Below are 54,012 nucleotides of genomic sequence, written 5' to 3'. Positions count from 1 at the left end.
AGCGCAGGAAATGATCTTTATAGAAGCCCTTTACCACTTTCTCGCAGTAGTATTTAAAACGCTCGCGCAGCATTCCGGCATTGGTATGTTTGCCCGCCTGCGCCAGCTTAGCCTCACCGGCGGCATCCACATCCGGCCAGGGAAAGAACTGCAGTGCCGGCGCGCCGGCCATTTCACCGGGCAGCACAAAGCGCCCTGGCTGAATAAAGTGCATCCCTTCGCGCTTACAGGTATGCAGATAGTCGGTCCATGCCGCAGCGATCTCCGCCAGACGGGTTTCATCGGCGGGCGCCAGCGGATCCAGACCTTCGCATAGCTGTCGCCAGCGTGCCGACCACTCCGCCCTCTGCCCCTGCAGTAGTCCGGTCATCTGCCGTGACCAGGTCAAATAGTCCTGGGCCAGCATCGGCAGATCCAGCAGCCACTCGCCGGGATAATCGACAATTTCCAGATACAGGGTTGAGGTTTCTTTAAAATGGCGCAGCAGCGAATCGTTAGAGCGATAGCGCAGAGCGAGGCGGATTTCGCTGACGCCACGGGTGGGCGTCGGCCAGACCGGCGGCTGACCGTAGAGCTGGGCCAGCCCTTCATCATAGGTGAAGCGCGGAATACCAAAATCCCGCTGCGGTACGCGCTTGACGCCCAGCAGGCGCTCTTCTCTGGCCGCGCTAAGCAGCGGTAGCCGCGCGCCGGCGTGAATATTCAGCAGTTGATTGACCAGCGCGGTGATAAAGGCGGTCTTGCCGCTGCGGCTAAGGCCGGTGACGGCCAGACGAAGATGCCGATCAACCCCACGATTGATCAGCGCGTTAAATTCTGTTTTGAGTCGCTTCATCGCCATCCTGTTGTGCCTGAAGAACGAGGGAAATAAACATGAGGGCTAAAGAGATAATTATCAATAGATTGCATTAGCCCCGCTGCGACGGGGCCGACGATTATTTGCTGGCGCTTTTCGGCCTGGCTATCCCACGGAGGCCGCCGGCGTTAACCACCTGCGTGTAGCCCATTTCGCTCAGCAACTGCTGAGCCTGTCCCGATTGCCGGCCAACGTTACAATAAACGTGAATGGTATCGTTTTTATCCGGTACTTCCGCCGCAATCCGCGTTTTTAAATCCGCCAGCGGAATATTCACCGCCCCGACGACGTGCTCTTTTTGATACTGCTGCGGAACGCGGACGTCAATCCAGTGTTCCGCCGCGAAGACGGGTAAGGCCATCGCCAGCGCTAAACCCAGAAGGAGTTTTCGCATGTTATCATCCTGATAGTGTGAGTGTTTAGGCACTCATAACATACGCCATCCGCGACGTTTAGAAAACCGCTGCGCCGCCCGGCTGAGCATAGGTTCCAGAACAAGCATCAGCAGCATTTTCAGCGGCCGACGCGCGACGGATTTTACCGCCCAGCCTGCGACGCCCGCCGGGCCGTAGCGCAGCGCGGTGAGCAGCACCAGTTTGCCCGCGATTTTCAGACCCGGTTTGACTTTTTGCCCGGCCTGCTGCCATTTCATGTTCATCATTAACCTCAACTTTCAGTTATAGCTGGCGGAAACGACTGCGCAGCGAAAAGGTATCAGAGGTGACGTAGCGCTCCATTTCACGCAGACGACGCTCACCCGCTGCCAGTTCCTTATCCGCGGCGGCCAATAGTTCTCCGCTGCTCGGCGTTTTTTCACCATACAGCTCGCTTTCCGGCATCGGATCCAGCGCAAACGAGAGAATGATGTAAGCCACCACGACAAACAGGAACAGGCCAAATATCATTGCCAGTACGGTAATCAGGCGTACCAGCTTAACCGGCACGTCCAGATACTGCGCGATGCCGGCACAAACGCCTTTCACCATGCCCTGCTGCGGAATGCGCCACAGTTTTTTACTCAGACCCAGTCCGCCCATTATTTCTCTCTCCAGTTCGGGTGCTCAGCATCAAGAATGGCTTCCAGCGCCTGAATACGCTCGCGCATGCGCTTCGCGTCATCGGACAGCTGCAGCAGGCGCTGCTGTTCATTCTGCGAAAGGCTGCCGCTGGCGGTGCGGTTGTTGTAATGCAGCCAGAGCCAGACCGGCAAAACAAACAGCACAAACAACGTCAAAGGGATGGCGAGAAAAAGCATGCTCATGTGAACTCCTTGCAGATGGCGGCGGCACGTCTTGGTGCCGCCCGAAGATGATTACTGGTTATTTTGATTCATTTTGGCTTTCAACGCCGCCAGCTGCTCACTGATTTCATCGTCCGCTTTCAGATCGGCGAACTGCTGATCCAACGACTTATCTTTACCAAAGCGATGGCTTTCCGCTTCTGCTTCCATATGATCGATACGGCGTTCAAACGATTCAAAACGCGCCATCGCCTCGTCAATCTTGCCGCTGTCCAGCTGACGGCGAACGTCGCGGGAGGAGCTTGCGGCCTGATGACGCAGCATCAGCGCCTGCTGACGGGCGCGGGTTTCGCTGAGTTTGTTTTCCAGCTCGCCAATCTCTTTTTTCATCCGCGCCAGCGTTTCGTCCACCAGCTGCGCTTCGTTTTCCAGGCTACCGATCAGGTCGGTCAGCTTCTGCTTTTCGATTAGCGCCGCTCGGGCCAAATCCTCTTTCTCTTTACGCAGCGCCAGTTCGGCTTTTTCCTGCCATTCCGCCTGCTGGGCAACGGCCTGTTCAATACGACGGCTTAGCTGTTTCTTTTCAGCCAACGCCCGCGCCGAGGTCGAACGCACTTCAACCAGCGTGTCTTCCATCTCCTGGATCATCAGCCGAACCAGCTTCTGCGGATCTTCCGCTTTCTCCAGCAGAGAGTTAATGTTGGCGTTCACGATGTCGGCAAAACGAGAAAAAATACCCATAATTTCAATCCTCATAGTTCTGGTGTCAGGCACCGGCCTGTGCCATGACTAATACAAATGCCGTGCCAAGTTTTTATCTTATTGATTTTAATGGAAGTGGTTGTTATCTGGCCAGCGTATTGCTAAAGTGACCTGGTGAATCACACTACTAAATGGCGAAATTCATCATGGCGGATTACAAGGACAACCTGCTCGGCGAGGCCAATAGCTTTCTTGAAGTGCTGGAACAGGTCTCGAGACTGGCGCCGCTCGATAAACCGGTGCTGGTGATTGGCGAGCGCGGAACCGGCAAGGAGCTGATCGCCAGCCGCCTGCACTTTCTCTCATCCCGCTGGCAAGGGCCATTTATCTCGCTCAACTGCGCGGCGCTCAATGAAAATCTGCTCGATTCGGAGCTGTTCGGGCATGAGGCCGGCGCCTTTACGGGGGCCAGTAAACGTCACCCGGGGCGCTTCGAACGTGCCGACGGCGGTACCCTGTTTCTCGATGAGCTGGCCACCGCGCCGATGCTGGTGCAGGAAAAACTGCTGCGCGTGATTGAGTATGGCGAGCTGGAGCGCGTCGGCGGCAGCCAGCCGCTACAGGTTAACGTCCGTCTGGTGTGCGCGACCAACGCCGACCTGCCTCAAATGGTAGAAGACGGACTTTTTCGCGCCGACCTTCTCGACCGTCTGGCCTTTGATGTGGTGCAGCTGCCGCCGCTGCGCGAACGGCAGAGCGACATCATGCTGCTCGCCACCCAGTTTGCCATCCAGATGTGTCGCGAACTCGGATTACCGCTGTTTCCCGGCTTTAGCGAACGCGCCGCCGAAACGCTGCAAAACTACCGCTGGCCGGGGAATATCCGTGAATTAAAAAACGTGGTTGAACGTTCGGTCTACCGCCACGGCAGCAGCGAGTGCGAGCTGGATAATATTATTATTAACCCCTTCCGCCAGCAGCACACGGCGACGCTCGTCGAAGTGGAGAAGACGCCAGGCCCCACGCTGCCGCTCGATTTACGCGCTTTCCAGCAGGAGCAAGAAAAAAGCCTGCTCGAGAGAAGCCTCGAACAGGCGAAGTACAATCAAAAACAGGCGGCCGAACTGCTGGGGCTAACCTACCACCAGCTGCGGGCGCTGCTGAAAAAGCATCAGCTTTGACCTGTACGCGGAAGCAGCAGCGCGCTCACCGCCATTGAACCAAGGCAGAGCGCGGCGTTAAACCACAGCGCATACTGCGCCGCGCTGGCCATTCCGAGCGGTAAAAACAGCGCAAAAAGTGACGCTGTCACCGCAATGCCCATCGCCCCGCCCAGCGAACTGCCCATCTTATAGATCCCCGAGGCCACGCCGACCTTATTCTCGGGAGCGTTAACCACCGCGGTGTCCGTTGAAGGGGTGGCGTAGCAGCCCAGGCCGAAGCCAAACAGCACGTTGCTGAAAAAGACCGTGACGATATAGGTCGATTTATCGAGAAAGGTGCAGGAGATAAGAAGAATACCGACCGCGGTAAAGACCGGGCCGGTCATCATCGGCAAACGCGCGCCGTAGCGTTGCAGCAGTTTCTCGCCCACCCGAATCATCGCCAGCACGGTAACCAGGTAGCCAAGCGTCATCATTCCGCTCTCCAGCGGGCTCAGATGATGCCCCTGCTGGAGCCAGATGCTGGCAATCATCATCGTACCGATGGCGCCGTTAAGCATAAAGTTCGACAACACCGCGGCGCTGTAGGCACGGTTGCGAAACAGCGCGAAATCAATCAGCGCCGCGTCGCCTTTACGCTGGCCGCTACGGATAAAAAATAGCCCCGAGGCCAGCGCGCCGGCCAGCATCGCCAGCGAGGTTGCGCTGGTCCAGCCCCAACCGTGGCCTTTGCTGATAAAAAGATTTAACAGTACCAGCGCCAGGATCAGGCTGAGCAGGCCGCTGATGTCCAGCTTATGCTGCTGCGCGCTGGCGCTACGGCTTTCCGGCGTACCGCGCAGCAAAAACAGCGCCGCCAGCGCTACCGCGATGGAGAAAACAAAGATCCAACGCCAGCCCAGCCCGGTGGCGATCGCCCCGCCGACAAACGAGCACAGCCCGCTGCCGCCCCAGGAGCCGATGACCCAGAAGCTGACCGCTCGCTGGCGCGCTTTGCCTTCATACCAGGTTTTTATTAACGCCAGCGTCGCCGGCATGATGCAGGCGGCCGACAGCCCCTGTAAAACGCGCCCGGCCAGAAACAACGCGGGCCCCTGCGACAGCACCAACATCGCGCTGCCGACAATGCTGAGGATCAGGCCGAGCGAGGTCATACGCATGCGGCCAAATTTATCCGCCAGACCACCGCTGGCGACCACGAAGCAGCCGCTGAATAAGGCGCTCAGGCTCACCGCCAGAGTCAGGGTCTCCAGCGAAATATCGAGGCTGCTTTTCATTGCCGGAACCACGTTGATCACCGACTGGGCAAACAGCCAGAAGGTCAGAACGCTCAATACAATACCCGCCAGCAGACGATCGGTGCCGACGAACTGCGCTTCGCTTAGCGATACAGAACTCATAGCAGGGTCCTCTTCGTTGCGGAGATTAACGCAAATAGTGTTCCGTCAGGGCGCACCACAGCGCGGCGCCTTTCAGCAATAGCGCATCGTTGAAGTCGTATCCGGGGTTATGCACCATGCAACGATCCGCCTCGTCTCCGGCGCCGAGGGTGAAATAGCAGCCGTGTGGGTTGCGCTCAAGCATAAAAGCAAAATCTTCGCTGCCCATAAACGGCTTCACCTCGCCGACCTGCGCCGCTCCAAATAGCGCGGTTGCCACCGTGCGAACCATCTCATTGGCAGCCGGATCGTTCCTTAAAACCGGGCTGCCGTTAACGTGGGTTAAGGCGGCGCTGGCGTTAAAGCTCTCGGCCTGAGCGACGGCGATATCGTGAATGCGCTGCAGGACCGTCTCGCGAACCTGTTCGTTTAAGGTGCGCACCGTGAGCTTCATTAACACCTTGTCGTTGATAATGTTCGGCGCGTGACCGGCCTGAATGCTGCCCACGGTCACCACCGCCGGTTCAAACGGCGTGATGTTGCGGGAAACAATGGATTGCAGCGCCAGGGTGATATGACAGGCAACCAGCGTGGCGTCGACAGTATGCTCCGGTACCGCGCCGTGTCCGCCCACCCCTTTGACTTCAATATGGAGAGTGTCTGAGGAGGCCATCATCGCCCCATCGCGCAGGCCAATTCTGCCTAACGGCTGCCCCGGCATATTATGCAGGCCAAAAATGGCATCGCAGGGAAACTGGTCAAACAGGCCGTCTTCGAGCATGACCCGCCCGCCGTAGAGCAACTCTTCTGCGGGCTGAAAAATAAGCTGCAGCGTACCGTTAAACTGTCGGGTGCGCGCCAGATATTCCGCGGCGTACAGTAAGGTAGTGGTATGGCCGTCATGGCCGCAGCCGTGAAAACGTCCATCGACCCGGCTGGCCCACGCCTTGCCGCTCATCTCCTGCATCGGCAGCGCGTCCATATCCGCCCTTAGCCCCAGTCGTTTTTTGCCGTCGCCCGCGCTTAAGGTCGCGACCACGCCGGTGCCCGCCAGACCGCGGTGAACCTGATAGCCCCATTCGCCGAGCAGGCGGGCAACCTCTTCACTGGTTTTATGCTCTTCAAAACCGATTTCCGGCTGCTGATGGAAACGGCGGCGAAGCGCGACAAACTGCGCCTCGTTAACCTGTAATGCCTCAATAATCGGGTGTGTCATTTTTATTATTCCTGTGTTGTGTTTGCACGACACTTTCGAGTTTATGCATCTTTGTTGGCTTTAAAATGCGATTTTTTGTTTTATAGTGACGGATTATTAATGAGTGCTTTTCATACAAAACGGTTATGACAAAAAATAACATGCTGTTTTTTGTCTTCAGGAGGCGACGGTGGAGCATCATTCAGGCGACTTTCAGGTTGTGGTTCGCGATATCCGACAGTGGAGCCAGCAGGAAAACGATGCTCTGACACTGATATGGCTGCTTGAGGGCAGCGTAGAACTCCGCGATGGCGAAACGGGTCGCTATCTACAGGCTGATGAACTGGCGATAGTGAATCGTCATCGCCGCTGGAGCCTCAACAGCAAGACGGCGAACGTTGTGATGACGCTGTCGCTGAACGCCGGGTGGCTGACCCGCCTCGACGGTGATTTTTTTTCCTCCGCCTACCAGAGCAGCAGCGAAACGCGCGATGCCGAAGACACCCTGCGTTACCTGATGCGCCAGCTGCTGGTCCTTGGTCTGGTCAATCCCCAGGCACACTACCGGCTGGAGGCCAACCGCTGGCTTAGCGAAATTGCGCTCCTGCTGGCGTCACGCTTCAGCCGTCCCCTCACCGCCCAGGCGCCTCGCGGCTCGGAACGCTGGAGCCAACGAATTAATCGAGTAGTGGCGCGAATCGATGCCAATTATCAACGGCGCCTGTCGCTGCAGGAGATTGCCGCCGCGGAATTTGTTTCCGAAGCCTGGCTATCGCGTCTATTCCGCAAAGAGGTGGGCGTCAGCTTTATGCAGTACATCACCGGGCTGCGCCTGCGCAAGGCCGCCGAGCAGCTGACGGCCACGCGCAGGTCGGTGCAGCAGATCGCCCAGCAGCATGGCTTCGCCAGCAGCCGGGTGATGAGCGACCTGTTTAAACGCGAGCACGGCCTGACGCCGCGCCAGTTCCGCCAGCAGCATCCGCAGACGGCGATCGAATCCCCTCGTCCGCGCCCTCAGCAAGCCGAGCTGTGGCAGCCTGTATCAATCGACCGGCTTTACTCCCGGCTCAATGCGCCGCAAACCAACGGCCTGGACAGCCCGCCGCTGCGGCTCAATCCCCAGCAAACCCGCCATCTCGATGTGCGTGAACTGCCGACGCGGGCCGCGCCGCTACGCCACACCCGCATGGTTGTTACCGTTCGTGAACTGGACGATCTGCTGCGCGAGGATGTCCGCCGCGAGCTGGAACAGCTGCACGGCGCACTGCCGATATTCGCCATCGATATTCACGATCCGTTTCTCAGCAGCCGTCTGTTCAGCGCCGGCTGGGACGATCCGCAAATGGCCGGCTACGCCTGCTGGTATAATCTGCAGCGCATATTTAGCTGGCTGGCGACTATGGGCTGGGCGGTGATACTCCATACCGGGCTCACCACCCGCGGCGATCTGTTGCAACGCTTTCTGCGCCTCTCCGCCAACCATTTTCCGCCGACAACCCTGGCCAGCTGGCGCTTCGTCTGGCACTGGTCCCCCCAGGCCAGCGACGAGGCGCGCCAGCACGCCTGGCGGCAACAAAAAGCGATCCTGCAGAGGCTATCGCCGCAGTCGGCGCTGGGGATCTGGCACCGTTTTCCGCAACAGGTAGAGGACGATCCCCTTCTGCGCTCACCGCTGCTTGCCGAGGCGGATTTTCTTGCCTGCCAGGCCGATGCCAACGAACTGCTGGATCTGGCGCAGATTGACAGCCAAAAGCTGGCCGCCAGCGAAAACTATCCGGTACATAAATTACGCAAACTCCATAACACCCTGCGCCAGCGGCATCACCTGCTGCCGCTTTGGCTGCTCTCGTGGAATACCCTCACCGGCGATACCCGCGATACCAACGGCCGTTTCTTTCGCGGCGCGCTGCTGATGGACAATCTGCTGGGACTGGCGGATCAGGTGTGGCTCGCGGGGTTCTGGCTGAATTCCGGATTGCAGGGAGAAGCCCGGGCCAACGGCAAGCTGGATACCTCCAGCCTGGCACTGCACTATCTCCACGGTCTGCCGCGACCGGTCTACTGGGTATTGTGGCTATGGCGCAGGCTACGGGGCGAGGTGCTAATCAACGACAAAAATCTGCTGCTGCTACGCCATCACGGTCATTATCAGCTACTGCTGCGCAATACGGTGGTGTTCAACCCCTGGCTCTCCAGCGAGGAGGCGTTTACGCAGCGCTTCAGTCAGCCCTGGAGCGTGCGGCTCCTCGGACTTGAGGGACGCTGGCGAATCAAACATCATCTGTTCGATCAGCACCATGGCGCGCTCTTCCCGCTATTCGAGGCCTTTCGCAGCCAAAGCGGGCCGGACGATGAGGACTATCGCTGGCTGATGCACCGGGCGCGCCCGGCGCTGCGCGTCAGTGAAGAGACGCCGGATAGCGACCGCTGGCAGCTGGTAGAGACGCTGGAAAGCAACGCGCTGGCGCTTTATGAATTCACGCCGCTCGCGGACTAAAAGTGACAGCGTCACCATGCGATAACGTCCCACAAGCGGCCTGTGCCGCGAAAAATGGCGTTTGATTGCGCGGGAGTCGTTTCACATGCAGTTAAAAAAATGTAACTAGCAAGATATCTTCATGTGAACTATCATCTGCGCATCATGATTCAATGGACTGAAAATAAAGATGATTCCGGTTAATCCTTCAACGCTTGGCCGCTATGCGGCGCACGTCAGCCTGGTCCATACTATGAAAAACCACCGCGCGCCGGCGCTCTCGGTTATGATGATCTTTTCGGACCTGCTTATCCGCTCAACCGAAGATTCATATCGTCAACAGGGCTGGACAATCACACCGCAAAACAGCGGCCTGGTCCTGCGTAACTATGTCGCCCTCCATCACAACGGCGGAAAGCTGGAAATAAATCCCAAAGATTATATCGCCCGCTATAACCGACTTCTTCCTCTGTAGCGCCTCAACATCCAGCGAGCCGTGCGGATACGGCTCGCTGGAGAAACCGCAAATAAAAAGATACCATGTGGCGGATATCGGGGCTGCGATGCAAAATAAGCGCCGTGCTCAATACCCATAGCATCCTCAAGCCGTGCAGCATATGAATCGAAAATACGCTTTACTCAACCCCTTGCTTGCCTGATGCCAAACGTCAGGTGATTTACGAGGTATACTCGAAGTTCATAAGCGGTATGAATTTGAATCCGTTGGTCAAATAGCCGACGCAACCATCGCTTATATTATCTTCAGAGGCAATAAGGTGGTGGTAAATGTTATTTAATATTAATAAGATAGAGCCTTGCTCTATAATCAAAAAGAAATTATGCGCCTGAAATTGTCTTCTCTCCTGGCAGCGGCATCTATGCTGTGCGGGCAAGCTTTCGCCGCGCCCGCGCTGCCTGCGCACGCCGACATTCGCGATAGCGGCTTTGTGTATTGCGTCAGCGGTCAGGTCAACACCTTTAACCCACAAAAGGTCAGCAGCGGCCTGATAGTCGATACCCTGGCCGCCCAGCTCTACGACCGCCTGCTTGATGTCGATCCTTATACCTATCGTCTGGTCCCCGAACTGGCTGAAAGCTGGGAGGTGCTGGACAACGGCGCAACCTACCGCTTCCATCTGCGCAGCAACGTGCCTTTCCAGACCACTGCCTGGTTCAAACCGACCCGCAATTTTAATGCCGATGACGTGATTTTCACCTTTGGTCGTATTTTTAATCGCGACCACCCGTGGCACAACGTCAACGGCAGCAGCTTCCCCTATTTCGATAGCCTACAGTTTGCTGACAGCGTGGAAAGCGTGCGTAAACTGGATAGTCATACCGTCGAGTTTCGCCTCAAACGCCCGGACGCCTCATTCCTCTGGCACCTGGCCACCCACTACGCTTCGGTAATGTCGGCAGAATATGCCGCGAAGCTGGCGCAGAGCGATCGTCAGGAAATGATCGATCGGCAACCGGTTGGCACCGGTCCGTTCCAGTTGGAGGAGTATCGCAGCGGTCAGTACATTCGCCTGCAGCGCCATCCGGCCTACTGGCGCGGTAAACCGCTGATGCCGCAAGTGGTGGTCGATCTCGGCTCCGGCGGCACCGGTCGCTTGTCGAAACTGCTGACCGGCGAGTGCGACGTACTGGCCTGGCCCGCCGCAAGCCAGCTCTCTATTCTGCGCGACGACCCGCGCCTGCGCCTGACCCTGCGTCCGGGGATGAATATCGCCTGGCTGGCGTTTAATACCGCTAAGCCGCCGCTCGATAATCCGGAGGTACGCCACGCGCTGGCGTTGGCCATCAACAACCAGCGCCTGATGCAGTCGATCTACTACGGCACGGCGGAAACCGCGGCGTCCATGCTGCCTCGCGCTTCATGGGCCTACGATAACGAGGCCAGGATCACCGAATATAACCCTACTGAAGCCCGCGCCCGGCTGAAAGCCCTGGGGCTGGAAAAGCTAACGCTTAAGCTGTGGGTACCCACCAGCTCGCAGGCCTGGAACCCCAGCCCGCTGAAAACCGCCGAGCTTATTCAGGCAGATATGGCGCAGATTGGCGTGAAGGTGATTATTGTCCCGGTCGAAGGCCGGTTCCAGGAGGCCAGATTAATGGATATGAGTCATGACCTGACGCTGTCCGGCTGGGCAACGGACAGTAACGATCCGGACAGTTTTTTCCGTCCGCTTTTGAGCTGCGCGGCGATTGCCTCGCAAACCAACTATGCTCACTGGTGTCATCGCGAATTCGACGAGGTGCTGCAAAAAGCGCTCACTTCGCAGCAGCTGGCATCGCGCATCGAGGCCTATAAAGAGGCGCAGCGCATTCTTGCCGATGAACTACCGGTGCTGCCGCTGGCCTCCTCCCTGCGTTTACAGGCCTACCGTTACGATATGAAAGGCCTGGTGCTGAGCCCGTTTGGCAACGCCTCTTTTGCGGGCGTCTCGCGGGAAAAAGAAGACAAGGTGAAAAAACCATGATTATTTTTACCCTGCGTCGCCTGCTGCTGCTGCTGATTACCCTCTTCCTGCTGACCTTTGTCGGTTTTAGCCTGAGCTACTTTACGCCCCATGCGCCGCTGCAGGGTGCCTCGCTGTGGAACGCCTGGCTCTTCTGGTTTGAGGGGGTGCTGCACTGGGATTTCGGCGTTTCCAGCATCAACGGGCAGCTGATTTCCGAGCAGCTTAAAGAGGTCTTTCCCGCCACCATGGAGCTCTGTATCCTCGCCTTCGGCTTTGCGCTGGTGATCGGGATCCCCGTCGGTATGCTGGCGGGGATCATGCGGAATAAGTGGCCAGATACCCTGATCAGCGCCCTGGCGCTGCTGGGCTTTTCGATTCCCGTCTTCTGGCTGGCGCTGCTGTTGACCCTGTTCTTCTCCCTCACCCTGGGCTGGTTTCCGGTTTCCGGGCGTTTCGACCTGCTCTATGAAGTTAAATCGGTCACCGGCTTTGCGCTGATCGACGCGTGGCTCTCTGATTCGCCGTGGCGTCACGAAATGATCGTCAGCGCGGCGCGCCACATGGTGCTGCCGGTACTGACCCTGGCGGTGGCGCCGACGACAGAAGTGATCCGTCTGATGCGCATCAGCACCAGCGAAGTGTACGACACCAACTATGTCAAAGCCGCCGCCACCCGCGGCGTATCGCGGCGGACAATTTTACACCGCCACGTCCTGCACAACGCCCTGCCGCCGGTGATCCCGCGCCTGGGGCTGCAGTTCTCCACCATGCTAACGCTGGCGATGATTACCGAAATGGTCTTTAGCTGGCCGGGGCTCGGCCGCTGGCTTATAAACGCCATTCGCCAACAGGACTACGCCGCGATCTCGGCGGGCGTGATGGTCATCGGCGCGCTGGTGATTATTGTGAACGTGATATCCGATATTTTGGGTGCGATGGCAAACCCACTGAAACATAAGGAATGGTATGCCCTACGATAGCACCTACAAAACAAAAATATTTATCAATTAAAAACAATGAGTTAAACTAAAAAATTGTGTGACCATCCTGATTTTAATACACAATTTTGTACACATTGTTTTTGACGACAGCTCCGACAGTCATCAGTTAGATGGCTGTCGGAGTTCCCTTCCTACGTTTCCTCCACACCTTCTATACTTTCAGTCCGAAGACTGGAGGTAACCATGTGCGGACGATTTGCCCAATCACAGACACGCGAAGAATATCTGGCTTACCTTGCTGAAGAGGCCGAGCTGGATATCGCCTTTGACCCCGAACCGATCGGACGCTACAACGTGGCGCCAGGGACTAAAGTTTTGCTTCTAAGCGAACGTGATGAACAACTGCATCTCGACCCGGTTCACTGGGGTTATGCGCCAGGGTGGTGGGATAAACCACCGCTGATTAATGCTCGGGTTGAGACTGCGGCGACAAGCAGGATGTTCAAACCCCTCTGGCAAAACGGCCGGGCTATCTGTTTCGCTGACGGCTGGTTTGAGTGGAGGCGTGAAAGTGACAAGAAACGGCCCTATTTCATTCATCGAAAAGACGGGCAACCCATCTTTATGGCGGCGATCGGCAGCGTACCTTTCGAACGCGGGGATGAAGCTGAGGGATTTTTGATTGTAACCGCAGCCGCCGACCAAGGGCTGATCGATATTCATGACCGACGGCCACTCGTTCTGGTTCCTGAAGCTGCGCGCGAATGGATAAGGCAGGATATAGGGGGAAAGGAAGCCAGCGAGATTTCCGCCGACGGGTCAGTGTCAGCTGACCATTTTATCTGGCACCCGGTATCTCGCGCTGTGGGTAACGTTAAAAACCAGGGGCCAGAGCTGATAGAAAAACTTAGCTAAACAAAGATGCTATATTGTCCCTATAAATGCTTTGCATACAGGTATCACATGCTAGCCATCCCCTTTCCCTGGTACACCCTGTCTATTTTGCTTATTTTACTGTTGAAGATTTGCCGGCAACGCCCCGCGAGTTATCGCAACAGCGCTACCTTTATTGCGTGCTGTTCGCTGCTGGTTCTGATGTCAGCCCTGCGCTGGCAGTTCGATCTTATTCAACTTCGCCAGCTGCAATCTGTCATCGCGATCACCCTGCCACCGCTGGCCTGGCACTGCTTTGCATGCTTTACAGGACAGCGCTTACAGCAAAAAATTGCCGCTTTTGTGGGACCGCCGACACTTGCCCTGGTGCTGAACCTGACTGCTCCGGCAACCACGGATGCAGTGCTGATGCTGCTCTATGTCGGCTACGGTTGCGCCCTGATTCGATCGGCGATGCTGGGGAGCGATGCGTTCATTTTCAGGCGACTTAGCGACAACGATTCAACCTCATCACTCGCTTTTATCGCAGGGGGCTTTCTCTGTTTTTCCGGACTGACCGATCTGGCCATCGCACTCAACTTCTATTTTTGTCAGGGCCAGCAGGCACCACTGCTGGTCGTAATCTCGCAGGCTATCCTGCTGCCATTTGTCTGTTTTGCCATTGTTGGTAAAAGCCGTCCGTCACTCCCGATCGGGGAGCCGGCATTGCCACCCGAAGAGTGTAAAGAGAACAATAGTGAAGCGTTCCTCTCGACTTATCAGCGGGTCAACACGCTGATAAGCGAGCAGAAACTGTATCTGAATCCCGACCTGACACTGAATACGCTTGCGAGAAAAACCGGGGTCCCCGCGCGCCAGATTTCAAAAGCGGTGAACCTGACCCGCGGCTGCAATGTTTCACAATGGATCAACGGCTTGCGCATCGACTATGCGCAGCAGCTTCTTCGGAACACAGACCTGCCGATAACGGAAGTGATGCTGGAGGCGGGTTTTGCCACCAAATCAAACTTTCATCGAGAGTTTCTTCGTATCAGTGGTATGACCCCGACGGATTACCGCCGGACGGCGGATGGCGGATGAAAGTCGAGGGCATGATTGAGGAAGGCGCTGATATCCCGGGCGAGTTGACGGTGAATCGCAGCCCGACTCCGGGTGCCCCCATCCTGGCAGACAATCTCTTCGCCCGGCTCTTTTTCAGCGATTAGTGCCATCGCACCTGGTTTGCACTGCTGCATAAAACTAAAGTGCGTGGCCCCTTCGACATGCACTACCTGCCTTACCCCGGCAGGGATATATTCAGCCAGGTAGCCAGACTCCAGCCTGGCGGGTAACTCTTCGCTGTCCGCCTGAGCCGTCATTATCAGTACCGGCACTGCAATCTGAGAAAGTGATTCTGGTGTGAATCCGCGGGCCAGGCCCAGATCGAGTGAGACAACGGCCTTGATTGCCGGATCGCCTTTGTCTGCTGCCAGTCGCCTGTCAGCGTCATCAATTCCCAGCGTCTGAATTAACTTGCAGGCTGACAACCTGGCATGTGCCCGGCAATCATTCTGAAAGCGTGTAGCGTCAAAGCGTGCCCCTGCTAGTTCAAGTACCGTCCAGCCGCCGAGAGAGTGTCCGGCTGCGGCTATTCTCTGCGCATCAACTTTTCCGGCAAGAGAGGGGGTCGTGATAATTTTCACCATCATCCGCTGGAGATCCTGCGGCCGGCGCCAGAGTTCCTTCGCATCCTGCGGCCGCTTGTTAAATGTTGTCGTGCCGGGATGATCGACCGCTGCCACAATATAGCCCTGAGCCGCCATTTCTGTTGCAAGCCAGTTCAGGTTGCGCCAGTTGCCGCCATAGCCGTGAGAAAGCAGAAGCAGCGGATGCTCGCCCGCTTCCGGTGCCGCATCGCGCAGAGCAGATGTGCCGTAAAAGGCAATATTATCACCCACTTTTTCCGGCGAGCTGGTACCAGCTGTGGGGTACCAGACCGCGATATCGAGAGGACGGGAGTTAGTCTCGTGGATATTTAGCTGGCGAAAACCCGTGTTGGCATACGATGCGATGCTAAAGAGAAGAAAAAAAAAGCAAGAAAGGGGCCGTAACATAACGTTCTCCGGTAAGTAAATAGAGATGCATTGTGGTCACGGACACCCGGTTCATGCGTCCTGAAACGCGATCGAGGACCTTTATAGTTGAGTTTCTGAGAGGATACACTGTTAGTTCTTTACAAAGAACACAAAGAGCGTGTGGCAAGGCATTGCATCTCTCGACTGTTAATGCCGGTGCGGCGAAACATGTCCTTTTGTTTGAAGTACGGATCCACCATTTTGACGAAGGGTTTCACCTCAGCAGAACCAGCAATAACACATGTCAAAATTAATGGATTGAATCACCTGACTTCGAGTAAGTCACTGTATCTTGTGGTGTACCGAGGCGAAAGCATTTCTCGCTTCATCTGCCAGGCGGTCTGGATACCCTGACCGGCAAAGTACAGGGCACCTTTCCCATTTTTGGCATTGAGGTGATCCAGCACTTCCATCAACTTTTCGCTGTTTTTCCGTGGTGCATTGTCGTCGAACAGGTTCAACTGGGCTACACCCTGGCTATAGAAGTCGCCGAGCATCACGCCGGCTTTTTGATACCGGAAGCAATCTTTCCAGACTGCATCCAGACAGCGGGTCGCCGCTGCGATGATGTCACGGCTATCCTGTGTCGGGGTCAACAGCTTTACCGATGCACTGTTCCCATAATACGGTTCGTTCAGTGCAAACGGGCTCGTTTTGACGAATGCAGAGATAAACCGGCAATATTGATGCTCACCACGGAGCTTCTCCGCTGCGCGAGATGCATAGCTGCATATCGCCTGCCGCATCTCATGGTATTCAGTTATTCGCCCGCCGAACGACCGGCTACAGACTATTTCCTGTTTTACTGGCGCGAATTCCTCAAGACCGAGACAAGGCTCACCGCGCAGCTCCCGCACCGTTCGCTCCAGCACCACATTAAAATGCTTCCGGATAAAACGGATATCCGTATCGGCTAACTTAAGCACCGTGTCTATCCCCATAGACTCAAGTTTTTTACTGATGCGGCGCCCAACCCCCCATACTTCATCAACCGGCAATAGAGCCATTAACTTTCTCTGCCGTTCCAGGTTCGACAAATCAACCACGCCTCCGGTCTGCCGCTGCCACTGTTTCGCTGCGTGATTTGCCAGCTTAGCCAGGGTTTTAGTCTGTGCTATGCCGACGCCGACCGTGAGGTGCGTCCGGCGCAGAACCGTCTCGCGAATTTCCCGGCCAAAGTCGGTAAGGTCGCGACAGTTACGAACTCCTGTCAGATCGCAAAATGCCTCATCGATACTGTAAATTTCGCATCGTGGAGAGAGCTCTTCAAGCGTAGTCATGACCCGGTTCGACATATCCGCATAGAGCTCATAGTTGCTACTAAACGCGATAATGCCGTGCCGGCGGAACATTTCCTTTTGTTTAAAGTACGGCTCCCCCATTTTGACGAACGGCTTTGCCTCTGCGCTACGTGCAATCACACAGCCATCGTTATTGGAAAGGACGACCACTGCACGCCCTTTCAAGTCAGGGCGAAATACGGTCTCGCACGATGCGTAAAATGAATTCACATCACACAGGGCGAACATCTCAGCCAGCCGCTTTGATGATAAATGTCACAACACCGAATACATCCAGCGTGTCCTCGCTTCCCACGACGATTGGTGAATATGCGGGATTCATTGGGTTAAGCTGAACGCGTGGATGTAGTTGCAACTTCTTAACGGTGAATTCCCCGTCCACAGCGGCAATCACGATATCACCATGAACTGCGGTTCTTGAACTGTCCACGACCAGAAGATCCCCCTCCCCGATCCCGGCGTCCTTCATGCTATCGCCGGCAGCTTTGACAAAATACGTCGCGCTGGGGTGGTTAACTAGCAGCTCGTTAAGGTCGATACGCTGCTCAACATAATCCTGGGCGGGACTTGGAAAACCACACTGAACAAGGTCGCTGTACAATGGGATCAGGATAATCTTACGTAACTCAACGGGCGTGTAAAACCGCATGATAGACTCGCTCATATAAATACTGTTTATATATACAGTAGGTTTAACCAAACCACATATCAATATAGGTTCCGGCTATCAATTCGCGACATTGACGTAACGCATTGATGTAATGAGTAAGGTAAGTCTTAAAGTGCTTTCAGTGCTGAACTGTTTGATGATTTTGCGAACAATGCGAGGATAAAATTTTTCAGCTATGGCACTGCCTCCATAGCAAATTGCTCACCTGCAGGCTCTTGCATACGGTTACCAGGTAGGGCTCTGAAGTGCCTGGTAGCAAAACTTCATTTTTTTGTAAAGCTCAGCAACTATTTTTATGTCGTGGTGTCTAATGTGTAATCAATAAAACACAGGCTCTTAAATGACTACTTTACTCGTTGCCGCAACACTCTTTACTGTCTCAGGACTCATGATGTTTGGGCTTTTACAACTGTGGGAAGGCATATCAAATAATCACGAAAAGTTTTGATAGCCATTAGGCTTAAAGCTCATCCCGTTACTGGCAAATATTTATAGATAGTCTTCACCCCTACACCGATCACATCGGCTATCTGCTGGCGTGTAGCTCCGTTCTCCAGCATCCGGCGGCCTCGTTCCACAACTTCTTCGGTCATAACCCGGCGGCGGCCACCGATCCGCCCCTGCTCTCTTGCCGCCGCCAGCCCTGCGCGTGTCCTCTCCACTATCAATTCTCGCTCCATCTCCGCCAGAGCGCTCATTACGTGGAAGAAAAAGCGGCCGGCGGCTGTGCTGGTATCGATCGAATCAGTCAGACTCCGGAAATTTACCCCGCGCGCCTGCAGCTCCGATACCAGGGTGATCAGGTCACGCACGCTTCGCCCCAGCCGATCCAGTTTCCAGACCACCAGCACATCACCCGGTCGCAGCCGCCGCAGCGCACGCTTTAACCCTGGTCGTCTGGCATTCTTTCCGCTGGCCGTATCTTCGAAAACCTGTTCACATTCTGCGCGTAACAGCGCGTTTTTCTGTAAATCGAGGTTTTGATCCCCGGTTGATACCCTCGCATAACCAATCAGCATGATGTAACCCTTTGAAATAGCTGATTGTAAAAAGCTCCAGTCTTTCGCTCAAACCCTCGTTTGTGCGAACGCCTTTTTTGGAGCAAAAAACATGGCCTTTGATCCGCCACTTGGGAGCACTTCGCCCGCAGTGCTGCTCGATAACGCCACTCGCCTGGACGAACTCGTTAACGGGCCAGCGGACACCGTTCCCGACCGTGCCGGGCAACCGCTGGACTCCTGGCGCCTGATGCTGCAAACCTTCGCTGCTATTGTCGAAAATACCCGCCAGAACCTGATCCCACTTGGCAAGCAATACCAGAGTGTTGAAGAGGCTCAGGCTGATATTGCCAGTATTCCAGAAGGCGCCACCACCTATGTACGCAGTCCGGATGATTCCGCTCTGGCGATCGAATACCGAAATGTCGCCGGGACACTGACGGCAACCGGGCGCAGAATGCCCTCTCAGGGCTCTGTCGATGCAATTATCCAGTTTATCGATAAGTTTATTGCCACCGGCACCGTCAGCGGTGACTTCTTCCCCTTCTTTGTCGATGGGGCCGGAAACGTGCCTGTGTACTGGGATAATGGTTTTGCGGCTTCCCGTATTGGGTACGCACCACCACTTAGCGAAAGCTCAAATCGATTATTCTCAGCCGACCATGATAAAACTCGCATTGGCCGAGTTATTTCCTGAATGGGCATAATCCCAAATTCTGTAACTATAGGAGTACTTCCCCGCAAGCATCCAAACCCGGCCACGTAAGCCTTAAACTTGTGCTGCATCGCAAGGAATTTGGCCTGAGGGATGTTAAGCGTCGGTGCTATCGCCATCCTCTTCCCTCACTCGTGCGTCGACTACGTTGATATTGATTGCAACTGGCGTTGGTTCGTCATCCTCCGGGTCAGCAGCCAGCTCTTTGCGTAATTTTTCGACCTCCAGCTGCCGGCGCTCAATTTCAATCTGCTGCAGACGCTGGGCGAATTCACTATCAGCCAGGCCGAGACGCTTCATCACCGCCTCGTACATTCGTTCTCGGCTGATGGCGGTTATCTCTACGCCATTTTTACCGAGCTTCACGCCGGAATAGGCAAGCGCAGCATCAGATGGCAACTTCGTGGTATCGGCAAAGAAGGGTTGCCCGATACCGTCACCATTACACCGGGGGCAATGAGGGTTGGGCTCGCGCTTGTGGTTGTAGCCGTAGCCGCCATCATCCAAAGGCTCACGACGTTTACGCTCAAGCGCTTCGAGTCGCTTTTCTTCGTACTCCACGGCATCTCGCCATTGGTACTGGTGACCAAAGCCCCAGCAGTAACGGCAGCTCCCGCGACGATACTGTGATAGCTGGTTTGCATCGAAGGTGGCCAGGCGCCACATCTGCTCAAGCACCTCATCAGCGCTGCCAAGCGTGCGCACAATGGATGCTTTCTGCTGCTGCGCAATGGCCTGCGCAACGTTAGGATTCGTCAGGAGCTGACGGCCATAGTTCGGGTCGCTGTAGCCTGCTCGCTCAGCGGCGGCCGTAGCGTTCTGGTCCTTGAGGTATTCGGCAATGAAGCGCTTTACCTTTGGACTCAGTTTGCTGTCCACCAGCTCTTCTGCGCACATTTCCTTTTGCGCAGTGCGCAATTTCTTCTGCGCAGTTTTTTGCGCAGTTTTTTGCGCAGTTTGCGCAGTGGGTTTCTTTATGTATCGGCGTGCTGTAGCGTAATTCAGTCCCTGCGCTTCACACCAATCCTTCGGTGATACGCCGGTTGCGGCATGTTCGGACAGGAACCGTTGCTGAAGCTCGCCCCAGTCCGGTTTTGCCATAGATTACTCCGTATTCTTTCGCACTGGTTCCGCCTTCAATATCTGGCTGATGCCATATTTAGTGATGAGTGCGGCTGTCTTTTCGTAATCAGGTTCGCGCTGGAACATCAGGCAGAATAAAGTCAGTGTCTTGAGGTAGAACGGCAGCCACCAGCGGCTTTTTACCTCTACTGAAATTGTGTATACCGGCATAGGCTCCCCTCTATTCGATATCCAATAAAAAAACCACCAGCAAATGCCAGTGGCTTAGGGGTGAAGTGATGGTCGGTGCTGCCACGGCGTACGCTAAAACGTCCGGCGGGGATTCACTGAAGTGAATCTAGTTTCCGACTTGCCCGTTTTTCACGGGACGCTTCTAGGGCGCGCAGGTCAGCATCCTGCATTCATCACAATTCGACATTATCACAGGCACTCAGTGAATGCCTGTGATAATGCCTTAGCTCGCTTGCTCTGCGATGGTATCAAACAGAGCCAACGCTTCCGTCGACTCCTGGACCGCTTTAATGGTCCGCGCCACCGCTTCTGATTCAGTTGTTACGCGACTGTATTGCTGGATAAATAGCTGATACTTGAGCGGTCTGTCCTGAACAAACTCTACAGCGACTTTTGCGGCGGCAGTGTCATAGTTCAGGATTGAAAGCAGGTTCAGGCGAATCTGCTGGGCGTCGGTAATTTCTGCCATACAAAACCTCTTTAAATAACATTTTCAATAAATGAGGTTAAACCAAGAATTTTCTGAATAATTACCGCTTACGCTTGTCGGGATTCTGCTGGTTTCTATACTCAAACCGACTTTGCTTCTCACGGAGCGAGGTCACTACCCGAAAGGCTCACGGATGAGCCAATCCTCTTAATCAGCTATAGATGTTACCTTGCAAAATTTGCTTACAGACCTGAGTAATGTCGGTATTATCAAGCTCATTAGCTGTTAGTTCAGCGCCCCGTCGCATTCTTGGATTTCCCTCTTCGGGGTTTTTTATCAGGTTCAAACCGATATTTCGGTTTAGCATTATCGAAGTTCTTCATTGAAGAGCTTCTGTAATACCTACTGCAGGGTCGTGTGTTCGTGACGGGGAATCGTCTTGCCGTTGGCGTTTATCGCATACGCCACTTCACCCTACTCCTGGTAACAGAAAAGGCCGCCGCGGCGACCTTTTTAACGTTTATATCAGCTTGATTTTTACTTCGTATCCATCAAGCCCATTCATTGTCTCAACTGGAATAAACTCGATTTCAGAAACCTCTTTACCAGTTTTTTTCCTGATTTCAGCGATCTTTTTCTTAATGAGCGCAGAAATCTCATCTTCGACTTTACGTTCAAATTCTTCATTTTTCATTCAAACACTCCTTAAGTGATCCCAACCTATTATAAATAATAGGTTATCTTCCCCGAGGATGCTTAGGGATCATCATGCCAGCCAGATATGTTACCTCCCTGCACATGCACAGAGAAGACCTGCGCCGGGCTTGGCAGGTCAATAAATGAGCAATCCATTAATTACGGGAGTATACTAAGTACCCACACATCCACCAGGTAATATTTATGACTATCTTTGATGATCTTAAGATGTACATGGATAAACAGGTGAAGGTGACTTGCCCCCACTGCTCTCACATCATGGAGCAAAGTTCCAGCAAAATACGTAAAAACATCACGTGTATTTGCCCTAAATGTGGATACTTTTTCCTTCCGGAGGAAGGGTGAAAGACATTAAAAAATTTCCTTCTTTGCTTTTTAAGCCATATCGCTTAGGACTTTCAGCTGCAAATGAAGAATCCTATCAAATGACAGATATCGAGCTTAAGGACTATCTGTTCACACTTACATGCATCATTATTTCAGGAATGGTGCTCAGCAGTAATTATCTTCCTGTAAGTCAAACGAACCAGTTCAGATTGCTCTATCAGCTCCTGGACGAAGAATATAGAAAAAAGATATAAATCATTTTTCTCAACTTAAAAAAGTAAGGTCAACTATGTCATACAATGTGTTTTCTGGCGGCAGAACGAAAGAGTCTGTTGCTTATGATCTGGCTTTAGCGCTAGCAGCTAAAGAACCTTCATCCTCAACACCTGGGGCACTAATAGAACGTATTGCAGATCTGCTGCCTGAATGTCGCTCAGTCGCAGAAAGCAAGTTCAATGCCGAGGTGCTAAGCCCCTTCACTTTAACAATTAGTTGCTAATGCTATTAGTTGTAAATGTTTGTTCAGCCTGTATTTTCAGGTTATACAGCTATTATCACTATTCGGTAATTGCAGTGTAATAGGCCTGCCAACGGTATTTATCTAACCTGAGCCGGCGAAGACATTGGGCGGTTTCTATATCTGCCTGCTCTTGCCCTGCTGATGCTGTTGCCATCCTTCATTACGGTGCATCTCGCAGTAGCCTGAGCGGTCGGTGGTTGTACCTGCGCATCCACGCTTACGGCAGGCACGGGGAATTAGTGCAGGCATGATTAAGTCCTTATGAGATTTGCATTATCACAGGCACTCATTAAATAGCTGCTGTAATGCCTTAGCCGAACTGTTCAGCAGTGGTATCAAAGAGCGGCAGCGCTTCAGTTGCTTCCTGCACTGCTTTCATCGTCTTTGCTACTACCTCAGTCTCTGATGTGACACGGCTGTATTGCTGGATGAATAACTGGTATTTAAGCGGACTGTCCTGAACAAATTCTACGGCGATTTTTGCTGCTGCTGTGTCGTAGTTCAGGGTTGAAAGCAGGTTGAGACGAATCTGCTGAGCGTCGGTGATTTCTACCATGTCTTACCTCTGTGCGATGTGGGGAGCATTATCGAAGCAACTATCCAAAGTGTCTTCTGTAATACCATGAAAAAAGCCACCCGGAGGTGGCCTTTGTGATGGCTATGAAAAAGGCCGCAAAAGATATGCGGCCTTTTGTCATGCACAGTTATCGATTAAATAAACTCTCAGGAGCCATCCGGGAGAGCATCACTTAAACGAGTAACTGACCCCCGACAGACTGGTGTTGGGACGGAGGTGCAATGAGAGTAGTGTGTTTCATTTTTTTTCATACCAGCAACCACACAATAATGGCAGTTCTTCTTGTTAATCGATAACTGCTATTCAATTAGTCTGGCCAGACGGATGATTATCCTGCCAGGGGTCATCACACTCACACGATGAAAATCTTTAAAATAAAACATTAGCCGGTTCACTCGCCTTCGAACAGGTGCAATGGCCTTGCACTGACGAAATTAGATTTAATCGTTCGTTGCCATCTTCCGTACAAACAAAATAGTCACAAAAAAATAAAGGTTAAAAAGTGAGCTATTTACTGTCCTGTGGTGTATGGTTAGCAATCACTCACGAGGATAAAACCATGTCTATGCTCAAAGACAAGATACGTACACTCAGGCCTGTAAAAAGCACCTGTCCTCACTGCTCTCGCCAGTCCACATATAGCCTGTCAAGGATTAAAAACGATATAACATTGATCTGCCCATACTGCGGAAATATTTTCCTCCCCTCAGAAAGTAAACCTATCAAGTAACTGATCGACTACTTTTCTGAAGCTTAAGTACACTCTTAGGCTTCAGAAATCGAAACGGCTCAGCAATCAGCATCAGGACGCGCTACAGCTCGGCAAGCCCACATACAGGCTTCCTGCATTTTGGTGCGGGCGATTGCCAGGCAGCGCAAAGCTTCATCAATCTCCCGAGCCTGCTCAGCACTTAACATTGCCGGGCCATTACGGACAGCCAACAATTCACCTCGCTCGGTATCAAGCAAACTACAGAAGTGGCGGCTGACGCTTTTGAGGCGGTTCATGCGCTCAATGTCGCCCGCGGTTAATGTGCGGTAGCCCTTTACTGTGGTGCCGTTCTGCGGTTTTGCTTCACTCATTTCGTAGCCTTTTCGGTTGATTGCGGGCAATTGGCCTGCACTGCTTTGTTGTGCGCCAGAATGTCGCGTTTGGTCTGCTTGTCCAGCACGTCGATATCGTGGTCAGTCAGGTAGATGATCCGCACCCAGTTGCAGGCGGTATCAACCACCACCGGGGCGGGTAAAGTTTTCGCGCAGCTCGCGATCAACATCGTCATCAGGCATACGTTTAACGCTCTCTTCAACATCGCTGGCCCCTTTCGTGGCTTCTGCTTTACGTTCTGCCGCGGCGATGCTGGCGGCCGCCTTCTCTTCGGTGCGCTGCCGGCTGGCTTTCGCTTCTGCTTTACTGGTGCCTCGAGCATGACCAATGCCGAACGCGCCAGCGATAGCGCCCAGAATGACAACCACCAGCCCCGCGATAGCTTCTATTCCCATGATCATCCCACCAGTACCGATTTTGCTTTCAGGAAGCGGGCGCGTCGGTCATCAATACCGTTTTGACCTCCGTTGATAATCTGGGTAACGCGCACTAAATCTCCGTGGTATTTCAAACATCCGTTTGAGGTATAAAACCAGGCTGCGCTGCGGGCCGCATTAATATCTTTCTCCAACAACTCAGGGTTGCTGACTAAATCCAGTTTCAGTGCATTACCGCACTTCATATAATTTTCGAGGAAGGTGATCCCGATAATTCCACGCCCGCGGTATTTCCAGCCATCGCACGCATCCTTATTGCCAAAACGATTGTTGTAGACGAGATTAGCGATCGCTCGTTGACGTTCGAGCGGTAAAACCTTTTCGTAAGTTTTACGCCCCAGGGTGTTCGCCTGGTCCTGCGTGATGCGCTTTGCCTTCACAAAACCAGCCAGGCCGGCAACGCTATAGTTAAAACTTTCGACCATCTGGGTAAATGACGTGCTTTCGTGTCCACACTGCGCTATGAACATCGCCCGATCGAGTGGACTAGTGATGCTGAATTCGTTCATTGCTGTATCAATGTGCGGAAACCAGCGCGCAGCTAACCCGGCGCTAATACCAGCCGCCTTCTGGAATTGTGATTTATTCATCAGTGCCTCAGTGCATCAACCAGTCGCGCCACATTCCCCCTGAACCAGAGAACCGCGCCGCAGATAAGAATGTTCGCCAGCACCACCAGCCAGTGGGATGACTCGTACAGGCCAAACAGGAAACGGAAAGGGATACTGGCATAAACCAGCACCATGAGATAAGCCAGAACGGATATGCCTGGACGGTGTCTCGCACTACCTCGTTGGTAGAACATCAATGCCAGCACAATGACGGCGCAAATGACTGCATTAGCCAGCGCTGAAGGATCATTTACCACTTGAACCTCCTCCCCGGAACCGGGTCAGCATATTGAACAAGCTATTTAGATCCTGGCTGTTGAGAAACGTCAGAACTTTGATGATAAGCGCTGATATTAATACGGCTCCCAACGCATCAAGCGGACGGTCGCTGTAGCCAGTCCAGCTTGAAAGCTTGGAACCCACCAGACCGGCGCCCAGAACACCAACAATGAATGACGTCATAAAGTATGCCACCAGCTTACCGCGCGATATGTTAGCTGCCGTGGCCACGTAAAAAACCGCCCCGGCGAATGCACCAAATACCACGCCGTAATCTATTCCGGTAGCCAGACCGAACATGCTGGCCCCCATCAGGCCGCCGGCCGCAACTGAAGTACCAGAGACAGGATCGGACATTTAGCCCCCTCTATTGCTGTGAGTCCTCTCATGAACGAGGGGAATAAAAAAAAGCCCGCTTTGAGAGCGGGCTGAAAAAGTTGGCTTTCGAGGAGTAACGATAAAGAAAGGTTCCTGATAGTCCGAGCTACCGATTTACCAGAAAAGCATTTCCTTTTATGTCGTTACTGTAATTAACCATAGTCTGCCAAAGAGAATGAGTAAACCCAACAAGATGTTCGGTTTACTTACTTGCGATTAGATGTGGTGCCGGGTGCCTCCCGGTGAGCATGCCCCAACAGACATCACTCGCGTGGTATTCACAGGGCTTTCGCTCTATTAGTTGGACGCCCCTCCGCATAGGGGGATTCACCACAACAATACATTAGCCAGGCAACATTCACATAGTCAATACCCTGCAACAATGGGTACACACGCTTGATGAAACTTTTCAGCCATTCAGAACACGATTAATTAATGCATATGAAATCATTACGGCATTAATGATAAATACTCATACAAAACAATAAATTTAAAAGGAATTATCCGTTAGGATTTTTCCTACGCTAATCGCAAACTACATTTTATAAAAACAAGAATGTCCATACTCTTTCCAGAGGTTAACTCACATGACAGCCATACTGATGATAGCGATAGCTGTAGTTCTTCTTTTAGTTGCTGTGGGATTTCTGATTTCTTACATCAAAGAAAGGCGTAGATATAAAAACACTTTCAAAAAAAGGTATTAATAATTATCCACTTTTTCAGAAGCAGGGGTAGTGATACCTGGGGATTGCCCCTGTTTTCTTACTGCAACCTTTCGACACAAAGTCCTGCCTTACAGTATCAATGCTCTCACCAGTTGTGTTCCGCTTACTGATAAGAAGTGCTTTACCTGCTTAGCAGGATCAGAAATCTGTTCAGGACTCTCGCGTATGAGCTTCAACGTGTAGTGCGGCACGGATTCACTCAAGAATCCTGACCGGATTTCAGATATTAAAAAGCCCCAGCAGTGCTAAGGCTTGATGATTAAAATGAAGCACGCGCTACTATAGGACTTTCCTCACCATAGCAGCCAGCCTAGTTAACGCGTGGAACCAGCGATGAGCAGAATGGAAAACAAAAACAGAAAGACTTAGGTATTTGCACGAATCATCTCTAAATCCTTTGTTATCATTTTTGATTAATCACCCTTTTGGCTGTGGTATAGACCTTTGTAAGGTATAAGTCCTTTGTGCGCTCATCATGAACTTGTAGCATGTGACCTATAGTCTGCTGAGTTATAGGTTGCTCAGATTGCTTAAGCATCACTACGGCTCGTCCTATCACTCTACAGACATCAACATATAAAGCCTGGTGTTCATCTTCCGATACCATATCATTAACTCCCTGAGTACCTGGCCTTAATCACAACTTTCCAGACAAGGGAATGTGTTCCCTTCAGAATCTTAATACATAAATCCCGCAAATAATTCAAGATAGATGGTTTGTAATGTTTCCAGCACCATGGCGGCAGACTAGCTCAGCTGTCACGGCGCAATATTCTCCAAAAATAACAAAGCCCAACGCATTAACCTCGGGCTCAAAATTCATGTTACTGCCAGTGCATATAAAATTGGCACAATATCAAATTCACACGAAATATATGCCTTTCAGTTCGGTTTTGCAAGACTTATAGCTAAATTTGTCGCCTTTTGTTGTGAACGTGTTCGCGTTAATGATATGAGCGCTTCACAGTCGAGCTTCACAAAGCTGCAACGCATCGCCAGCCAATGAGGAAGATAGGTTTCTGACCATGTGGACTTTGCAACGCCCCCCAATTCTGCGAGTTTTTGGTATTTATATATGTCACACCCTGCCAGCTCAGCTTTAACATCCTGCGCCGCCAGCCAGATAAGCTGACGCAGTCGCTCTACCGTTTTCTTAGCAATGCGCACTCCGGCCAGTTGCTGACTAAATTGCTCCCATGCCCACCGGATGATTGTCTCCTGATATTCCCAACTGGTGTTTTCACTGTAATTCCAAAGAAGCCAGGCTTTTTGATGCTCATCCAGTGACAGTAGCGCACGGCGCCATGATGCGGTTGCGTACTCCACCGGCTGCACCAAAGGGATATGTGAGCCTTTGGCGTGTGATTGCTTTCCAGGGATCGGAGGGTTGTTCAGCGTCATCCACTTTTCCGTTTCCTCATCCCATACGCGCTGTTTTTTGCGTGGGAATGTGTTCGTGTCGAACTGAGCATTCTCCAGCCAGGCCATGAGCTGACCTTTTGTCGCTCCGCTCAGATCGGCAGTGGCCACTATCAGTTGCTGGCGAATGTAAGATAAGTTTTTCATTAATTTCCCCCTGCTTTCTGATTGCGGATTTGGTTTCTGAGGATGCGATATGCCACCGGGAACGACCCGCGATAGCGGACGATGTTCAACCGTAACCAGCGCTGGCGAATACATTCAGTTGTCTTCATGTTCATGCTTTTACCAGCCCTTCTTTTTTCCATATGGCCAGCGTTCTGAGCACACCTTCTGCATGCATCAGGCGCAGTTCGTCATAGGTGTAATCGGTTGTTTTCTTCCGTCCGTCGATCAAGTCGTGGCAACAGTTGCAGGCGATAGCCGCCTGAGTGTCGTCAGGCTTGTATCCTGTGCCGCACATACCCGCCAGCCGGTAATGCGCCAGCACGCTGGTTTCCGGGTTGCCGTTGCAGTAACCGGGGATCCTGACTGTACATTCGCGGCCGCGCGCCTCTTTACGTAGATTCGCCATAATCACCCCCATATCCGATTTCGGGTGCGAGAAGCCGGACGCGGAGGATTTTTGTCCTCCACCAGCTGCGCACTGACGGTCCAGGTGATTAAATCCTGATTCAGGCTGCGCTCGACCCTTACGCCCCGCTGGCGATATTTCGCCATTAGCTCATCAGCCTGCTGAGTTGTGCAGTCGTGATGGTGAAACCATGAATATTTCATCGGCATCACCCCGCGAAGCTTAAAAGCTGGTTTGCGGCGTTCTCGACTTCCAGCTGGCTGTTGAATGAACGGCAGAGGATCCACCGCCAGAGAACATCCAGCGATGCTTTGTACAGTTCCTGAAATTCGCATTCATCCATGCTGGCGAAAGAAATGCTGCGAGGGTGTTTTTTCAGCGTGCCGTCCGGCAGCTGTATGGCTTCATAGTGGCCAGCTTCGACAATGACCCACGCCCGGTAGGCGTCGAAAGATTTGCAAATGCTGATACTACCGGCGCGCTTCTCGGCTATACGGTCGAGGTATTGCTCAGCGGCATCAAGCAACGCCGATTCACTCCCGCCATATGCCGCCAGGTATTTGGCGTAACCTGTGATAAGCCTCCGCTCGTTAGACGAGATCGCTCCGCCGGTAGGTTCCCAGTATTCAAAGCCAAGATTGAGTAAAGAAAAATAGCGGCGATGAAACGCCGGATTGCGGACAAGCTTAAAGTCGGCCTCCAGAACGGCGCCGAGCTTGCATTTTGATTGCAAGAAATCGCTGGTCTCCTGCGTGGCAGGGATCAGTAAACCTTGTGACTGCTTTATTAAGTGCAATTGCGCCATGGTTTCTCTCCGTGGCGCAGTAGGTCAACGGTTGTTCAGGCCGTTGATTTCATATTATCAGAAGGTGGCAAAACTCGGTAGCCAAGTCGTTGAGCAAACTTCATAAATCCATTAAGCGTAAAAATTTCTTCATCTGGCAATAATGGGCGCATCGAAATTATGCCATTAACCCTGTAAACCAGATGCCTTCCTTCGGCCGGGAAGCTACAAATAATGGCACCGTCTGATCTCCTAACAACGTCGTACCAGGAATGATCAGCAGGAACCTCAATACCATCACTCACATTACCCCCTGAGCGACATACAGACGCAAAAATTAAGTCCGGCAACAGCATCAAAGGGACACGCTTACTGCGATACTTTGCAAAATGCCAGTCACCAAAAAGGTGTATCAATAAAACCAGTCGTCGGCGCTTTCCCAGGTCTCCTGTAGAATTTCTGCAATGGTTTCTTTATCACCATCTATGCCACCGAAAACACTGAGCCCATCAGCGCCAGCGCGACGAATAGATAATTTGCAGTCATCGTATTTTTGATTTAATCGCCGAAGGAATTTAGCCTCTAACGCTGGTTCAGCACCGTTAGGCAGTTTTTTAGCTTTGTCGATGGTTACTTCGATTCTCATAGTATCACCCCATTCGATATACTGTATAAATAAACAGTACACCTAACTTACTGAATGTTCAATGTCTTAAGAGCACAAAATGTTAATTTTTGTCAGGAATGGGAAAAGAAAACCCGCCGTAGCGGGTTGATTTTATGGTTTTTTTTAGACAAGAGCTTTATATATGGACAGGAGCATAGGTCGCGATGAACAAAATTCAACCAACTCATGTGAGTTCAAAAGAGTCATTTAGAAGTACATTTTTTAATTACATGGAGGCCAAATATAAGTGTTTAGCGACACTACAATTATTTGATAGAAGCGTCGGAAAGTACGCCATACTCTTTGAATGTTATTTATAGACAGGTTCAAGAAAAAAGATACCTAAGTCATATAGTCCAGGAAAATCCATTTTTATTAAAAAAGTATTATAAATGTCTTAATTGCTAATACCCTTAAGAAAATAATTATGAAAGAGCATGAACTCATAATCACCTCCTTTTTTTCTAACCAGTTCAATTTCAAAATCTGGCCACGGATATTTATAACGCAAAAAAAGACATCTTGACTCAATATCTATCGTACCCTTAAGACCAAAAGAAAAACATTCAACAATATTGTGTTCTTTAATTTTCCTCACTATAACCAACGGGCTTAATTTCTTGTTTTTAAAGCATAAGTTTAGATATGCACGATTGAAGATCACTTCATTTCCTCGTGAATCATTAGCCATGGCAAACCCTCAATCTTCCCTAAGCGATAGACTTAAAAATCAAGTACCAGAAGGCTCTGGTACCTGATGGGCCCCTTTCATAAGAGACAATAGCAGCTTTAATGGAGAAAAGATTTAACTATTTTCAAATTGAGAGTTTTCCAAATAATTTAACCTAAAGCTATATAATGATAAGCGCGCCACATAAATTCACTTCAATAATTTCATTCAACAAATTTCAAACACAGTTGCATTCTCAGCTTTATAATATATATCAGGTGGCGGGTCTTTCTTTTGACATAATTCAGGTAAATTAGCCCTCAGCAAACGGCGGCGGGACGGCATTGCCACAGCGCGCGACCTGCTTATCCTTTGCATATTTCACGCCGCGGTAATCCTGGTCGATGATGTACCATTCGGGGAAGCCCTGCGCCCGGTAGAGCTCGCGCGGCTGCAGCATGCGCATGCCGATATCAACGATTCGGTAAGTCACCCCGCCAATTTCCACCAGTCCGGTGCTATCTTCCCCGCAGTATTCCTGCAGGAACGCCAGCACCTGCTGCGCGCGCTCTTCGTCGTAGTCCTCTACCGCCAGGGTCGTTTTAACCTCTCCCACATGTTGGCCACCGGCGGTGATTGTCGGCATCGGCTCGTCAGTAGTCTGCCCGTCACGACAAGTACCGCGCAGTTTAACCAGATGAGAAGCGACTAATGCGTGGTGATCGACAGTCGTTACTGAATGCGCTGGCTTATCCAGCCCCACTCCGGCGCCCTGATAATTCCCTCCGTAGTGTTTTGCCAGGAATGCACCAACTAAAGCATGTTTCCCGCCACCAGCCACAACGGTTCCCAGCGGCTTATCCAGTCCGGGCACGCGAGGCGCCTGACCGGGCCGTTCTCCGTATCCCATTTGAATGAGTGTCGGCACAACCAGTTGCGATTTACCGCCGCCGCCCGCGGTGATTGTTGCGCTTGGTTCGTCGGCACGGTGTCCGATGCTGGCGCCAAACTGCCGGGCAATGACTGGCGCGACCACACAAGCTCGTGACTGTTTCAGGATGGTGTGAGCGGGTTTATCGATCGGTCGTGGTTTCGCCTGGAACTCACTGCCGCCATTGCCAGCCAGGAACGGCGTGAGCGCGGCTTCGACTAGCCCTAACGCATGACCATTCCCGCCCGGGCGCCTGGACGTGCCAGCGGTCACCGTCGGTACCGGTTCGGTTACTGGCTGCCCGGTGGCGCCGGTGCGGAACTTCGTCAGGTGCGGGACAGCAATCGCATAGCCATGGGTTTTCGTAATCGTCTGCAGCGGATCGTCCAGTGCCTGCCCCCGGAAACAGTCGTATTTACCGCGTGTCGTTGTGTGATTGCACTTCACGATGAACGGCGACGCGCTGTCGATAACAAAGCGCTGGATGCCGCGGGCAATACGTTTCAGGGTATTAACAGCCAGCGACTTTTTGCGATCGAAGATGCTCGGCGCGGGAATAGACCAGTCTATGCATTCCGCAGCTGTTCGCCACGGTGCCAGTTTGCCCGCCTGCACGACGGCAGACTTCGGATCCCCATGGGTGGCTTCCGGCCAGACTATCGGTTGCCCGTCCCGGCGCATCACCATGAAGAACCTCTTACGGATGGTCGGGGCGCCATAATCGCATGCGCGCAGCTCGCGATACTCTACGGTGTAACCCAAACCGTTTACCAGCCGTGTGGCTTCTTCACTATCAAGCGAAATATTCAGAAATTCGCAGCATTCGACCAGCGCCGGATGATCCGCTGAGATGCCAGTGGTCAGCATGCCAATGAATGCCTCAAAAGTTTCGCCAGCGCGGGCAGGATCTGGACGCATTTCACCAGCGAGCAGCGGCCCCCACGTTTTAAATTCTTCAACGTTCTCCAGCTTCATCACTCGGGGTTTAACATCCAGCCCCCAGCGCAGAACCACCCAGGCCAGTCCGCGGATAGCTTTCTCGACAGGCTTGGCCCCTTTTGCTTTGGAAAAATGGCGGCAATTGTGGACGATAACCCCTTCAACAACATAACTTTCATCATCTTCAACGCCAATATTAAAAACGCGCTCAATACGGTTTAAGGGTGTATTCTCTCTTATCGGTGCCCACAAAAGTCCATCATCGTCAAATGTTTGAGTATGATTTTCGCAGACAGCTTCTCGCCACCGCACTTTGTAGCTCGCCCTAGCATTCACCATTCGACCTTCGATTACACAGGTTGGATTGGTGTTCACAAAAACTGTTCCCGAATATCCCAACGTTGATATGAGCTGCTTCATCCCAAATGCCAGCCCTTTTGAAACGGTATTTGCTTCAAACATGCCCCCTTGCTTGGCATCCTGACCATGCCATCCATCAGCACTCATATATCCGTCAATAAAGGCTTTCTTCAGTGCATTGGAAGCTCCATACAGCCAAGCGGGCAGCTTCTTGTATTCAGCCTTATGTCCGAAATGTTTACGCAGCCATTCAACCAAAGCCCGGCTGTTCGCTGTTAACTGACATGCGGTCCGAACCTCCCGCCTGCACCATGATAATTCCCCCTTGATGACTCGGTGGCCCACACGAGGCCACATATTAATGCGTTCTTCCAGTTCATCGACCTCATGCTTACCACAGATTATTACCAATTCCGCCCGTGTTTCGGTTAAACGCGTCCATCCGTCCCCAACATACCGACCGGCCAACCACAGGAGCCGCTCATCAACTGGTAAAAAAGTTCCTTTGGTATACATTGTCATTTCTGGAATAGTCATTTCAGGGACGCTGGTTGGTGTGGCCCAATAATGCCCTTTTTGCACAAGAGATGCGGGAACCCATTCAGCATTGTCGTATTCCGGACGGTATTGCCGGATATTGTTATTCCAAACGTTACGCCGAGCCTTTATATAGAATGGATGCTCTAAACTGCACGTAAGTCCCGGGTGCCCATGCCCTCTGATTTTAGTTGTCGGTCGCTCCGCGTTACTGGTTTCAACAACTTGTCGCCACCGTCGCTTGTGCGTCAAAACAAACTCACCAACGCGAATATCTTCGATCTGCTTGTATCCGCTCTGGGTGAGTACCAACGTGCCGGCTGGGAAACAGTCTGGAGAAAACCAAGCCAGCCCAACCCGGCGGCCGGCGGTCGCAACTTTCGGACGAACCGAATAGCCAAACTTAGCGCGCTCGCAGAACCTGATTGTTGAATAGCATTTTCAATACCAGTCATATGACCTCCTTAGATGACGCAAAGTAAAGCATCAATTTACTATATAGTCAATTTATGACTGCCTATCTAGGAGTAAAGCAATTATTTACAATGAAGCTATGAGCGAAAAAAATCCGACAGAAGGCCTGAAAGCCAGGCTGACAGCATTAAATGCAAAGGGGATCTCCAAGACAGAGATGTCCCGAATTGCTGGCGTCAGTAAACAGGCCGTTTCCGGCTGGTTCAAAACTGGCAGGATCAGCAAGGAGTCTGCACTGGCAATTGCTGATGCCGTTGGCGTTTCCGTACTATGGCTACTTGGAGAGGATGTTGATCAGAAGGATGGACTCAAGCAAGACGAACAGCGCTTACTAGAGCTCTATCGCCAATTGCCAGAGGAAGAGCAACAAAACATGCTCCGCATCTTCGCGATTCGTCTGAAGGAGTTGGACGAGATGTATGAAAAATACATGAACAGACGAATCAAGGGTGGCGTTGATTAACTGCTGTTGATGCAGATAGCTAGGGTAGAAATAGTGAACCACCCTGCATTAAAGTTTAGTAATGATTCTATGCATTTGTTCTTTGTCAACTAGTTAATGCATATCGTACCAATGTAGGGCTTGAAAAAACTTACTTTATTGATTTAAACGGTATTGAATGCATAGTGATGTCAGTTGCTTAAGCAAGTATCACTATAATAATTTTGCAATAAGATGGTATTATTGAGCCTTTATTATGACAAAAAAAATACATAACGATTATTTTAAGTGGTGGTGCGGTACCGTTATCGTAGGGGCAATTCCTATTTTCATTAGGCTGATTGCATTTTTATTAACTAATAAAAATATTGAATTATTTAATATTACTGAATTGGTTTGTTTTGGTTTCTCCATACAAATCTCCAGCATTTATTTTGGAATGGGGAAACCAAGCAAGTTAACTGAAAATAGATTAATAATTAACACAACATTATCTTTAGTTTTTGTTATGCTTTTTTCAATCATTTACATAATGAGCATAATGTCCTCAGATACATTAGAATCATCAACAACTAAAATATTTCTAACTATCACATGCGGCATTTCTTTATTTGTTGGACAAAATTCAGTCAAATGTGCTATTATCAATAACACTATGTTAGCGGAGGAATGAAAAATGGATTTCGAATTTATTTCTCTAACTTTAATCGCAACAGTTATACCTTTAGTGATAGCGTTCATTTCAAATAAAAACCTTAAAGGATTAAGACAAAAAAAAATTGATTTCGATAACATAAGAAATCAAAATAAAGAAAACTTTGAAGCAAAAAAAGATAAACTTAAATTTCACTGACTGGATAATTTATGTCGCTTAAAAATATTGTATACATTGATTACGAAAAAGTATATTCGTTAAGCTCTCAACTTTTTGAAGGGATTATCCAATCTGCCATTGAACAACAAGAATCCACATTATCGAATGTGGATGCATTAGAAATAAAGACTGAAAAAAAGTCAAGTAGCTCAAGCGACACCAATAAACTATCCACGGTGGTTAATCCACATGACTACCATTACCTTAAATTTGAGAAAGAATTAATCCGGCTAGGCTTACTTAGTTCGGTATCTTCAAATGATTTTTCAGCCGAAAAAATAAAATCAGGTTCTTTTATAAAAATAAATGCTAATATCGAAATCGCCGATTATAATAAATTAAAAGACACTACAAATAATTTCACCTCTTTAGGATATGCTATACATTACGTTAATAGATATGAACAACTTGAACAAATTGAAGCCCTTCTAAATGAGAAAGGGCTTACTCAGCCCCATAAAAAAGAGTTAATGAACCTAAAAAGTGAAGTTTTAAAGGGAATAGAAAATGATTCAGCGAAAGAGAAAAAGAAATTTTTTGATAATTTATCAAATGTATTAAGTTACGCTTATGGCGATGAATTAGAGATATCTCAAAGTATTAACAATTATAAATTTACATCTTTTCTTGTTCGTAATTTCTTCAAACTTTCCCCAGAAATGCTAGTTAAGTTATACTCGCGCAAGACAAAATCTCCATTTACAATAGTTGGAATAATCACGCAAAGTCATACAGATTCAAAAAATGAAACAGTGCGTGATGCGAACGATATAAGAGGTGCGGTGTGGAATATGAATGATGCCATGGCAAATCTTGAATCTACTTTTTGCATGCCACATGAAAATGAGTATTTTATAGAGCCAATAGCTCTTTACACTGAAATCTAAATTAACCTCCCGGCCACCGCGCCGGTTTTTATTTCCCCTTCCTCACGAACCTAGCCACATATTGGCTAATCGCCACCTCGTTAGCTAACAGGCTAAACACTGCTCGTGCTTACTTTGCTAGCGATGACACCACGTGGCCTTCATGAAAATAGTCTCGCCCATAATTTCTCCGACTGATGCTTTTCTGACCATATCACACATAGATGTACATCCGCCATGGTGAAAAATTTCATCGTGCAGTACCAGCATTACCTTCCAAGCAAATAAATCAAAACTTGACTTGATTGTAAAGCAATGGTTTACTAACTTTATCACAACAAACCACCCAGGCAGGACGCCCACGAAGTAGCTACCGGCGGTATACGAAGCACCGGATGAGGTGGAGTTATTAACGCGCAGTAGGTAGTAACGTTCCGCTGGCCGGCGACAAGGCAGAGGTTGAAATGAGCAAGCACGGCATCAGAGCCCTGGTCATTTCGGCAGTTATCGGGCTCATCTTCTGGGTTTTATTCATCATATGCATTGCGGGGGTTATCTATGGTTAAAAACTACGCGGATGTGCAGGTTATCGACCTGCTTTGTATCTACGAGATTCAGGGGAAAGAATCTACTTGTGACGCTGACAATCAGGAAGTCGTCATTGAATCTACAACCTACGAATGGTTAACGGGTGCTTTATGACTGGAGGTTTATTCGCCCTGGTGATAACCGTCGGCATGGTCATTGGCGGCAATCAGGATGTTTTGCTGGGTGTCTATGACAGCGAGAAAGAATGCCAGGAAGCCGCAGTTGAGCAAGGTGTAAAAGGCGAATGCCTGCCATTGAAAGGCGTTCTGGCTGAACACCCTGCCGGGTTCACCGCACAGATGTAGGAGTCGTTATGAAGAAACGATGTGCGTATTCAGGTAGCGCCCGCCTTACTGACTTACCAGTTTTGTAATCACTTGCTGGAATAGTCCAGGTTCCCTCCTGTAAATCAAACCATTCCCATTTAGCTGTTCTTATCTCAGTACTCCGGCAACCGGTCAGGATAAGAAACTTCATAATCAGCTGCTGCCTGTACTTCATTTCCGGTAGCGTATTCCAGACCGTTTTGATTTCTTCGTCACTTAACCAGCGATCTTTAACTGCAGCAGTAAGCCCAACGTCAGAACGCCTTAAGCTTTCTATAGGGTTTACGTTAATAACCCCTCGATTGGAGCAGAAACGGAATGTACGCTGCATTAAACCCAGCATCTGACCGGTAACCACCCTTCTTCCCATATCATCAAAAAGGCTTAGCCAGTGTGCCTTCGTTGTCTGGTCAACGATCATGTCACCGAGCACAGGAGCGATATGGTTATTAAAGTCCCGGCGATTAACTTTTATTTTGACCAGTCCTTCTGGAATGCAGTAATACTTTTCCCAGTAGTCGAACGCTTCTTTAACTGTCAGCGCTTCTGTTTTTTTCTGTTTCTCCAGCACTGTTTTCCGTCTCGGATCCAGTCCTTCCGTCAACCACGCCCTGAACTGCTGCCGGCGCTCTCGGGCCTGAGATAATGATATGGTTGGATAATCGCCAATCGTCAGCTGAACGGCTTTCCCGTTCCATCTGTAACGATAAAAGAATGTTATACTGCCGGAAGTAGACAACCTGACATTCAAGCCCTGAGCGTCTGAAATGACCTCAATTTTGTCTCTTTTTTTGCCAAGAGCTTTTCTTAGTTTTGTGTCGGTAAGCAATGTGTACACTCCGGAAGATGATATACACATCAGTGTACACATTATACGTAAATTGATAACCTTCAAATTAATGCAAAATAAAGAATTTTAAAGCACAAAATGACAGTAACATGTTGCTGGTATTGAAGAATTTAAAAAGACATCAATCATGACTAACAAACATAAAACAGGTTTATATGCCCTACGATAGCGTCTATCTGGAGAAGCGCCCGCCGGGTGCGCTGCGCACCGTATGGCGAAAATTCTACGGTGATACAACCGCGATGATTGGCCTGTACGGCTGCGCGGCGCTGATTCTGTTGTGCGTTTTCGGCGGCTGGTTCGCCCCTTACGGCATCGACCAACAGTTCCTCGGCTATCAGCTGCTGCCGCCGTCATGGTCGCGGTACGGCGAAGTGTCGTTCTTTCTCGGTACTGACGATCTCGGTCGCGACGTCCTGAGCCGCCTGCTGAGCGGCGCGGCGCCAACGGTCGGCGGCGCATTTGTAGTGACGCTCGGCGCCGGCCTCCTGGGGCTGGTGCTCGGCGTGATTGCCGGGTCCACTCACGGCCTGCGGTCGGCGGTGATGAACCATATTCTTGACACGCTGCTGTCGATCCCATCCCTGCTGCTGGCCATTATCGTGGTCGCCTTCGCCGGGCCGCACCTTAGCCACGCGATGTTCGCCGTCTGGCTGGCGCTTTTGCCGCGGATGGTGCGTTCGGTTTACAGCATGGTGCATGACGAGCTGGAAAAAGAGTACGTTATCGCCGCCCGCCTTGACGGTGCCTCGACGCTGAATATTTTATGGTTCGCGGTACTGCCGAACATTACCTCTGGTCTGGTCACGGAGATCACCCGCGCGCTGTCGATGGCGATCCTCGATATCGCCGCGCTGGGCTTCCTCGACCTCGGCGCTCAGCTACCTTCCCCGGAGTGGGGAGCGATGCTCGGCGACGCGCTGGAGCTGATTTACGTTGCGCCGTGGACGGTGATGCTGCCGGGCGCGGCCATTATGATTAGCGTCCTGCTGGTTAACCTGCTGGGCGACGGGATCCGCCGCGCAATTATCGCCGGGGTGGAATAATGCCGTTACTCGATATCCGTAATTTAACCATTGAGTTCAAGACCAGCGAAGGCTGGGTAAAAGCCGTCGATCGCGTCAGCCTGACCCTCGCTGAGGGGGAAATTCGTGGCCTGGTCGGAGAGTCAGGCTCGGGTAAAAGCTTAATTGCCAAAGCAATTTGCGGCGTCACCAAAGACAACTGGCGGGTGACCGCCGACCGTATGCGTTTCGACGATATCGATCTGCTGCGTCTCTCAGTACGCGAGCGGCGTAAACTGGTGGGCCACAACGTCTCGATGATTTTCCAGGAGCCGCAATCCTGTCTCGACCCTTCCGAACGGATCGGCCAGCAGCTGACGCAGAATATCCCCGGCTGGACCTTTAAAGGACGCTGGTGGCAGCGCCTGGGCTGGCGCAAGCGGCGCGCCATCGAGCTCCTGCACCGCGTGGGGATTAAAGACCATAAAGATGCGATGCGCAGCTTTCCCTATGAGCTGACGGACGGAGAGTGCCAGAAGGTCATGATCGCCATCGCGCTGGCTAACCAACCGCGGCTGCTGATCGCCGACGAGCCGACCAACGCCATGGAGCCCACGACGCAGGCGCAAATTATCCGCCTGCTGACGCGGTTAAACCAAAACAACAACACCACCATTTTGCTGATCAGTCACGATATGCAGATGCTCAGTAAATGGGCGGACAAAATCAACGTGATGTACTGCGGACAGACGGTGGAAACCGCGCCGAGCGAAGAGCTGGTGACGATTCCTCATCACCCTTACACGCAGGCGCTGATTCGGGCGATTCCCGATTTCGGTAGCGCCATGCCGCACAAGAGTCGGCTCAATACCTTGCCGGGGGCGATCCCACTGCTCGAACAGCTGCCCATCGGCTGCCGGCTCGGGCCGCGCTGCCCTTATGCCCAGCGCGAATGTATCGAAACGCCCCGGCTGGTGGGCGCACGTAACCACCTCTATGCCTGTCATTTCCCGCTGAACATGGAGAAAGAGTGAAATGGTCGAAACATTGCTTGAAGTGCGCAATCTGAGTAAGACCTTTCGCTACCGCACCGGCTGGTTCCATCGGCAAACGGTGGAAGCGGTCAAGCCGCTAAGCTTTACCCTGCGCGAGCGCCAGACTCTGGCAATTATCGGCGAGAACGGATCCGGCAAATCGACGCTGGCGAAAATGCTCGCTGGAATGGTTGAACCCAGCACCGGCGAATTGCTGATTGACGATCGCCCGCTGACGTTTGGCGATTACTCTTTCCGCAGCCAGAAGATTCGCATGATCTTTCAGGATCCGTCGACCTCGCTCAATCCCCGGCAGCGTATTTCGCAAATCCTCGATTTTCCGCTGCGCCTGAATACCGACCTCGAACCCGAAGCGCGGCAGAAGCAGATTATCGAAACGTTGCGAATGGTCGGCCTGCTGCCGGACCACGTCAGCTACTACCCGCATATGCTGGCGCCGGGACAGAAACAACGTCTGGGCCTGGCGCGCGCGCTGATCCTGCGTCCGAAGGTCATCGTCTGCGATGAAGCGCTGGCGTCGCTGGATATGTCAATGCGCTCGCAGCTGATTAACCTGATGCTGGAGCTGCAGGAAAAACAGGGTATCTCCTATATTTACGTGACTCAGCATCTGGGCATGATGAAGCACATCAGCGATCAGGTGCTGGTGATGCATCAAGGAGAAGTGGTCGAACGCGGCAGCACCGCCGACGTTCTGGCGTCTCCGCTGCACGAGCTAACAAAACGCCTGATTGCCGGTCATTTCGGCGAAGCGCTTACTGCCGATGCCTGGCGTAAAGACGGTAAATAATCCGAGGCGTAAATTGCGATGATTGTTCCGGTTCAATTTTCTACCCTCCCCGTGACGCCGTGGAAAAATGGCGGCGGGGAAACGCGCGAAATCGTCAGCGTCGCTTCACCGGACGCGCCGTTTCTCTGGCGCGCCAGCATCGCCACGCTGGAAAATGACGGTCCGTTCTCCCTTTTTCCCGGCGTTGACCGGGTCATCACCCTGCTTGAGGGACAGCCGCTGTGGCTACGAGGCGATGATATCGCCCAGCGCCTTGAGCTCTGGCAGCCGTGGGCATTTGCCGGCGAGTGGCCCCTCGCCAGCGAAGGTATCTCCGGACGCGGCCTGGACTTCAATATTATGACCCAGCGCTCGCGCGCCGCAGCGCGCGTGAACGTCGTCGCGGAAGGACAGCGGCCCGGCGCGGAGGGCATCGCATGGATTCTCCAGGGTAGCTGGCAGTTGGCTGACGCGGTTTATCAGGCCGGCTCCGGGATCTGGTGGCAGAACCAATCGCCCGGCGAGCTGTTACCGCGGTCTGCGGACGCCCGACTTTTACTGGCGGAAATCGTTCGCCGCTAGCGCCATATCGCCACAATTTCAGATGGTATACTCTTGTATACACGGTAGCCAAAGCGCGATATGACGTGGCGGATGGCAGAAAAATATCGTGACACAAGGGGTCGTCAGTGGGATATAATTCCCGGCTAAATTTGAGTTATTTTGAAATGACAACGCTAACTAAATGATTGTTAAAGTAAAAATACGCAATAACGATAAGGATTAAAAGCTATGGGTTTTCTTTCCGGTAAGCGCATTCTGTTGACTGGCCTTGCCAGCAAACTGTCCATCGCCTACGGCATCGCGCAAGCCATGCACCGTGAAGGGGCTGAACTGGCGTTCACCTATCAGAACGAAAAACTGAAAGGTCGTGTGGAAGAATTTGCCGCCGCGCTGGGCTCTAATATCGTCCTGCCGTGCGATGTCGCGGAAGATGAGAGCATCGAATCTCTGTTCACCGAGCTGGCAAAAGTGTGGCCGAAGTTTGACGGTTTCGTCCACTCTATCGGCTTTGCGCCGGCAGACCAGCTGGACGGCGACTACGTTAACGCGGTAACTCGTGAAGGTTTCAAAATCGCTCACGATATCAGCGCCTACAGCTTTGTGGCGATGGCGAAAGCCTGCCGCGGGATGCTGAACCCGGGTTCCGCCCTGCTGACGCTCTCCTACCTGGGCGCAGAGCGCGCCATTCCGAACTACAACGTGATGGGCCTGGCAAAAGCCTCTCTTGAAGCTAACGTGCGCTACATGGCGAACGCCATGGGCCCGGAAGGCGTTCGCGTTAACGCCATCTCTGCCGGTCCGATCCGTACCCTGGCGGCTTCCGGTATTAAAGATTTCCGTAAGATGCTGGCGCACTGCGAAGCGGTCACCCCGATCCGTCGCACCGTCACCACTGAAGACGTGGGCAATAGCGCAGCATTCCTGTGCTCCGACCTGTCTGCCGGTATCTCCGGCGAAGTCGTTCACGTTGACGGCGGCTTCAGCATCGCGGCGATGAACGAGCTGGAACTGAAATAAGTTCTTCACCCTCCTCGCATCCGTGAGGAGGGTTCTTTCCCCTATACTTTCCTGCTGTTATTCCAATCCGCTATTTGTTAGCACGTATCAATATTTTCTCCCGCTCCAGGGTTAAGCCAGGATAGTTCCGCATAGCATGACCGCGAAACGGCGGTTTGCCACATACCGAACAAGGAACGCCCATGGAGCAACGCCGCGTTTACGGCAAAAACCACTGGTATCATGAGACCCAGTCAACAATCTGCCCGGTGGATGTATTGCCGCTCGTCCCAGAAGCTGCCCACGTTGAAGATCGTTTCCTACTCGATCTGACGCTCCCCGAAGAGCTGCTCAAGGCGCATGCGCGCTGGCTTACGCCGGCCCGGCGACTGGCAGATGCCCTCTTCCCCACGACAGTGACGGTTAATCGCCTGCAGACGTTTAGCGCCTATGATCGGCTGAGTACGGCGCTGACCGTTGCCCAGGTTTATGGCGTACAACGCCTGTGCAATCACTACGCCGCCCGGCTGGCGCCGCTTCCCGGCCCGGACTCCTCGCGCGAGAGCAATCGTCGTCTGGCGCAGATTACCCAGTACGCACGCCAGCTCGCGAGCTCTCCTTCGCTGATTAACTCGCTCTCCCGCAGCCAGCTGGACGAAGTCGGGCTGACCAGTCGCGATATTATCCTCATCAACCAGATCATTGGTTTTATCAGCTTCCAGGCCCGCGCTATCGCCGTATTCCATGCCGCGCTGGGCTACCCGGTGCGCTGGATCCCCGGCATGCCGCAGCAAGAAGATGCTCCGGAAGCGCTTTTTGACGCGAGGGAGAGTGACTGGCAGCCTGGTCTTGACGATTCCGACTTACGCTATGCCGACGATGAGCGCCAGTCGCTTTTAGCAAACTGGCAAAAACATCCGGGCCTGTTCGAACTGGCTCCGCTGCTGGCGGCCCAGGAGCCTCCACTGGCGCTTCAGGAACAGCTTCTGACCCATCTCAGCGGCCAACAGCCGTTCGCTGCGCAGGTGGCGCTGATAGCCGCGCGGATTAATGGCAGCGTCAGCTGCTTTAACGCCTGGGCTTCGCGATGTCCAGATTTAGCCGTTCTTACGGACGCTTTGCGCAGTAATGAATCCGGCGTCCAGGCATGGGGAGACACCCCGTCAATTGAGCGCCAGCTTTTGCAATCCGTACAGCTTTTGACCCGCGCGCCCGACCGTTTCAGCGCCGCCCAGCTAACTCCCCTCACTGAATACGGGCTTTCCCGCAGCGCGGCTATCGATCTGCTCGCCTGGTGCGGGCTGTGCGGTTGGATGAATCGGCTGAAAATCGCCCTCGGGAATGTAGGTCAGGAGACGTAAATTGCTGAAACAGCGCTTGCTGCGGCAGGCATATTCGCGTAAAAATGTCAGCCGCTCTTTTAGCCACGAAAATACGAAATTATGTTTCAGGACAACCCGCTGCTAGCGCAGCTTAAACAGCAACTGCATTCCCAGACTCCGCGCGTTGAAGGGGTCGTTAAGGGGACGGAAAAAGGGTTTGGCTTCCTCGAAGTCGACTCGCAGAAAAGCTATTTCATTCCGCCGCCGCAAATGAAAAAAGTGATGCATGGCGATCGCATTATTGCCGTGGTCAATACTGAAAAAGAACGCGAAAGCGCTGAACCGGAAGAACTGGTTGAGCCGTTCCTGACGCGTTTTGTCGGCAAAGTTCATAAAAAAGACGATCGTCTTTCTATCGTTCCTGACCATCCGCTGCTGAAAGATGCCATTCCCTGCCGCGCCGCGCGCGGCGTAGAGCATGATTTTAAAGAGGGTGACTGGGCCGTTGCCGAAATGCGCCGTCATCCGCTGAAAGGCGACCGCGGTTTCTACGCTGAGCTCACCCAGTACATTACCTTTGGCGATGATCATTTCGTTCCGTGGTGGGTCACCCTGGCGCGTCATAATCTGGAAAAAGAAGCGCCGGACGGCGTGGCGACCGAGATGCTTGATGAAGGTCTGGAACGCCGTGATTTAACGGCCCTGGCTTTCGTGACCATCGATAGCGCCAGCACCGAAGATATGGATGATGCGCTGTACGTCGAGCAGAACGCTGACGGTAAACTGCACCTGACAGTCGCTATCGCCGATCCAACCGCCTGGATTGCCGAAGGCAGCAAGCTGGACAACACGGCGAAAATTCGCGCCTTTACCAACTATCTGCCGGGCTTCAACATTCCGATGTTGCCACGCGAGCTCTCTGACGACCTCTGCTCCCTGCGCCCCAACGCGGTTCGTCCGGTGCTGGCCTGCCGCATGATCCTCGCTGATGACGGAACCATCGAAGACGATATTGAGTTCTTCGCGGCGACCATCGAGTCGAAAGCGAAGCTGGCCTACGATGATGTTTCCAACTGGCTGGAAAACAGCGGTAGCTGGCAGCCGGACAGCGAGATTATCGCCCGGCAAATTAAACTGCTGCAGGAGGCCTGCCTGCGTCGTAGCGAATGGCGTAAAAACCACGCGCTGGTGTTCAAAGACCGCCCGGATTATCGCTTTGTGTTGGGCGACAAAGGCGAAGTGCTGGATATCGTTGCCGAACCTCGCCGCATCGCCAACCGTATCGTTGAAGAGTCAATGATCGCCGCCAACATCTGCGCCGCCCGCGTCCTGCGCGATAAGCTCGGCTTCGGCGTTTATAACGTGCATACCGGATTCGATCCGGCCAACACCGAGCAGCTCGCGGCCTTACTGAAGACACACGACGTACACGTTGACCCGGTGGAAGTGCTGACGCTTGAGGGCTTCTGCAAGCTGCGTCGCGAGTTGGACGCGCAGCCGTCAGGTTTCCTCGACAGCCGTATTCGCCGCTTCCAGTCGTTTGCGGAAATCAGCACCGAGCCGGGCCCGCACTTCGGGCTGGGTCTTGAAGCCTATGCGACCTGGACCTCCCCGATCCGTAAGTACGGCGATATGATTAACCATCGTCTGCTGAAAGCGATTATCAAAGGGGAAGCGATCTCCCGTCCGCAGGATGATGTTGCGATCCAAATGGCTGAACGCCGTCGCCTCAACCGCATGGCGGAGCGCGATGTCGGAGACTGGCTGTACGCCCGCTATCTGAATCCGCAGGCCGGTACCACTACCCGCTTTGCTGCTGAGATTATCGATGTCAGCCGCGGCGGCATGCGCGTGCGTCTGGTTGATAACGGCGCGGTTGCCTTTATCCCGGCGCCGTTCCTTCACGCCGTGCGCGATGAGCTGGTGTGCAGCCAGGAAAACGGCACCGTGCAGATTAAAGGCGAAGTCGTCTACAAAGTCACGGATGTGATTGATGTGACAATTGCCGAAGTCCGTATGGAAACCCGTAGCGTGATTGCGCGTCCTGCCGCCTGATAACTGCCCTGTGCGGCTCCCTTAAACGGAGCCGCATTTTTATCCCTTCCAGCTGTTTTCCCGCGCATTGCCCACGAATCATCGTAGATGGGTTAGTTTGTGCGTTTTTTTCGCTTCTCTTTTTCATCCGTTTTTAGCATCATTGATTTTATTCACATTTGTAACCAGGATAACGCCATGTCAGATCTGAATGCCCGTCTGCTCGCCCAACGAATCGATACCGTGCTGGATATTCTGGTTGCCGGGGATTATCACTCCGCGATTCATAATCTGGAAATCCTCAAAGCTGAGCTGCAGGCGCTTTCCAGCGACGAGCAGGAAAATAAACCCGGTCAGCCTAAAGCGCCGTGGGAAATTTGATAATCTACATCACCGCAATCGGCCACCCAGGGCCGATCGCTCGCCCAAATAGCCCTTAACTGCGAAGTTGCTATGAACGCCCGACAACAAAGTATTTTGCAAATGGTCATCGACAAAGGCCGTATTAGCGTGGCCGATCTCGCGAAGATGACCGGTGTCTCTGAAGTCACCATTCGCCAGGATTTGAATTCACTCGAGAAGCAGAGCTACCTGCGTCGTACTCACGGCTTCGCCGTTCCGCTGGACAGCGAAGATGTGGAAACCCGCATGATGACCAACTTCGCCATTAAGCGAGAGCTGGCTGCGCGGGCCGCAACGCGCGTTTCGGCCGGAGAGACGGTGTTTATCGAGAACGGGAGCTGCAACGCCCTGCTCGCCCGCACGCTGGCCGAGCGCGGCGATATCACCATCATCACCGTCAGCAGCTATATTGCGCATCTGCTGAAAGAGACGCCTGGAGAAGTGATCCTGCTGGGCGGGATCTATCAAAAGCGCAGCGAAAGTATGGTTGGCCCACTGACCCGCCAGTTTATTCAGCAAGTCCACTTCAGCAAGGCCTTTATCGGCATTGACGGCTGGCAGGCTGAAACCGGATTTACCGGACGGGATATGATGCGTGCCGACGTGGTTAACGCGGTGCTGGAAAAGGGCTGTGAGGCGATTGTGCTGAGCGATAGCTCTAAATTCAACGTGGTTCACCCCTATCCCCTTGGGCCGATAGAACGGTTTAACCGTATTATCACCGACGATAATCTCAATGATGCCGTGCACAGCCAGTTAATCGAATGCGGTTTAGCCGTCGATATCGTCAACCATCCCTGATCCTGTCCTTACTTTGCCGGGGCTGCCCGGCATCGCTATCGTCTGAGACTTTTCTGACACCTGAATTCAGACTTTTTACCTGCCTGAAAAATTTATAGAAAGTAGAATTAATGTTAGCGATATAACAGGGAGTAACTATCACCTGCGTGATTAGAGTAACACCTGCGCAACTAAAGCTTCATGGAATAACCCCTGAGCAAGAGTAACAAGCTATGCTTAAGGGAAGTTGTATCCGTGAATAGATTATTCAGGAGAAAAAAAATGATGACTTCAATGAACAAAAAAATGGCCGCGGTAGTTCTGGCCGTCACTGTTGCAATGTCTCTGAGCGCTTGTTCTAACTGGTCTAAACGCGATCGCAACACCGCAATCGGCGCAGGCGCCGGTGCATTGGGTGGTGCGGTATTAACTGACGGTAGCACCCTGGGTACCCTGGGCGGCGCGGCAGTCGGCGGTATTATCGGCCACCAGGTGGGTAAATAATATTAACCACGAACAATAATATGAAAGTTTATATTAGCTGACGAGTACACCAGCACAAAAATGAAGGCCACGATATTTATCGTGGCCTTATTATTGATTAACCGCCTGCCAGCTTAACTTTCATGCCTTTGGCTTCGAGAAGCAATTTGAGCAAGTCACGCTTATCGCCCTGAATCTCAATCACGCCATCCTTAACCGCTCCGCCGCAGCCGCATTTCTTTTTCAGCTCGGCAGCGAGTTTCGTCAGCGCGTCGTCACTTTCATCAATACCGCTAATCAGGCACACGCCCTTACCCTTACGCCCGCTGGTCTGCCGCTGAATACGTACGATACCGTCCCCTTTCGGGCGCGCTTGTGCCGGTTTGGGTTCATCAATACGGCCGCGGTCCGTTGAATACACCAGACGGCTGTTGGAATCGCTCATCATACCCCCTTGTTCAACGATGCGTTAATGCCGCGCAGGGTGGCGGCAGGATCGGCAGACTGCGTTACCGGACGACCAATCACCATGTAATCTACGCCCGCCGCCTGTGCCTGTTCCGGCGTCATAATGCGCCGCTGGTCACCCGCATCGCTACCTTGCGGACGAATGCCCGGCGTCACCAGCCTGAACGCCTGGCCCAGCTCTTGCTTAAAGCGAACCGCTTCCTGCGCCGAGCAGACTACACCATCCAACCCGCAGCGCTGGGTCAGCGCCGCCAGCTTCGCGGCGTAGTCAGCCGGAGAAAGCGTAATGCCCAGATCCTGCAGATCGCTGGCTTCCATGCTGGTTAATACCGTGACCGCAATCAGCAGCGGCGCCTCTTTTCCGAATGGTTGCAGGGCTTCACGTGCAGCGGTCATCATACGCGCGCCGCCGGAGGCATGAACGTTGACCATCCAGACGCCCAGCTCTGCCGCAGCGGCGACAGCACGCGCCGTGGTATTCGGGATATCGTGGAACTTCAGATCGAGGAAAACCTCAAAACCGCGCTGGTGCAGGTCACGAACAAACTGCGGCCCCAGCAGGGTAAACATCTCTTTGCCCACCTTCAGGCGGCAGTCGCGCGGGTCGATACGGTCGACAAATGCCAGCGCTTTATCACGGTTATCATAATCTAGAGCAACGACGATGGGAGAGGATGTGACAACGCGGGAAGAAGATGTAGCAGTAGACGTCATGACCGGACCTTAATTGTTGATGAGCGCCGGTTTGGCGCAAAAAAGGTAAACGGGCAGCATTCTACCTGCGATAAGCCGAAAATAACAGGCTGCATTTCGCTTCCTGCCGGACGACGGGGGCGCCGAAGCCGGAGGATATGACGTAAAAAACCTTTAAGTATGTTGTAACTAAAGTGCGTTTTTTTTAATTTATTGCCCGTCCAGTCCGCGAATAGGCTTAATCGATGACCACGACCGGCAGGACGGACAGTGCCAGTACAGCGTATGGGCGGTAAAACCACATTTCTGGCAGCGGTAGCGCGGTTTGCTGCGGACCTGCTCGCCCACCATATGGCGCAGAACGCCCAGGCTCTCCTTCGCGCGCCCCTCTTCGGCTTCATTGATATGGTAGTCGATGAGCTTATGGAACACGCGCATCGTTGGATGTCGCTCCAGCTGGCGAGTCACGTAGTTTTGCGCGGACTCGGCACCTTCCCGCTGTTCAAGGATCTGCGCCAGCATCAGGTCGGCTGTCGCGCCGGTGTTTTCCTCTGCGCAGCGGCGTAAAAAGGCTTCCCATTCGTCGGTTTTACCCAACTGCTGGTAACAGGTTTGCAGCATTTCCAGGGTTTCGCCCACCAGCTCTTTATCCTGCTCAATCACTCGCTCAAGGCTCTCTACGGCTTTCGCATAGTCGCCCTTTTCCATCCAGACTCGGCCCATCATGATGGAAACGCGAGCGCTATTGCGGTCCGCGGCGGCGCCCTTCCTCAGCAGCGCCATCGCTTTGTCGAGATCGTTGCCCGCCATTTGCTGTAGCGCCAGTTCACACCAGAAATTGGCGATTTCACCGCGATGTTTATCTTTCCCCAGCTTAACCAGACGTTCGGCCACTTCTATCGCCGACTGCCAGTCGCTGGTCGCCTGATAAATTTGCAGCAGCTGCTGTAGCGCGCTCAGGCGAAAATCCGTCTCGTCCACCAGTTGTTTAAACATCCCTTCAGCCCGGTCATAAAGCCCGGCGGCCATATAATCTCGCCCCAGCTGCTGCACGGCCAGCAGGCGCTGGTCGTAGGTTAACGAGGCGCTTTCCATTAAGCTCTGATGGATGCGAATCGCGCGGTCAACCTCACCGCGCGAGCGGAACAGATTGCCCAACGTAAGGTGGGCTTCGACGGTGCCGGTATCCTCTTTCAGCATATCGAGGAACAGATCGACGGCTTTATCCTGCTGATTGCTCAGCAGAAAGTTAACCCCTGTAACGTAGTCACGCGACAGACGGCTCGCATCGTCCTGTTTGGACTGTTGTGCACTTCTGCGCCCCATATACCAGCCATAGGCTGCGGCCACGGGCAAAAGCAGAAACAACAACTCCAGCATAAATGATTATTCCTTCACCGCAGGAACGCCAGCTTCGGCAGGCGTTGCGCTGGCTGGCGCGATCTGGTGCTCCAGACGTTTAATTTTACGCTCGGCGCGCGCCAGAGAGACGCGAACGCGCAACCAGAAAAGGCCGCAGATCAGCCAGCCGATAGCAAAACCAGCGGCAAAAAGCACGGCCAGCAGCGTCGAAATACGGAACTCACCCTGCGCGAGGAGATAGTTGAACGTGACCACCTGGTCATTCTGCGCGCCCAGCGTCACTGAAATGACGAAGATAGCTAACACCAATAAGAAAATAAGAAAATATTTCACATGACTTCCCGTTCTGTGGGTTGCGCGAAAAGATCCCGCGTTCAGCCCTATAAAGTATCATTTTCGCCGCAGCGGTGAAATGGAAATGCATGACACCCGTTAAGGATATGCGGCCTGATACGGCTAATATCAACATTATTCCGGCGCGGCCGCCCTTTTTTTAATATCCTGCGCCTCTTCTCCCGGCGGCGATAGCGGCCCGCAGAACCGCTGGGCAAGCCAGGTCGCCAGGGTCACCAGCAGCCAGGAAATCAGCGTCGCGACGATCAGGTCCTGCGGCCAATGCATGCCCAGCGCCAGGCGGCTTCCCATTACCGCCGTCGCCCACGTCAGCAGCAGCGCAATGGTGACCCAGCGACGACGCGGCCACAGTAAGCCCACGCCGAGCAATGCCCAGCTAGCGGCAAACATCGTATGGCCAGAAGGGAAAGCGAAGCCGGTTTCTTTTTGCCAGTGCTTACGCAAAAATTTAGGAATCTGCTGCTCTTGCGCCAGCTGTTCATGCACCAGTTTAGCGCGATCTTTGCGTTTCAACGCGTAGAATTGCGTGACTGGCACCTGCCGCGTCTGTTCCAGCCAGATGACAAAGGGACGAGGCTCCTGTACGCGGTCTTTGAGCCACGACTTCATCCCCTGCCCAACAAGTATCGCTGCGCCCAGAATAAGAAACAGCACTATCGCCGCTCGCAGACGAAAACGCAGGCACCACAGAAACCAGGCACACAGGATAACGTGCGTGATGATCCCCCAGGGTTGCGTCACCGTTTCAGTTATCCAGTACAGCAGCTTCATCGCCCCTGCCGACAGCCCCGGATGCCATTTCCAGCCGGTAATCCAGATCACAGCAGGCATGATTAATAACAGGGCCGCGCCAACGGCGGTTCGTCTGGCAATCAACAGCATCTCGTCTCCTTTTCATTGACCTCAATATCATAACGGAAAGTAGTTCGTTTGTGCGCTTTGCGCGCAGGTGACCGTACGCAATTAGGAGAACGTCGCGCCATTGTGGCAAAATAGCGGCAAACAGAAGCACAGTCAGGTGCTGATAGAATCTGGAGAATCACATGCAGCTTAAACGTGTGGCAGAAGCCAAACTGCCAACCCCATGGGGCGATTTTCTCATGGTGGGTTTTGAAGAACTGGCAACCGGGCAGGATCACGTCGCGCTGGTATTTGGCGATATTTCGGGGCAATCCCCGGTTCTGGCTCGCGTACACTCTGAGTGTTTAACGGGCGACGCCCTTTTTAGCCTGCGCTGTGATTGCGGATTTCAACTGGAAGCGGCGTTGTCGCATATTGCCGAAGAGGGGCGCGGCATTCTGCTCTACCACCGTCAGGAAGGGCGCAATATCGGCCTGCTGAATAAAATCCGCGCCTACGCGTTACAGGATCAAGGCTATGATACCGTGGAAGCCAACCATCAGCTGGGTTTCGCCGCAGATGAACGCGACTTCACGCTGTGCGCAGATATGTTTAAGCTGCTGAACGTCGACCAGGTACGCCTGTTGACCAACAACCCGAAGAAGGTCGAAATTCTGACTGAAGCGGGAATTAACATTGTGGAACGCGTGCCGCTAATCGTGGGACGCAACCCGAAAAATGCCCACTATCTGGATACTAAGGCTGCCAAAATGGGGCACCTGCTGAGTAAGTAATGCTGTAGAAAAATGAAGGGCCAGCCTATGCTGGCCCTTTTTATATCAGACGCGGGTTTAGAGCATATTGCGGATCACATAGTGCAAAATACCGTCGTTCTGATAGTAGGTCAGCTCAGTCGCGGTATCGATACGGCAGCGGCAATCAATCACTTCCTGCCGACCATCCGCGCGGGTCAGCGTGACCGGCACCGTCATACCGGGCTGCAGAGCCTGCAGGTTGCTGATATCTATCCGCTCCTCGCCGCTCAGTCCCAGCGTTTTACGCGTCACCCCCTGCGGGAATTCCAGCGGTAAGATCCCCATGCCAATCAGGTTGGAGCGGTGGATACGCTCGAAAGACTCGGCAATCACCACCCTGACGCCGAGCAAACGCGGTCCTTTAGCCGCCCAGTCGCGGCTGGAGCCGGAACCGTACTCTTTGCCTGCGATCACCGCTAGCGGCGTGCCCTCTGCTTTGTAGAGCATCGCGGCATCGTAAATAGCGATAGGTTGGCTATCTGGAAGATGTCGGGTCATCCCCCCTTCCACGCCGGGGACCATTTCGTTACGAATACGAATATTGGCAAACGTTCCGCGCATCATTACCTCATGGTTGCCGCGACGGGAGCCGTAGGAGTTAAAATCAATGCGTTCGACGCCGTGATTTTGCAGATAACGGCCCGCGGGGCTATCGGCTTTAATACTGCCCGCCGGGGAGATATGATCGGTGGTAACCGAGTCGCCCAACATGGCGAGAATGCGCGCGCCGTGGATATCCTCTACCGGTTTAGGTTCAACGCCCATTTCATCAAAGAATGGCGACAGGCGAATATAGGTGGAATCATCCTGCCAGTCGTAGGTATCAGAGCGATCCACTTTTATCGCCTTCCACTCGGCGGTCCCTTCAAACACTTCGGCGTACTCTTTACGGAACATCTCCGTTGAGACTTGCTCAACCGCCTGCGCGACTTCGATTCCGCTCGGCCAGATATCCTTCAGATACACCGGCTGACCATCTTTACCCGTCCCTAACGGCTCACGTGTCAGGTCGAGATTCATATTCCCCGCCAGAGCGTAGGCGACCACCAGCGGCGGCGAAGCTAGCCAGTTGGTTTTTACCAGCGGATGAATACGTCCTTCAAAGTTGCGGTTCCCGGAGAGCACCGCCCCGACGGTCAGATCGCCCTGCTTGATGGCGCGCTCGATCGGGTCCGGCAGCGGTCCAGAGTTACCGATACAGGTGGTACAGCCATAACCGACCAGATTGAAGCCCAGTTCATCCAGATAGGGCGTCAGCTTTGCGTGGGCCAGATAGTCGGAAACGACCTTCGACCCGGGAGCCAGCGACGCTTTAACCCACGGCTGCGGTTTCAGACCCCGCTCAACGGCTTTTTTGGCCAGCAAGCCGGCGGCCATCAGGACGCTGGGGTTTGACGTGTTAGTACAGGAGGTAATAGCGGCAATCACTACCGCCCCGTCAGGCAGCGAATACTGCTGTCCGTTCAGGGTGTAGTCAATTGGCCGTTTATCTTTCTGCGCGTGGTTGACTTCCAGCTCGGTGCTGGCGGCAAAGGCCTGAGGGACATCGCCGAGCGCTACGCGGTCCTGCGGGCGCTTCGGTCCGGCCAGGCTCGCTTCGACGGTTCCCATATCCAACGCCAGGGTGCTGGTGAATACCGGCTCATCTCCGGGCTGACGCCACATGCCCTGCGCTTTCGCATAGGCTTCCACCAGCGCCACCTGCTCTTCGCTGCGCCCGGTAAGGCGCATATAGTCAAGCGTAACGGCATCGATCGGAAAGAAGCCGCAGGTCGCGCCATACTCCGGCGACATATTGGCGATAGTCGCGCGGTCCGCCAGCGGCAGAGAATCGAGGCCATCGCCGTAGAATTCAACAAATTTACCCACAACGCCGTGTTTACGCAGCATTTGGGTGACCGTCAGGACCAGGTCCGTCGCGGTAATACCTTCACGCAGCTTGCCGCTCAGCTTGAAGCCAACAACGTCTGGGATCAGCATGGAAACCGGCTGCCCGAGCATGGCGGCTTCCGCTTCGATACCGCCGACGCCCCAACCCAGAACGCCTAAACCGTTAATCATCGTTGTGTGCGAGTCGGTGCCGACAAGTGTGTCGGGAAAAGCCACCCACTCGCCGTTTTGCTGTTCGCTCCACACTGCCCGGCCAAGGTATTCGAGGTTTACCTGGTGGCAAATACCGGTACCCGGCGGTACTACGCTGAAGCGGCTGAATGCCTGCTGCCCCCAGCGCAAAAAGAC

At 52.8% G+C, this 54,012-nt stretch carries 65 protein-coding genes and 5 pseudogenes (2 of these 70 cut by a window edge); 30 read left to right on the top strand and 40 right to left on the bottom strand.

Annotation, left to right across the window (positions count from 1 at the left end; genetic code table 11):
- The 6 genes from KCG39_RS03230 to pspA all read right to left on the bottom strand — a co-directional run.
- Window positions 1-835 carry the 5' portion of a YcjX family GTP-binding protein gene (locus tag KCG39_RS03230; protein WP_004121201.1) on the bottom strand. Its footprint begins 563 nt before the window's first position, so only the first 835 of its 1,398 coding nucleotides appear in the window; its start codon is at window positions 833-835; its stop codon lies off the left edge, out of view.
- Window positions 836-935: 100 nt separating this feature from the next.
- On the bottom strand, window positions 936-1,250 hold the full coding sequence (pspE, locus tag KCG39_RS03225) for a thiosulfate sulfurtransferase PspE (protein WP_004121202.1): 315 nt from the start codon (window positions 1,248-1,250) through the stop codon (window positions 936-938).
- A gap of 33 nt (window positions 1,251-1,283) precedes the next feature.
- Window positions 1,284-1,514 carry a phage shock protein PspD gene (pspD, locus tag KCG39_RS03220; protein WP_004101464.1) on the bottom strand — a complete coding sequence of 77 codons (231 nt, stop codon included), beginning with the start codon at window positions 1,512-1,514 and terminating at the stop codon, window positions 1,284-1,286.
- 19 nt (window positions 1,515-1,533) lie between these two features.
- A complete protein-coding gene (gene pspC / locus KCG39_RS03215) occupies window positions 1,534-1,893 on the bottom strand; it encodes an envelope stress response membrane protein PspC (RefSeq protein WP_142467969.1) in 360 nt (119 codons plus the stop codon).
- A complete protein-coding gene (gene pspB, locus KCG39_RS03210) occupies window positions 1,893-2,117 on the bottom strand; it encodes an envelope stress response membrane protein PspB (protein WP_142467968.1) in 225 nt (74 codons plus the stop codon). Before pspB ends, pspC begins: the two co-directional genes overlap by 1 nt.
- Before the next feature lie 51 nt (window positions 2,118-2,168).
- Complete coding sequence (gene pspA, locus KCG39_RS03205) at window positions 2,169-2,837, bottom strand: phage shock protein PspA (protein WP_004121203.1); 669 nt, start codon at window positions 2,835-2,837, stop codon at window positions 2,169-2,171.
- Between the two features lie 152 nt (window positions 2,838-2,989).
- Here pspA and pspF point away from each other — a divergent pair, with 152 nt between their 5' ends.
- Window positions 2,990-3,979 carry a phage shock protein operon transcriptional activator gene (pspF, locus tag KCG39_RS03200; RefSeq protein ID WP_162626072.1) on the top strand — a complete coding sequence of 330 codons (990 nt, stop codon included), beginning with the start codon at window positions 2,990-2,992 and terminating at the stop codon, window positions 3,977-3,979.
- Here pspF and KCG39_RS03195 read toward each other — a convergent pair.
- Together KCG39_RS03195 and KCG39_RS03190 are read right to left on the bottom strand one after the other, a co-directional pair.
- Window positions 3,970-5,361: an MFS transporter gene (locus tag KCG39_RS03195; RefSeq protein WP_004121205.1), complete on the bottom strand. Its 1,392-nt coding sequence runs from the start codon at window positions 5,359-5,361 to the stop codon at window positions 3,970-3,972. The genes pspF and KCG39_RS03195 overlap by 10 nt on opposite strands.
- 25 nt (window positions 5,362-5,386) lie before the next feature.
- Window positions 5,387-6,556 carry a M20 aminoacylase family protein gene (locus tag KCG39_RS03190; protein ID WP_087829244.1) on the bottom strand — a complete coding sequence of 390 codons (1,170 nt, stop codon included), beginning with the start codon at window positions 6,554-6,556 and terminating at the stop codon, window positions 5,387-5,389.
- 169 nt (window positions 6,557-6,725) lie between these two features.
- Between KCG39_RS03190 and KCG39_RS03185 the strand changes: the two genes are divergently transcribed.
- The 6 genes from KCG39_RS03185 to KCG39_RS03160 all read left to right on the top strand — a co-directional run bounded on the left by KCG39_RS03185 (window position 6,726) and on the right by KCG39_RS03160 (window position 14,391).
- Complete coding sequence (locus KCG39_RS03185) at window positions 6,726-9,032, top strand: helix-turn-helix domain-containing protein (protein WP_139529467.1); 2,307 nt, start codon at window positions 6,726-6,728, stop codon at window positions 9,030-9,032.
- A 169-nt stretch (window positions 9,033-9,201) separates the two neighbouring features.
- Complete coding sequence (locus tag KCG39_RS03180) at window positions 9,202-9,486, top strand: hypothetical protein (RefSeq protein ID WP_049114326.1); 285 nt, start codon at window positions 9,202-9,204, stop codon at window positions 9,484-9,486.
- Window positions 9,487-9,850: 364 nt separating this feature from the next.
- Entirely contained in the window at window positions 9,851-11,494 is a 1,644-nt protein-coding gene (gene sapA / locus KCG39_RS03175) for an ABC transporter substrate-binding protein SapA (RefSeq protein ID WP_004121213.1), read from the top strand.
- Window positions 11,491-12,456: a putrescine export ABC transporter permease SapB gene (gene sapB, locus KCG39_RS03170; protein ID WP_004121215.1), complete on the top strand. Its 966-nt coding sequence runs from the start codon at window positions 11,491-11,493 to the stop codon at window positions 12,454-12,456. Before sapA ends, sapB begins: the two co-directional genes overlap by 4 nt.
- 204 nt (window positions 12,457-12,660) lie before the next feature.
- On the top strand, window positions 12,661-13,332 hold the full coding sequence (locus tag KCG39_RS03165) for an SOS response-associated peptidase (RefSeq protein ID WP_142467967.1): 672 nt from the start codon (window positions 12,661-12,663) through the stop codon (window positions 13,330-13,332).
- Between the two features lie 48 nt (window positions 13,333-13,380).
- Entirely contained in the window at window positions 13,381-14,391 is a 1,011-nt protein-coding gene (locus tag KCG39_RS03160) for a helix-turn-helix domain-containing protein (RefSeq protein ID WP_142467966.1), read from the top strand.
- On the opposite strand, the gene KCG39_RS03155 is transcribed toward KCG39_RS03160, so the two are convergent.
- The 3 genes from KCG39_RS03155 to KCG39_RS03145 all read right to left on the bottom strand — a co-directional run bounded on the left by KCG39_RS03155 (window position 14,364) and on the right by KCG39_RS03145 (window position 17,375).
- Window positions 14,364-15,404: an alpha/beta hydrolase family protein gene (locus tag KCG39_RS03155; protein WP_142467965.1), complete on the bottom strand. Its 1,041-nt coding sequence runs from the start codon at window positions 15,402-15,404 to the stop codon at window positions 14,364-14,366. The genes KCG39_RS03160 and KCG39_RS03155 overlap by 28 nt on opposite strands.
- A 284-nt stretch (window positions 15,405-15,688) precedes the next feature.
- Window positions 15,689-16,954: a Y-family DNA polymerase gene (locus KCG39_RS03150; RefSeq protein WP_142467964.1), complete on the bottom strand. Its 1,266-nt coding sequence runs from the start codon at window positions 16,952-16,954 to the stop codon at window positions 15,689-15,691.
- Between the two features lies 1 nt (window position 16,955).
- A complete protein-coding gene (locus tag KCG39_RS03145; protein ID WP_024360685.1) occupies window positions 16,956-17,375 on the bottom strand; it encodes a translesion error-prone DNA polymerase V autoproteolytic subunit in 420 nt (139 codons plus the stop codon).
- Between the two features lie 361 nt (window positions 17,376-17,736).
- On the opposite strand from KCG39_RS03145, the gene KCG39_RS28040 reads away from it, so the two are divergent.
- Window positions 17,737-17,844, top strand: a complete 108-nt coding sequence (locus KCG39_RS28040) for a YnaM/YnfT family protein (RefSeq protein WP_350066352.1) — start codon at window positions 17,737-17,739, stop codon at window positions 17,842-17,844.
- Window positions 17,845-17,863: 19 nt separating this feature from the next.
- Here KCG39_RS28040 and KCG39_RS03140 read toward each other — a convergent pair whose 3' ends face one another.
- Window positions 17,864-18,415, bottom strand: a complete 552-nt coding sequence (locus KCG39_RS03140) for a recombinase family protein (protein ID WP_024360686.1) — start codon at window positions 18,413-18,415, stop codon at window positions 17,864-17,866.
- 91 nt (window positions 18,416-18,506) lie between these two features.
- On the opposite strand from KCG39_RS03140, the pseudogene KCG39_RS03135 reads away from it, so the two are divergent.
- Window positions 18,507-18,873, top strand: a pseudogene (locus KCG39_RS03135) (SGNH/GDSL hydrolase family protein); the annotation flags it as partial.
- A gap of 332 nt (window positions 18,874-19,205) precedes the next feature.
- Here KCG39_RS03135 and KCG39_RS03130 read toward each other — a convergent pair.
- The 4 genes from KCG39_RS03130 to KCG39_RS03115 all read right to left on the bottom strand — a co-directional run bounded on the left by KCG39_RS03130 (window position 19,206) and on the right by KCG39_RS03115 (window position 21,547).
- Complete coding sequence (locus KCG39_RS03130; RefSeq protein ID WP_211811546.1) at window positions 19,206-20,210, bottom strand: terminase small subunit; 1,005 nt, start codon at window positions 20,208-20,210, stop codon at window positions 19,206-19,208.
- Between the two features lie 3 nt (window positions 20,211-20,213).
- Window positions 20,214-20,402, bottom strand: a complete 189-nt coding sequence (locus tag KCG39_RS03125; RefSeq protein ID WP_004139391.1) for a hypothetical protein — start codon at window positions 20,400-20,402, stop codon at window positions 20,214-20,216.
- Window positions 20,403-20,646: 244 nt separating this feature from the next.
- On the bottom strand, window positions 20,647-20,892 hold the full coding sequence (locus KCG39_RS03120; protein WP_004139393.1) for a DUF2560 family protein: 246 nt from the start codon (window positions 20,890-20,892) through the stop codon (window positions 20,647-20,649).
- Window positions 20,893-21,373: 481 nt separating this feature from the next.
- On the bottom strand, window positions 21,374-21,547 hold the full coding sequence (locus KCG39_RS03115) for a GnsA/GnsB family addiction module toxin (RefSeq protein ID WP_004139395.1): 174 nt from the start codon (window positions 21,545-21,547) through the stop codon (window positions 21,374-21,376).
- Window positions 21,548-21,753: 206 nt separating this feature from the next.
- On the opposite strand from KCG39_RS03115, the gene KCG39_RS27715 reads away from it, so the two are divergent.
- Together KCG39_RS27715 and KCG39_RS03110 are read left to right on the top strand one after the other, a co-directional pair.
- Window positions 21,754-21,915, top strand: coding sequence for a YnfU family zinc-binding protein (locus KCG39_RS27715; RefSeq protein WP_004139397.1), 162 nt, complete (start codon window positions 21,754-21,756; stop codon window positions 21,913-21,915).
- Window positions 21,912-22,151 (top strand): hypothetical protein, encoded by a 240-nt coding sequence (locus KCG39_RS03110; RefSeq protein WP_004849295.1) that lies wholly within the window; start codon window positions 21,912-21,914, stop codon window positions 22,149-22,151. Before KCG39_RS27715 ends, KCG39_RS03110 begins: the two co-directional genes overlap by 4 nt.
- Before the next feature lie 389 nt (window positions 22,152-22,540).
- On the opposite strand, the pseudogene KCG39_RS27710 reads toward KCG39_RS03110, so the two are convergent.
- Together KCG39_RS27710 and KCG39_RS03105 are read right to left on the bottom strand one after the other, a co-directional pair.
- Window positions 22,541-22,666: pseudogene (locus KCG39_RS27710) on the bottom strand (HNH endonuclease); the annotation flags it as partial.
- A gap of 61 nt (window positions 22,667-22,727) precedes the next feature.
- Window positions 22,728-22,973 carry a DUF2560 family protein gene (locus KCG39_RS03105; protein WP_004849293.1) on the bottom strand — a complete coding sequence of 82 codons (246 nt, stop codon included), beginning with the start codon at window positions 22,971-22,973 and terminating at the stop codon, window positions 22,728-22,730.
- 580 nt (window positions 22,974-23,553) lie between these two features.
- On the opposite strand from KCG39_RS03105, the gene KCG39_RS28035 reads away from it, so the two are divergent.
- Window positions 23,554-23,724 (top strand): YnfU family zinc-binding protein, encoded by a 171-nt coding sequence (locus KCG39_RS28035; RefSeq protein WP_218569387.1) that lies wholly within the window; start codon window positions 23,554-23,556, stop codon window positions 23,722-23,724.
- Between the two features lie 59 nt (window positions 23,725-23,783).
- Here KCG39_RS28035 and KCG39_RS03100 read toward each other — a convergent pair whose 3' ends face one another.
- The 6 genes from KCG39_RS03100 to KCG39_RS03075 are packed head-to-tail and all read right to left on the bottom strand — an operon-like array spanning window position 23,784 to window position 25,783.
- Window positions 23,784-24,077, bottom strand: a complete 294-nt coding sequence (locus tag KCG39_RS03100) for an Acb2/Tad1 domain-containing protein (protein ID WP_024359394.1) — start codon at window positions 24,075-24,077, stop codon at window positions 23,784-23,786.
- Window positions 24,074-24,268, bottom strand: a complete 195-nt coding sequence (locus KCG39_RS03095) for a hypothetical protein (protein WP_029669831.1) — start codon at window positions 24,266-24,268, stop codon at window positions 24,074-24,076. Before KCG39_RS03095 ends, KCG39_RS03100 begins: the two co-directional genes overlap by 4 nt.
- Window positions 24,219-24,494, bottom strand: coding sequence for a hypothetical protein (locus tag KCG39_RS03090; RefSeq protein WP_049112440.1), 276 nt, complete (start codon window positions 24,492-24,494; stop codon window positions 24,219-24,221). Before KCG39_RS03090 ends, KCG39_RS03095 begins: the two co-directional genes overlap by 50 nt.
- Window positions 24,495-24,496: 2 nt before the next feature.
- Window positions 24,497-25,126, bottom strand: coding sequence for a glycoside hydrolase family 19 protein (locus tag KCG39_RS03085; RefSeq protein ID WP_211811545.1), 630 nt, complete (start codon window positions 25,124-25,126; stop codon window positions 24,497-24,499).
- Complete coding sequence (locus KCG39_RS03080) at window positions 25,126-25,404, bottom strand: phage holin family protein (RefSeq protein ID WP_014228560.1); 279 nt, start codon at window positions 25,402-25,404, stop codon at window positions 25,126-25,128. Before KCG39_RS03080 ends, KCG39_RS03085 begins: the two co-directional genes overlap by 1 nt.
- Window positions 25,394-25,783, bottom strand: coding sequence for a phage holin family protein (locus KCG39_RS03075; protein WP_004139418.1), 390 nt, complete (start codon window positions 25,781-25,783; stop codon window positions 25,394-25,396). Before KCG39_RS03075 ends, KCG39_RS03080 begins: the two co-directional genes overlap by 11 nt.
- Window positions 25,784-26,391: 608 nt before the next feature.
- Here KCG39_RS03075 and KCG39_RS28030 point away from each other — a divergent pair.
- A complete protein-coding gene (locus tag KCG39_RS28030) occupies window positions 26,392-26,511 on the top strand; it encodes a small membrane protein (protein WP_142467661.1) in 120 nt (39 codons plus the stop codon).
- 903 nt (window positions 26,512-27,414) lie between these two features.
- On the opposite strand, the gene KCG39_RS03060 is transcribed toward KCG39_RS28030, so the two are convergent.
- The 9 genes and pseudogenes from KCG39_RS03060 to KCG39_RS27890 form a co-directional block, all read right to left on the bottom strand.
- A complete protein-coding gene (locus KCG39_RS03060) occupies window positions 27,415-28,098 on the bottom strand; it encodes a bacteriophage antitermination protein Q (protein WP_142467662.1) in 684 nt (227 codons plus the stop codon).
- Entirely contained in the window at window positions 28,098-28,226 is a 129-nt protein-coding gene (locus tag KCG39_RS03055) for a YlcG family protein (protein ID WP_228299427.1), read from the bottom strand. Before KCG39_RS03055 ends, KCG39_RS03060 begins: the two co-directional genes overlap by 1 nt.
- 2 nt (window positions 28,227-28,228) lie before the next feature.
- A complete protein-coding gene (locus tag KCG39_RS03050) occupies window positions 28,229-28,525 on the bottom strand; it encodes a DUF1364 domain-containing protein (protein ID WP_142467663.1) in 297 nt (98 codons plus the stop codon).
- Window positions 28,526-28,527: 2 nt separating this feature from the next.
- Window positions 28,528-28,734, bottom strand: coding sequence for a hypothetical protein (locus tag KCG39_RS03045; protein ID WP_024359399.1), 207 nt, complete (start codon window positions 28,732-28,734; stop codon window positions 28,528-28,530).
- Window positions 28,734-29,330 carry a DUF1367 family protein gene (locus KCG39_RS03040; RefSeq protein ID WP_142467664.1) on the bottom strand — a complete coding sequence of 199 codons (597 nt, stop codon included), beginning with the start codon at window positions 29,328-29,330 and terminating at the stop codon, window positions 28,734-28,736. The genes KCG39_RS03045 and KCG39_RS03040 overlap by 1 nt, the downstream gene beginning before the upstream one ends.
- Before the next feature lie 35 nt (window positions 29,331-29,365).
- A complete protein-coding gene (locus tag KCG39_RS03035; RefSeq protein ID WP_104897250.1) occupies window positions 29,366-29,614 on the bottom strand; it encodes a hypothetical protein in 249 nt (82 codons plus the stop codon).
- A 107-nt stretch (window positions 29,615-29,721) separates the two neighbouring features.
- Window positions 29,722-29,955, bottom strand: a complete 234-nt coding sequence (locus tag KCG39_RS03030; RefSeq protein WP_142467665.1) for a DinI-like family protein — start codon at window positions 29,953-29,955, stop codon at window positions 29,722-29,724.
- Window positions 29,956-30,874: 919 nt separating this feature from the next.
- A pseudogene (locus KCG39_RS03025) lies at window positions 30,875-32,660 on the bottom strand (DNA cytosine methyltransferase); the annotation flags it as partial.
- 24 nt (window positions 32,661-32,684) lie between these two features.
- Window positions 32,685-32,855 (bottom strand): annotated as a pseudogene (locus tag KCG39_RS27890) (hypothetical protein); the annotation flags it as partial.
- 1,111 nt (window positions 32,856-33,966) lie between these two features.
- Between KCG39_RS27890 and KCG39_RS03015 the strand changes: the two are divergent.
- From KCG39_RS03015 to KCG39_RS02990, 6 genes are all read left to right on the top strand, one after another.
- Window positions 33,967-34,350, top strand: coding sequence for a helix-turn-helix domain-containing protein (locus tag KCG39_RS03015; RefSeq protein ID WP_142467668.1), 384 nt, complete (start codon window positions 33,967-33,969; stop codon window positions 34,348-34,350).
- Window positions 34,351-34,585: 235 nt separating this feature from the next.
- Complete coding sequence (locus KCG39_RS03010; RefSeq protein ID WP_142467669.1) at window positions 34,586-35,002, top strand: hypothetical protein; 417 nt, start codon at window positions 34,586-34,588, stop codon at window positions 35,000-35,002.
- A 3-nt stretch (window positions 35,003-35,005) separates the two neighbouring features.
- Window positions 35,006-35,182 carry a hypothetical protein gene (locus tag KCG39_RS03005; protein ID WP_185910484.1) on the top strand — a complete coding sequence of 59 codons (177 nt, stop codon included), beginning with the start codon at window positions 35,006-35,008 and terminating at the stop codon, window positions 35,180-35,182.
- A gap of 11 nt (window positions 35,183-35,193) precedes the next feature.
- On the top strand, window positions 35,194-36,090 hold the full coding sequence (locus tag KCG39_RS03000) for a DUF6414 family protein (protein ID WP_142467670.1): 897 nt from the start codon (window positions 35,194-35,196) through the stop codon (window positions 36,088-36,090).
- A 537-nt stretch (window positions 36,091-36,627) separates the two neighbouring features.
- Window positions 36,628-36,771, top strand: a complete 144-nt coding sequence (locus KCG39_RS02995; RefSeq protein WP_185910485.1) for a hypothetical protein — start codon at window positions 36,628-36,630, stop codon at window positions 36,769-36,771.
- Complete coding sequence (locus KCG39_RS02990; RefSeq protein ID WP_142467671.1) at window positions 36,768-36,962, top strand: DUF1482 family protein; 195 nt, start codon at window positions 36,768-36,770, stop codon at window positions 36,960-36,962. Before KCG39_RS02995 ends, KCG39_RS02990 begins: the two co-directional genes overlap by 4 nt.
- A gap of 7 nt (window positions 36,963-36,969) precedes the next feature.
- On the opposite strand, the pseudogene KCG39_RS02985 reads toward KCG39_RS02990, so the two are convergent.
- Window positions 36,970-37,842, bottom strand: a pseudogene (locus KCG39_RS02985) (tyrosine-type recombinase/integrase); the annotation flags it as partial.
- A 146-nt stretch (window positions 37,843-37,988) separates the two neighbouring features.
- Here KCG39_RS02985 and sapC point away from each other — a divergent pair.
- The 10 genes from sapC (at window position 37,989) to osmB (ending at window position 47,263) form a co-directional block, all read left to right on the top strand.
- Window positions 37,989-38,879 carry a putrescine export ABC transporter permease SapC gene (gene sapC, locus KCG39_RS02980; protein ID WP_142467673.1) on the top strand — a complete coding sequence of 297 codons (891 nt, stop codon included), beginning with the start codon at window positions 37,989-37,991 and terminating at the stop codon, window positions 38,877-38,879.
- Complete coding sequence (gene sapD, locus KCG39_RS02975) at window positions 38,879-39,871, top strand: putrescine export ABC transporter ATP-binding protein SapD (RefSeq protein ID WP_004121219.1); 993 nt, start codon at window positions 38,879-38,881, stop codon at window positions 39,869-39,871. Before sapC ends, sapD begins: the two co-directional genes overlap by 1 nt.
- Before the next feature lies 1 nt (window position 39,872).
- The gene (gene sapF, locus KCG39_RS02970) at window positions 39,873-40,682 is read left to right on the top strand and encodes a putrescine export ABC transporter ATP-binding protein SapF (RefSeq protein ID WP_004121221.1); all 810 of its coding nucleotides are present in this window, start codon (window positions 39,873-39,875) and stop codon (window positions 40,680-40,682) included.
- 18 nt (window positions 40,683-40,700) lie between these two features.
- Window positions 40,701-41,243 (top strand): HutD/Ves family protein, encoded by a 543-nt coding sequence (locus tag KCG39_RS02965; protein WP_049112426.1) that lies wholly within the window; start codon window positions 40,701-40,703, stop codon window positions 41,241-41,243.
- Window positions 41,244-41,453: 210 nt separating this feature from the next.
- Window positions 41,454-42,242 (top strand): enoyl-ACP reductase FabI, encoded by a 789-nt coding sequence (gene fabI / locus KCG39_RS02960; RefSeq protein WP_004121225.1) that lies wholly within the window; start codon window positions 41,454-41,456, stop codon window positions 42,240-42,242.
- 182 nt (window positions 42,243-42,424) lie between these two features.
- Window positions 42,425-43,582, top strand: a complete 1,158-nt coding sequence (locus KCG39_RS02955; protein ID WP_142467674.1) for a CMD domain-containing protein — start codon at window positions 42,425-42,427, stop codon at window positions 43,580-43,582.
- Between the two features lie 81 nt (window positions 43,583-43,663).
- Window positions 43,664-45,598 carry an exoribonuclease II gene (locus KCG39_RS02950; protein ID WP_142467675.1) on the top strand — a complete coding sequence of 645 codons (1,935 nt, stop codon included), beginning with the start codon at window positions 43,664-43,666 and terminating at the stop codon, window positions 45,596-45,598.
- A 177-nt stretch (window positions 45,599-45,775) separates the two neighbouring features.
- Window positions 45,776-45,958 carry a YciZ family protein gene (locus KCG39_RS02945; protein WP_004121231.1) on the top strand — a complete coding sequence of 61 codons (183 nt, stop codon included), beginning with the start codon at window positions 45,776-45,778 and terminating at the stop codon, window positions 45,956-45,958.
- Window positions 45,959-46,030: 72 nt separating this feature from the next.
- On the top strand, window positions 46,031-46,780 hold the full coding sequence (yciT, locus tag KCG39_RS02940; protein WP_004121233.1) for a DNA-binding transcriptional regulator YciT: 750 nt from the start codon (window positions 46,031-46,033) through the stop codon (window positions 46,778-46,780).
- Between the two features lie 264 nt (window positions 46,781-47,044).
- Window positions 47,045-47,263, top strand: a complete 219-nt coding sequence (gene osmB, locus KCG39_RS02935) for an osmotically-inducible lipoprotein OsmB (protein WP_004139496.1) — start codon at window positions 47,045-47,047, stop codon at window positions 47,261-47,263.
- A gap of 97 nt (window positions 47,264-47,360) precedes the next feature.
- Here osmB and yciH read toward each other — a convergent pair whose 3' ends face one another.
- The 5 genes from yciH to pgpB all read right to left on the bottom strand — a co-directional run bounded on the left by yciH (window position 47,361) and on the right by pgpB (window position 51,001).
- Window positions 47,361-47,687 carry a stress response translation initiation inhibitor YciH gene (gene yciH / locus KCG39_RS02930; RefSeq protein WP_004121238.1) on the bottom strand — a complete coding sequence of 109 codons (327 nt, stop codon included), beginning with the start codon at window positions 47,685-47,687 and terminating at the stop codon, window positions 47,361-47,363.
- Window positions 47,687-48,424, bottom strand: coding sequence for an orotidine-5'-phosphate decarboxylase (gene pyrF, locus KCG39_RS02925; protein ID WP_087829251.1), 738 nt, complete (start codon window positions 48,422-48,424; stop codon window positions 47,687-47,689). Before pyrF ends, yciH begins: the two co-directional genes overlap by 1 nt.
- Before the next feature lie 189 nt (window positions 48,425-48,613).
- Window positions 48,614-49,783, bottom strand: a complete 1,170-nt coding sequence (gene lapB, locus KCG39_RS02920; protein WP_004121242.1) for a lipopolysaccharide assembly protein LapB — start codon at window positions 49,781-49,783, stop codon at window positions 48,614-48,616.
- Between the two features lie 6 nt (window positions 49,784-49,789).
- On the bottom strand, window positions 49,790-50,098 hold the full coding sequence (locus KCG39_RS02915; protein ID WP_014229014.1) for a LapA family protein: 309 nt from the start codon (window positions 50,096-50,098) through the stop codon (window positions 49,790-49,792).
- A gap of 135 nt (window positions 50,099-50,233) precedes the next feature.
- Window positions 50,234-51,001 (bottom strand): phosphatidylglycerophosphatase B, encoded by a 768-nt coding sequence (gene pgpB / locus KCG39_RS02910; protein WP_087829252.1) that lies wholly within the window; start codon window positions 50,999-51,001, stop codon window positions 50,234-50,236.
- 161 nt (window positions 51,002-51,162) lie between these two features.
- Here pgpB and ribA point away from each other — a divergent pair, with 161 nt between their 5' ends.
- On the top strand, window positions 51,163-51,753 hold the full coding sequence (ribA, locus tag KCG39_RS02905; RefSeq protein WP_004121245.1) for a GTP cyclohydrolase II: 591 nt from the start codon (window positions 51,163-51,165) through the stop codon (window positions 51,751-51,753).
- Window positions 51,754-51,810: 57 nt separating this feature from the next.
- Here ribA and acnA read toward each other — a convergent pair whose 3' ends face one another.
- Window positions 51,811-54,012, bottom strand: the 3' portion of a protein-coding gene (acnA, locus tag KCG39_RS02900) for an aconitate hydratase AcnA (protein ID WP_142467677.1). Its footprint extends 471 nt past the window's final position; 2,202 of the gene's 2,673 nt are visible here — the last part of the coding sequence; its start codon lies beyond the right edge, outside the window — the gene reads right to left on this strand; it ends in the stop codon at window positions 51,811-51,813.

The organism is Klebsiella pasteurii (assembly GCF_018139045.1).
In the GTDB taxonomy this organism is placed as follows: Bacteria; Pseudomonadota; Gammaproteobacteria; order Enterobacterales; family Enterobacteriaceae; genus Klebsiella; species Klebsiella grimontii.
Note: the sequence above shows the minus strand (reverse complement) of the source record. Positions and strands in the feature narration are given on the sequence as shown.

Coding starts and splice junctions, on each gene's coding strand:
- pspE (WP_004121202.1), bottom strand. CDS start 1,250: ATGCGAAAACTCCTTCTGGGTTTAGCGCTGGCGATGGCCTTACCCGTC.
- pspD (WP_004101464.1), bottom strand. CDS start 1,514: ATGAACATGAAATGGCAGCAGGCCGGGCAAAAAGTCAAACCGGGTCTG.
- pspC (WP_142467969.1), bottom strand. CDS start 1,893: ATGGGCGGACTGGGTCTGAGTAAAAAACTGTGGCGCATTCCGCAGCAG.
- pspB (WP_142467968.1), bottom strand. CDS start 2,117: ATGAGCATGCTTTTTCTCGCCATCCCTTTGACGTTGTTTGTGCTGTTT.
- pspA (WP_004121203.1), bottom strand. CDS start 2,837: ATGGGTATTTTTTCTCGTTTTGCCGACATCGTGAACGCCAACATTAAC.
- pspF (WP_162626072.1), top strand. CDS start 2,990: ATGGCGAAATTCATCATGGCGGATTACAAGGACAACCTGCTCGGCGAG.
- KCG39_RS03195 (WP_004121205.1), bottom strand. CDS start 5,361: ATGAGTTCTGTATCGCTAAGCGAAGCGCAGTTCGTCGGCACCGATCGT.
- KCG39_RS03190 (WP_087829244.1), bottom strand. CDS start 6,556: ATGACACACCCGATTATTGAGGCATTACAGGTTAACGAGGCGCAGTTT.
- KCG39_RS03180 (WP_049114326.1), top strand. CDS start 9,202: ATGATTCCGGTTAATCCTTCAACGCTTGGCCGCTATGCGGCGCACGTC.
- sapA (WP_004121213.1), top strand. CDS start 9,851: ATGCGCCTGAAATTGTCTTCTCTCCTGGCAGCGGCATCTATGCTGTGC.
- sapB (WP_004121215.1), top strand. CDS start 11,491: ATGATTATTTTTACCCTGCGTCGCCTGCTGCTGCTGCTGATTACCCTC.
- KCG39_RS03165 (WP_142467967.1), top strand. CDS start 12,661: ATGTGCGGACGATTTGCCCAATCACAGACACGCGAAGAATATCTGGCT.
- KCG39_RS03160 (WP_142467966.1), top strand. CDS start 13,381: ATGCTAGCCATCCCCTTTCCCTGGTACACCCTGTCTATTTTGCTTATT.
- KCG39_RS03155 (WP_142467965.1), bottom strand. CDS start 15,404: ATGTTACGGCCCCTTTCTTGCTTTTTTTTTCTTCTCTTTAGCATCGCA.
- KCG39_RS03150 (WP_142467964.1), bottom strand. CDS start 16,954: ATGTTCGCCCTGTGTGATGTGAATTCATTTTACGCATCGTGCGAGACC.
- KCG39_RS03145 (WP_024360685.1), bottom strand. CDS start 17,375: ATGCGGTTTTACACGCCCGTTGAGTTACGTAAGATTATCCTGATCCCA.
- KCG39_RS28040 (WP_350066352.1), top strand. CDS start 17,737: ATGACTACTTTACTCGTTGCCGCAACACTCTTTACTGTCTCAGGACTC.
- KCG39_RS03140 (WP_024360686.1), bottom strand. CDS start 18,415: ATGCTGATTGGTTATGCGAGGGTATCAACCGGGGATCAAAACCTCGAT.
- KCG39_RS03130 (WP_211811546.1), bottom strand. CDS start 20,210: ATGGCAAAACCGGACTGGGGCGAGCTTCAGCAACGGTTCCTGTCCGAA.
- KCG39_RS03125 (WP_004139391.1), bottom strand. CDS start 20,402: ATGCCGGTATACACAATTTCAGTAGAGGTAAAAAGCCGCTGGTGGCTG.
- KCG39_RS03120 (WP_004139393.1), bottom strand. CDS start 20,892: ATGGCAGAAATTACCGACGCCCAGCAGATTCGCCTGAACCTGCTTTCA.
- KCG39_RS03115 (WP_004139395.1), bottom strand. CDS start 21,547: ATGAAAAATGAAGAATTTGAACGTAAAGTCGAAGATGAGATTTCTGCG.
- KCG39_RS27715 (WP_004139397.1), top strand. CDS start 21,754: ATGACTATCTTTGATGATCTTAAGATGTACATGGATAAACAGGTGAAG.
- KCG39_RS03105 (WP_004849293.1), bottom strand. CDS start 22,973: ATGGTAGAAATCACCGACGCTCAGCAGATTCGTCTCAACCTGCTTTCA.
- KCG39_RS28035 (WP_218569387.1), top strand. CDS start 23,554: ATGTCTATGCTCAAAGACAAGATACGTACACTCAGGCCTGTAAAAAGC.
- KCG39_RS03100 (WP_024359394.1), bottom strand. CDS start 24,077: ATGAGTGAAGCAAAACCGCAGAACGGCACCACAGTAAAGGGCTACCGC.
- KCG39_RS03095 (WP_029669831.1), bottom strand. CDS start 24,268: ATGTTGATCGCGAGCTGCGCGAAAACTTTACCCGCCCCGGTGGTGGTT.
- KCG39_RS03090 (WP_049112440.1), bottom strand. CDS start 24,494: ATGGGAATAGAAGCTATCGCGGGGCTGGTGGTTGTCATTCTGGGCGCT.
- KCG39_RS03085 (WP_211811545.1), bottom strand. CDS start 25,126: ATGAATAAATCACAATTCCAGAAGGCGGCTGGTATTAGCGCCGGGTTA.
- KCG39_RS03075 (WP_004139418.1), bottom strand. CDS start 25,783: ATGTCCGATCCTGTCTCTGGTACTTCAGTTGCGGCCGGCGGCCTGATG.
- KCG39_RS28030 (WP_142467661.1), top strand. CDS start 26,392: ATGACAGCCATACTGATGATAGCGATAGCTGTAGTTCTTCTTTTAGTT.
- KCG39_RS03060 (WP_142467662.1), bottom strand. CDS start 28,098: ATGAAAAACTTATCTTACATTCGCCAGCAACTGATAGTGGCCACTGCC.
- KCG39_RS03055 (WP_228299427.1), bottom strand. CDS start 28,226: ATGAAGACAACTGAATGTATTCGCCAGCGCTGGTTACGGTTGAACATC.
- KCG39_RS03050 (WP_142467663.1), bottom strand. CDS start 28,525: ATGGCGAATCTACGTAAAGAGGCGCGCGGCCGCGAATGTACAGTCAGG.
- KCG39_RS03045 (WP_024359399.1), bottom strand. CDS start 28,734: ATGCCGATGAAATATTCATGGTTTCACCATCACGACTGCACAACTCAG.
- KCG39_RS03040 (WP_142467664.1), bottom strand. CDS start 29,330: ATGGCGCAATTGCACTTAATAAAGCAGTCACAAGGTTTACTGATCCCT.
- KCG39_RS03030 (WP_142467665.1), bottom strand. CDS start 29,955: ATGAGAATCGAAGTAACCATCGACAAAGCTAAAAAACTGCCTAACGGT.
- KCG39_RS03015 (WP_142467668.1), top strand. CDS start 33,967: ATGAGCGAAAAAAATCCGACAGAAGGCCTGAAAGCCAGGCTGACAGCA.
- KCG39_RS03010 (WP_142467669.1), top strand. CDS start 34,586: ATGACAAAAAAAATACATAACGATTATTTTAAGTGGTGGTGCGGTACC.
- KCG39_RS03005 (WP_185910484.1), top strand. CDS start 35,006: ATGGATTTCGAATTTATTTCTCTAACTTTAATCGCAACAGTTATACCT.
- KCG39_RS03000 (WP_142467670.1), top strand. CDS start 35,194: ATGTCGCTTAAAAATATTGTATACATTGATTACGAAAAAGTATATTCG.
- KCG39_RS02995 (WP_185910485.1), top strand. CDS start 36,628: ATGGTTAAAAACTACGCGGATGTGCAGGTTATCGACCTGCTTTGTATC.
- KCG39_RS02990 (WP_142467671.1), top strand. CDS start 36,768: ATGACTGGAGGTTTATTCGCCCTGGTGATAACCGTCGGCATGGTCATT.
- sapC (WP_142467673.1), top strand. CDS start 37,989: ATGCCCTACGATAGCGTCTATCTGGAGAAGCGCCCGCCGGGTGCGCTG.
- sapD (WP_004121219.1), top strand. CDS start 38,879: ATGCCGTTACTCGATATCCGTAATTTAACCATTGAGTTCAAGACCAGC.
- sapF (WP_004121221.1), top strand. CDS start 39,873: ATGGTCGAAACATTGCTTGAAGTGCGCAATCTGAGTAAGACCTTTCGC.
- KCG39_RS02965 (WP_049112426.1), top strand. CDS start 40,701: ATGATTGTTCCGGTTCAATTTTCTACCCTCCCCGTGACGCCGTGGAAA.
- fabI (WP_004121225.1), top strand. CDS start 41,454: ATGGGTTTTCTTTCCGGTAAGCGCATTCTGTTGACTGGCCTTGCCAGC.
- KCG39_RS02955 (WP_142467674.1), top strand. CDS start 42,425: ATGGAGCAACGCCGCGTTTACGGCAAAAACCACTGGTATCATGAGACC.
- KCG39_RS02950 (WP_142467675.1), top strand. CDS start 43,664: ATGTTTCAGGACAACCCGCTGCTAGCGCAGCTTAAACAGCAACTGCAT.
- KCG39_RS02945 (WP_004121231.1), top strand. CDS start 45,776: ATGTCAGATCTGAATGCCCGTCTGCTCGCCCAACGAATCGATACCGTG.
- yciT (WP_004121233.1), top strand. CDS start 46,031: ATGAACGCCCGACAACAAAGTATTTTGCAAATGGTCATCGACAAAGGC.
- osmB (WP_004139496.1), top strand. CDS start 47,045: ATGACTTCAATGAACAAAAAAATGGCCGCGGTAGTTCTGGCCGTCACT.
- yciH (WP_004121238.1), bottom strand. CDS start 47,687: ATGAGCGATTCCAACAGCCGTCTGGTGTATTCAACGGACCGCGGCCGT.
- pyrF (WP_087829251.1), bottom strand. CDS start 48,424: ATGACGTCTACTGCTACATCTTCTTCCCGCGTTGTCACATCCTCTCCC.
- lapB (WP_004121242.1), bottom strand. CDS start 49,783: ATGCTGGAGTTGTTGTTTCTGCTTTTGCCCGTGGCCGCAGCCTATGGC.
- pgpB (WP_087829252.1), bottom strand. CDS start 51,001: ATGCTGTTGATTGCCAGACGAACCGCCGTTGGCGCGGCCCTGTTATTA.
- ribA (WP_004121245.1), top strand. CDS start 51,163: ATGCAGCTTAAACGTGTGGCAGAAGCCAAACTGCCAACCCCATGGGGC.